We start from the raw sequence: 57,671 nt of genomic DNA on the forward strand, positions 1-57,671 counted from the left end.
AAAAGCGTAGTGAATATAAAATTAGCCTATCTGAGAAATTAGATAAAATTCTTATACATCCTTTATATGGTTATTTTACCTCTGCATTGGTAATATTAGGACTTCTGGTATGGACTTTTGTTCTGGGAAATTTCATCTCAGAAATAATCACCAATGCAATGAGCTTTTTCCAACCAGTAGATCCTGCCCTGTCCGGCCCGGTACTTGCCGTGCTATGGAATGGTGCTTTTGGAGGTTTGGTTGCAGGATTAACATTGATTGTTCCATTTGTGATTCCTTTTTATATCATGCTGTCCTACATAGAAAATTCTGGCCTCATAACCCGTGTGGCCTTTATGATGGATAGCTTCATGCAGAAAATCGGTTTGCATGGTAAGGCACTAATCCCCCTCATACTGGGTTATGGGTGTAGTGTCCCTGCCATTGACAGCACTAAAATCCTGGAAACAAGGAGAGAAAGGTTACTGGCTGCATTTGCCATAACATTCGCACCTTGCTCTGCCAGAACCATAATTATTCTGAGTCTTGTGGCCATTTTTGTCAGCATCTGGTGGGCTCTTGCCCTTTACGTGTTGGATATAATAATAATCTTTGTAATGGGTAAACTTGCCCTTAAAGCCATGCCCGGTGAATCCACGGGATTGATTATGGAAATGCATTCCCTGAGACTCCCCTCTTCATCTGTAATCCTTAAACAGACATGGAACCGTACAAAATCATTAACCTACATGGTTTTCCCAATTTTCATTGCAGGAAGTGCTGTGATTCAGTTATTCTATGTCCTGGGTGTATTAGAACCCATAAGTAACTTTATGGCACCATTAACTGTGGGCTGGCTAATGCTCCCTGCCTTTGCAGGCATACTGTTAATTGTGGGAGTGGTGCGTAAGGAGTTTGTACTGTTAACACTGGTTTCATTTGTGGGCACTGACCTTTCCCTGGCACTGACTCCAGTGCAGTTCATTGTCCTGGCATTAATTGGAATGTTATACATCCCATGTTTATCCACCATCAGCATACTCATCAGGGAATTCGGAGTGAAAGCTGCCAGTGTTATTTCAGCAGCAAACCTAATCACTGCTTTACTGGTAGGGGGGATAGCAGCCCATGTGTTGTCTTTATTCTTATAGCTATATTCTTCAATGGGCATGTTTATTAGTCTAAAAATTAATTTTATTATTTGAAATTATTCAAAATAAATATAAAAAAAATAGATTAGAAAAAGAATTTTTAGAAAAAGAACTGTAATTAGGTGATAAAAAGATGAAATGGTCGTTAGTTGCAATTGCCATAGTGGTGGTAATTGTAGGTTATTCTGTGGTCACTGTTTCCAGTGGCCCATTCACTCCTTTAGGTAGAGTTGCGTTTGTTAAATTGGGGAACCCTGATTTTTATCCAGGACATCCTCATTCAGAGCTTTTATCCCAATACGCGGAGGAAAGAGGTTCTGAGTGTGCCCTGATCTGCCACTTTGCAGGGAGTTCCAACTACCGTAGCTATCAAGACGGTGATGTGTTTATAATTGAACTGGCCCTTATTGACACCCAGGGTACTGGTGCTGCTGACCCCACTAATTACTGGGATTCGGTTAAATTAGCATTGTTCGGTGCTCCTGAAGGTCGGTATAAATACAAGTCTGATGGAATTGTCTTTGACACCTATGATGAAGCAATGAATCATGTAAACACCCTGGCTAAGAAACACAACCAGAGTGGTCCTCTCCCCATAGCCTGGCATGGTAATGCCCGACAGGGTAATGCAGTGTTCATTCAGGGATGCGGATTTCCCCTTTACTTCCATATAATGCAAAAAACGTATGGGATGGTCCCGGCATATTTGTACACATTTGCAGGTATGGTTTTCCCCTACATGAATAATCCCTACCGGAACTTTGAGCTGGGGCATGCCACAGAACTTCAGGAACTTTACAATGAGGGTGAATTGGATTACACCTAGAGAATTTATATTAGTCCTAGAGAATACACCTAAAGATTGGATTTCACCTGAAGCTGTAATCTATTATATTATTGAAGGAAGTTTTCTTGAGAGAAACTTATCTTCTTTTTTTTTTATCACAAAATCTAATTATAATGATTAATCATAATTTATAATGATTAATAATAGTAATATATATATAGTAAAAGCAACTTAGTACTATACAGTCTTAAAAACAACTTTAAATGTATAAAAAAGGGCGGATGAAAAATGGTACGGGATACAGCAGTCCTTCTTGATGAAAGAAGGGTTTTCGAACCAAAAAAAGAGATTTTGGAAAGAGCCCATGTGAAAAATTGGGAAGAAGAGCTTGAAAAAGGGAAAGACCTGGAAAAATACTGGTCTGAGAAAGCTGAACAGTTTGAATGGTTCCAGAAATGGGATAAAGTCTTGGATGACGAGAACAAACCATTCTACCAGTGGTTCACCGGAGGTAAGATCAACCTGGCCTACAATGCCGTGGACCGGTGGATTGAAACTGAAAAACGTAATCAAGTTGCAATCCTCTACATAAACGAACGAGGGGAAGAGAAAAAAATCACCTTCTATGAGCTCTACATTCAGGTGAACAAACTGGCCAATGCCCTTAAGAATTTAGGAGTGAAAAAAGGCGACACCGTTTCCATGTACCTCCCAATGTGCCCGGAACTCATGATAGCCCTGTTAGCATGTACCAAGATTGGTGCAGTGCACAGTGTGGTCTATTCTGGACTAAGCGTTGGTGCCTTTGTGGAGCGCATGAACGATGCCAATGCCAAAGTACTTTTCACTGCTGATGGAACCTACCGTCGGGGTAAAATCATTAATCTAAAATCCATTGCAGATGAAGCGATCCTGCAATGCCCCACCATTGAAACCATAGTGGTGGTTAACCACACCGGAACCCCTATAGAAATATCAGAATTATCCGGAAGGGAAATCTTCTATGAAAGATTGGTTGATGGTGAACCCGCATACTGCGAGCCAGAATGGATGGATGCAGAGGATCCACTCTTCATACTCTATACTTCCGGAAGTACAGGAAAACCTAAGGGAGTACTCCACACCACCGCTGGTTACATGGTGGGAGTGGCCACCACGCTCCGCAACATATTTGACATCCATGATAATGATCTCTGGTGGTGTACCGGAGATATTGGCTGGATCACCGGACACAGCTATGTTATCTACGGCCCACTACTCCTGGGAACCACCACCGTGGTATACGAAGGAGCACCAGACTACCCCGACCCAGGTGTATGGTGGAAGATAGTGGAAAAATATGGGGTTACCAAGTTCTACACCGCACCAACAGCCATCCGCCACCTCATGAGATTCGGAACCCGTTACACCAACCTGTATAACCTGGATTCCCTCCGCATCCTGGGAACTGTGGGAGAACCCATAAACCCCGAAGCATGGATGTGGTACTACCAGAATGTGGGCAAAGAAAACTGTCCCATCATGGACACCTGGTGGCAGACAGAAACAGGAATGCACCTCATATCCCCACTACCAGTCGCCCCCCTGAAACCAGGATCCGCTACACGTCCCTTCCCTGGAATCGATGCCGATGTGGTTGATGAAGAAGGTAACCCGGTACCCATGGGCAAAGGAGGCTACCTGGTTATTAAAAAACCATGGCCTGCCATGTTCCGCACATTATACAAGGATGAGGAACGATTCAAGGATGTTTACTGGAAAGAGTATCCCGGATGCATTTACAAGGCAGGTGACATGGTTCGCAAAGACGAAGATGGATACTTCTGGATACAGGGGCGCAGTGATGATGTCTTGAAAATTGCCGGACATCGTATAGGTTCTGCAGAAGTAGAATCTGCCTTTGTCGGACATCCGGCAGTTGCCGAAGCCGCAGTCATTGGAAAATCCGACCCAATTAAAGGGGAAGTTATCAAAGCATTCATAATCCTCCGTGAAGGATACGAACTCAAGACCCAGCTCATAGAAGACCTTAAAAAGCATGTCCGTTATGAACTGGGACCAGTGGCTGTCTTAGGTGAGATCGTGCAAGTGGATAAACTTCCCAAAACCAGAAGTGGTAAGATCATGCGCCGAATCCTCCGTGCCCAGGAAATGGGTGAAGACTTGGGAGACATATCTACCCTGGAAGAATAAGACATCTTCCCCCTTCAAACATCAATTAAATAAAAAAAAGGAGATGATTTGAAATAAAATAGATTTAACCCTTTAGGGTGTGATAGTATGGAAGAAAACAAAAAAACTGTCTTGATAGAGGATTTAACTGCTAATCCGGCACCTCTTGGACTACTTGGATTTGGTTTAACCACAGTCCTGTTGAATATACATAACGCAGGGTTTTTTCCCATTAACAGTATGATACTGGCCATGGGAATAGCATACGGGGGAATTGCCCAGATAATGGCCTGTGCAATGGAGTACAAGAAAGGTAACACCTTTGGAACAGTTGCTTTCGGCTCATACGGCCTTTTCTGGTGGAGTTTCGTACTTCTTTTGATTCTTCCCAAAATGAACCTGGCTGCAGCACCGGATAAACTGGCACTGGCATCATATCTTTTCATGTGGGGATTATTTACCCTGGTGATGTTCATTGGGACCCTTAAACTTAGCCGTGGATTGCAAGTGGTCTTCCTATCTCTGGCTGTACTATTCTTCCTACTGGCATTGGGAGATATAACTGGTAACAGTACCATAACCATAATTGCAGGTTATGAGGGCATATTCACTGGATTCAGCGCAATATACGTTGGACTGGCACAGGTTTTAAATGAAACCTATGGGAAAGATGTGTTACCCACCTGAGATACTCCATAAAAATCAGATTTATTTAAAATAGCTAACCGCCTCCAGCTATTTAAATAGACAAATAAACTTCCCCTGGGTCTTATTCTTATGGGGAAGTTCTTTTTTTTTAATTTTATTGTTGCAATGGCACAACCTCAGTGATACTTTTAAAAAATATAGAAATATAAATTTATTACATTATTTGGAAAAAAATAATTTGAAATAAAATAAAAAAAATTTAAACATCTATTTTAAATTCAAAATCCACTTCACAGGCAGGTTGTCCTCCACGAATACCCCAATTTTCCATAGGGGGCTCCAGGAGAATGATCATAATATCATTACCAACAATACCGGGATTTTCACCCAAATTTTGGATAATATTCTGGTAAAGTTTCTTTTTAGCCTCAAATGAACGTCCCGGAAACATTGTAATCTGGATCATGGTCACAGCATGACTACGGTCAGGAGGGCACTCAAAATCTCCCTTATCCAGTTCATAAATCCGTTGAAACCGGTCACGGTCTGGGATGCCCAGTGCATCCACCAGTGCCTGGTGCACTCCATCTAAGATTGCTTTTTTATATTCTAGGGAAAATCCTTTACGAATTTCGATTTTGACTAAAGGCATGTTATTCATCCATTTTATTTCTATAGTTAAGGGTTCATCGAAATGATTTATATAATTATAATAGCTTAATAGTTGATAATATCCTAAATTAAAATTCCTAAATTAAAATAAATTCTGATTTTAAATTATTTCAAAAAAAAGAGAAATCAACTAACTGGATTGGATTAAGATACTCTTAGTGATGACAGAAGGGGTATTAATGATTACCTAGCCTCAACTTCATTAGTACTCCTTTATTAAACACATAGTAATTAACTTGATGTTATAATTTAAAGAAGGAAGCTTCCAGTAACAGATAGGGAGATTTACTCCATCTAGAGTATGATCGATCCTTAAAGAACCTTATAATCATACTATCACGATCTTTTTGCAATAGATCATCTTACGTGTTATTAATTTAATCCAACTATCCACTAAAGTGCACATATAAAAAAAAGTTAATTATTGATTTGTAATGTGTTTGGCCAGTCTTTTAGCCAAAGCTAGAATAGTGAGAACAGGGGGTGCACCTGGTGCCCGGGGGAAAACACTGGCATCACACACGTAGAGGCCTTCAATTTCTGTTTCCAGATTCTTGTCTACTACTTCTCCCACTGCAGCAGTTCCGCCCGGATGAGCACCTCTGGCTGGAGTGGAAACAAGGGTATTCGGGTCAACACCTGCCTCGGTTAGGATTGCTCCAGCAGCAGCGCATCCTTCTGCCATGAGACCAACATCTTTGGCTGTGCTCTGTTTAAACACACCACTCTCATCCACTCTACCGGAAGATTCATCCGGGATCTTAACCATCATTCCCAGTATGTCTTTTTCCTGGATGTCACGTTTATCAAGCCGGGAGGTCAGTAAACTGGAATAATGAGGGGCCAGTAGAAATCCATCCTTTTTCAAGAGACTATTCATGAGTACTTCTTTATAAAAGTTAATCCCGGGCAGTACACCACCTACCGTGACAAAAGTGTCCACAAAAAGATGTTCGCCTGCTACTAAACCCACGGATCTCAGTAATCCTGGTGTTTGGGTTGCACCGGAACATAATATAACAGTATCGGCATTATATTCATTTTTAAGTCCATTTTCAGGGTTGAATGTCTCCACACCTTTAACCCGTCCATCAGTAGTTGTAACCGTGGTTACAGTAGTGTTTTCATGAATCTGAACGTCATGTTTTAGGGCTTCATCCAGATAATCGAGGGAGCTCCATTTAGCATCCCGTGGACATCCAAAGACGCACTTACCACAGGGAATGCATTTTGAGGGGTTGATGAATTTAGGCATTTTTTCCATGGGCAAACCAAGTGAAGTAGCAGCTTCCATGATTTTGAGTGTACCTTCTCCAAAATGAGTGTCAGGTAGTGTGCCTACCTTTAATTCACTTTCAACTTCCATAAATTCAGGAGAAAGGTCTATTCCCATTTGCTTAAATTCTTTCTGACAGGTTCGAACCGCGTTTCCTGCAGTTACCAGGGTGCTACCTCCTAGACAGGAAGTTTTAAGTAGTTCCACTCCAATATCAAGGTTATCATAACACTGGAAAGCTATGTCAGTTTTAACACGTCTTCCCTTTTCAATCAGTGTAACTGATACTCCATTTAGGGCGAGTTCTCGGGCAACAGTTGCCCCACCAGCTCCGGACCCTACCACAATCACGTTTTTCATTTTTATCAGGACTGCTAAGAATAATTTTATTGATTGTTTTTTTAATAATATTATTTTTATGTTAAATAATTCTACGACAATTCATGATGGAATAACCATAATAAAGATATGAACTATTATTTACGATTAAGAGTTCTTCTCTGTGGTTTTTTTGGTTTTCTTTTAATAATTTTTCTGGGACTTTTACTGATTTTTGGGGTTTTAGGTTTATCTTGAGATTTAAAGAGTTTATCTGCGAAATATCCCCCAATAGCTCCCATCAAACCATAGATTACCAAAGTCACAATCAGTCCCATGATCAGTGTGAATACTCCATCAATTGCATAACCTACTCCAATTACCACTGCATTGGGAAGTTGATATGGTAAATCCGGAGGTGTAAACAGGCAGACAACAAAGTAAACAAGACCTAGTAAAGCAGATGCCAGTGCCCCTACTTTGTAACTGGCTTCTTCATCAGGGGTAAGGAAAACTGCCACAAAGCCCACTATAACCAGTGCAAAGATATCTCCGAAATTAAAAAAGGCCATAATAAGGCCCAGTATTATGCTGGTTAAAATGGCCATTTCCATACTAATTTTTGGCATGTTATATTCCTCTTATGAGTATAAACTGTTATTATTATTGACTTTAAACTTCACTTATCTATATCTTCAATTTAAACTAGTAACCTATCTATAATAGAGTTTATAAGTATATTAGAGTTAATAAGGATTTTCATTAGAGTTTCCAATGATTCTATGTACAATGGATTTTCTATGTACAATGGATCAAACTAGAAATGACATTTAAAGTTTTCTGATATTATGTATAAAGATAAAGTTAATAGAATAAAAAAACAGAATTAACTTACAATGAGTGTTGGTCCTATGAAAATAACCCGTAGTGTGGAAGATTACCTGGAAGCCATGTATTCACTGGAACAGGAACAGGGGACTATTAGGGTGAAAGATGTTGCAGAAACCCTGGGAGTAAAACCCCCCAGTGTAGTGGAAGCCGTGAAAAAGCTTTCCAAAATGAATATGGTTTCGTATGAGCGTTACGGTACAATTAAGTTAAAGGATGATGGGGTTAAGATTGCTGAGGAGGTAAGCTGCCGTCATCAACTTCTTAAGGATTTCCTGATAATGATGGGTGTAGATAGTGAGATAGCTGAGAATGATGCCTGTTCCATGGAACATGTTATGGATGTCTCCACCATTAACAAATTAAGGAAATTCGTTGAATTCAACGGTATTTTTCCCAATGCTTATCAATACATGGAAAAATTTAGAGAATACGCTGAAAAAGGAACTATAACTCCTAATAATGATTAATAATAACTATAACTCCTAATGAGGGTTAATAATCATTAATTTCGATTCAAATCTTCACAATTAACCTATTTCAAATATCATATAATAAATCTAAATATCTTTCAATAGAGAAAATCTCAATATCATAAATCTCAGTATTAGTAAATCTCAATTGAGTTTTAATAAGGGGGTATTTTAGATATGAGTATTTTTAATGGAAGTTTCAACCCTGATGTGGATAAACTGGAAAGTGAAGGGGACATCAACGGTCTTATTAAAACACTGCAAAAGGGCAATAATAGAAATCGTGCCATGGCTGCCAGGGCACTGGGAAGATTTAAGGATGAAAAAGTAGCTAAAGCCCTTATTGAGGCATTAGATTATGATGATAGTGATGTCCGGTGGAATTCGGCCAGTTCTCTGGGTAAAATAGGAAGTAGTGATGCCATTCCTTTCCTCCTGAAAACACTTCGTGATGATAAATGGTATGTGCGGCTGCAGACAGCAGAGGCACTGGGGGAGATTGGTGATGAAAGAGCATTATTACCCCTTTTAGAATCACTTAAAGATAATAAAATACGCAACAACGTTGCCATTGCCCTGGGTAATTTAGGAGATTCAAGGGCAGTTGATCATTTGATTGATGGCCTTAAGGATGATGATTTTAGTTTCCGCAGTGCATCTGAAGAAGCACTGGGCATGATTGGTGATGAAAAAGCAGTTCCCATTCTCATTGAGGCTTTGAAAGATGAAAATGTTAGTGTTCGCAGGCATGCCGCCGGTGCATTGGGTAAAATTGGGGATGAACGAGCAATAAAGCCACTCTTAGATGCCATGAAGGATGATAAATGGTACGTCCGCCTGCAGGTAGAAGAGGCAATACAGGAACTTAATGCTCGTTTGAAGGAAAATGAAAAATGATTTTTCATATCTGTCATAAAAAAATAAGCTAAAAAGATTATACAATAATCATCATACTTGAAATTATACACTTATAATTAAAATTAAGATATTATCAATTATTTATGTATGATTAAATAGTAACCATATGTCTGCAAAGTTAAATTTAAAAATCAAATCCCCCAGCGAGACAGCCTCAAAATAGGCGCATTAAAAAAAAACTTATTTTCATGAAATAGGATTTAAATAGAGTGAAAAAGGGTATATCCATTAATTTTAATTTAAATGAACAGTTAAAACCGGGCATTTTGAGTTTCTTACCACTTTTTCAGTTACACTGCCTAATAAAAAACGTTCCAATCCTTTTTTTCCAGAAGTACCCATAATCACCATGTCTATACCTTCCTCTTCCACGGTTTGTAATATGATATCCTCTGGAGAACCTCCTTTTTGTTTCAAAGTTAATTTAACTTTATCATTGAACTCTTTATCTTTTAAATGATTGTCAAAAACTTTTGTAATGATTTCTAATGGATTTTTTCTCTCCTGTCTTAACATATCTTTGACTTTTCGAGTAAAGTCCTCTACAGGCAAGCTTGTGAGTTGGGTAGTTTCAATGACATTTAAAACTATAATTTCTGCATTATTTTGGCAGGCGATTATTATAGCATGTTCTGCAGCTTTATTAGCGTACTCTGAACCATCGGTAGGTAAAAGTATTTTTTTGTACATATCAACCACATCTCCAGATTAATTAAAAATCACAAATGCCATTATAAATTTTAATGATTTTTATTGTCTGTTCGTACGAGTAGAACTGTGCAGGGGGCCGAGTGAATAACTTTTTCAGATACACTTCCCAGTAGACGTTTGTCAATCATATTTTTACCTGTTCCAAGCACTATTAGATTAACATCCTCTTTCTCAGCGGTTTTTACTATTTCTTCGGCTGGATCGCCTTCTAAAAGTAACTTACTGAATTTTGTCATGTAACGGTTGGGTGAGTGGAATTCCTGTTCCATGTTATCAAGTATTTCCTTGCCAATTTCGGTTAATTCTGAATTCATCATTTTTTTAACCTTTTTAGGCGTTAAAAATGGTATTGAAGTTTCCACTACATATATACCTATGACTTCTGTCTCTTTTTCCCTTATAATATCCAAAGTGTGTTCCATTATCTCATCTATATATTCGCCCATGGTTGCAACCAATATTTTGTCATACATTTGTTATCACACCAGTAGAGTTAATCTAATTGCAGCATAAGAAATGTAGGTAGTCAGTAATATTATTCCCCCACTTCGGGTAAGTTTACCGCTTCTTTTTACTAAGAGCAAGAGTAGTACTGTTACAAAGATCATTACGGGGGCATCGAAGGTTAATGAAAGTTTTTCTACAGGTATTTTAATGAAAAGTGCGGGGATTCCTATGCCTATGAGTATGTTGAAAGTGTTACTTCCTAGTACTGTTCCTATTGAGAGCTCATGCAAACCTTTCATTGCAGAAGATAGGGTTACCACTAATTCAGGTATGCTGGTTCCAATTGCCAGGGTGAAAAGTCCCATAATCATCTCGGGTATTCCTGCAATCCTTGCAAGCTCAACTCCACTGTACACAAGAATCCTGCAGCCCACAATCAAACCTGCCAAACCTAAAATTACAAAAACAATCTTTTTTTTATCAATAGGCTTTCTTTCATAGCTTTCATCGGTTTTTTCTTCTTTAATTTTTTCTTCCTTGTATTCTTTTTGACTCTTTATTAAGCGCCATAGGTAGAATATGTAGAGAGCTATCATAACTACAGATGCAGTCCAGTTAATATCTCCAAATAACATGAAGAATAGGAGTATTATGCCTGTCGCAAGTGTTACCAGCCCATCACGATTAATTCCACTTGAATCAGTTCGTATAATCCCTGCAACAGTTGCTGAAATACCCAGTATACCTGCAATGTTCCATATGTTGGAACCTATTACGGTACCCACACCTATTTCAACACTGCCAGAAAGTGAAGCTATCACGGCTGATCCAAACTCGGGCAGGGAAGTTCCAATAGCAGCTGCTGTAACTCCCAGTATTACCTGAGATATTCCCAAAGCCCCACCTATATCCACTAAATTGTCTACAAATAGATCTGCGGATTTTATAACTATGATCAAGGCTATTATTAATGCCCCTATTAAAATTACGATTTCAAGCACATTACCACCGGAAGTATGTTTCCTTTCATTAGTATATGAATTTTTATGATAGATTTTTTTTTGCTAATCTACCCCAATAACATTTTATACACGAAAAAATTTAATCTAATTGGTTTAGAGGTATTTTATAGCGTGGATCTTCCCAGTAATTTACATCAATTATTTCTGATGCATCGTCTAAGAGTAGCCTGCAATCTTCGCTTAAATGTTTAAGATGAACCTTTTTCCCCAATTTTGCATACCTTTTAGTTGTGGCATTTAAGGCCTCAATTCCGGAATGATCCCTAACTGAGGACTCAGTGAAGTCTATGATTATTTCATTTGGGTCATTTTTGTAATCGAATATTTCTTTGAAAGCAGTTACGGAACCGAAAAATAGGGGTCCAACTATTTCGTATTGTTTTACATGATCTTCGTCCAATGTTACTTTAGCATGAATACGTTTAGCACTTTGCCAGACAAAAGCTAACGCAGAAATAATAACACCAATAATTACCGCTACTGCCAGATTATGGAATACCACAGTCACTGCTGCCACAATTACCATCACAATCACATCAGTTGCAGGTACCTTTTTTATGATTCTAAGTGAAGCCCACTCAAAAGTACCTATAGCCACCATAAACATTAATCCCACCAATGCAGCCATAGGTATTTTCTCAACCAGAGAAGCACCACCCAATATAATTAATAATAATCCAAGGGCCGCTACAATTCCTGATATTCGATTTATACCGCCAGAAGTGACGTTAATAATACTTTGTCCAATCATGGCGCAGCCCCCCATTCCTCCAAAGAAACCACAAACAGTGTTAGCAACCCCTTGTGCTACACTTTCTTTATTCCCTCGTCCACGAGTTTCAGTCATTTCATCAATGACGTTAAGCGTCAACAAACTTTCAATCAATCCAACTAAAGCCATAATAAGGGAATAAGGCAATATAATGGAAAGGGTTTCCAAATTAAGTGGAACTAGAGGAATATGAAATGCAGGAAAACCTCCTGAAATTGACGCCAGATCACCCACTGTTTTGGTGGGAATTTGTAAACCTATGGTAATAGCAGATACTACCACAATTGCAGCTAGTGATGCGGGAATTGCTTTGGTAAACTTGGGTAGAATATAGATAATGGCCATGGTTAATACAACGAAACCTAACATAATCCAGAGCACAGGTCCAGTTAACCAGGTACCATCAGGGGTTTGAAATTGTGCGAATTGTGAAGTAAAAATAACTATTGCCAGACCATTTAAAAATCCAAACATCACAGGATGGGGTACTAAACGTATGAATTTTCCTAGTTTTAAGAATCCAATAGTCATCTGTATGAGGCCCATTAAAACTACAGCTGCAAATAAATATTCAACACCGTGTCTTGCCACCAAAGCAACAATAACCACAGCTATAGCACCAGTAGCCCCGGAAATCATTCCAGGCCTTCCACCAATTATAGATGTAATTAATCCTATAATGAAAGCAGAATAAAGACCTACCAATGGACTTACATTGGCAATTATCGAAAAAGCTATAGCCTCCGGTACAAGAGCCAAAGCCACAGTAGTACCGGATAACACCTCATTTTTAGGGTTTAAATTCTTTAATTTATTTTTTAGTTTATTCATGAAAGACATAATTATTAACCTATCCATTGACATCATTAAAAATTCAAGTAAATTCTAAATATGAAATTTTTAAGGAATAATCTAACTCTCCAAGTAGTAGTATTCTCCTTTATCCTTCTGTACCCGGTCAAGGTAGCTTCCAAACTTGTTTACACGAGGTCGCTTTGTTTCCTTGTCTCTACGGAATGTTATTCCAACAGAGGACAGAAATTTGTTCATTGCTGATTTAAGATTCATAGGTGGAGATGCATGACCCTGAACTCCGGGTTCGCCGTTGAAAACCATTGCTCTATCAGAAATGTAATCTATAAATACAATATCATGATCTATGATAATTGCAGCAGCATTTCGACTTTCAACCACTCTTTTAATTGCTTTAGCTGCTTTTAACCTTTGTTCAACATCTAAAAATGCTGTGGGCTCGTCAAAAAGGTATATATCAGATTCCCGGGAGAGTGTAACTGCAACTGAAAGCCTTTGAAGCTCCCCTCCACTCAAATCATTAACATCTTTGTCTATTATAGGTTCAAGGGAGAACGGATTCAATATCTCAGTTTTGAACATGTTACTACCGTATGTGGGTGCCTTTGTTATGAGTAGCTCCTGCACAGTTCCATCAAAATCCGATACCAGGTATTGGGGTTTATATGCTATAGTTAATTTCTTATTGATCTTGCCTTGGTCTGGTTTGGTAACACCTGCAAGAATCTTTGCAAAGGTGGTTTTTCCTATACCGTTGGGTCCGAATGCCGTGATTATCTCGTCATGCTGGATTTCACCCCCCTCCACTTCGAGTGAAAATCCATCGTAGGATTTTTTAAGGGACGAGTAATCAGCAAGAACCTCAGCTTCCATTTCCCTATCAGCGGGTTTCACATCAAAAACTATGGGTTGCTTACGGAACCTGACATTCTCCTCGCGGAGGAAACCGTTAATATAAGAGTTTATACCTACACGAACGCCTCTCCTGTGAGATACAACACCATAAGCCCCGGGTTGCCCGTAAAGGATATGCACGTAATCAGATATTGCATCAAGTGCTGCAAGGTCATGTTCTATAACCATTACAGATTTTCCTGCCTCAGCAAGACTCCTAACAACCTTAACTACATTTAAACGCTGTTTAACATCAAGCCATGACGTTGGCTCGTCAAAATAGTAGAAATCAGCTTCTTTAAGGGCTGCAGCTGCAATCGCAACCCTTTGAAGTTCCCCACCACTCAGGTTTGAAACATTCCTCTTGAGTATGGGCCTTAATTCTAAGGAGTCCATTACTTCTTCCATTGCACCCCTCTCGTTTACGCCCTCCAAGAGGTTTTGAACGTTTCCCTTAACAAATTTGGGAAGCAGATCAACCATCTGCGGTTTGTGAACAACCTTCAAATCACCTTGTGCTAGTTTTTTGAAGTATGATTGGAGCTGAGAACCTTTAAAGAAGTTCAAAATGTCTTCCCAAAGAACTTCATCATCGTATTTTCCAAGATTGGGTTTTAGCTCCCCTGAGAGTATTCTAATGATGGTGGATTTTCCTATACCGTTGGGTCCAAGTATTCCAACCACGGAACCCTCCGTGATGTTTGGAATCCCGAAGAGTTCAAACATATTCTGGCCGTAACGGTGTATCGGGTCATCGAGAGCTTCTGGCAGGTTAATGATACTCACTGCATTGAATGGGCATCTGTTAGTACATATACCGCATCCTGAACAGAGTTCCTCAGATAATATTGGTTTTTTTGTTTTTGAATCTATTGTAATGGTGTCTTCTTCCATTCTGACACCGGGACAGTACTCTATGCAAACATAGTTGCATTTTTTAGGTCGGCATCGATCATGGTCTAATATGGATATTCTTGTCAAATTAATCACCAAAAAATGAGTTTTATTATTGGATAAATCTTAATTGGATAAAACTACCTGGGTGAATTTCTTTCCACCCTATTCTGATTTGGGGTGGATTGTTCAAGGGTTTCCGGCTATTCTCCATTGAACACTTGTGCCTGTCCGTTACGCAGTATGTGAATATTGTTGCCCAGTTTGTATCCTTCTTCTTCGGCCAGTTCTGTGTAGGCTGTCAGCATTTCCAGGTTGCCGTGGGTGGGTATTAGATGTTTGGCGTTGAGCATTCGTATGAATTCACGGTGGTCTTCCCTTCCTGCGTGGCCTGAAACATGGGCATTGGTAAATATTCTTGCACCGCTTGATTTTAGCCTTCGTTCCATTGTATTACGGTTGGCTCTGTTCAGTGGGCTGGGTATGACTGGTGCGGATATAACCACGTAATCTCCGGGTTTTACATTGAACATGGTTTTATTGTTAGCAATTCTAGGAAGTAGTGCATCTGGTTCCCCCTGATGGCCAGTTGTTACTAAGATGTATTCTGATCGGTTTTCATCTGCCCTTGCAAGAGCTCTGTTAATTGCCTTGGAACCTCCGTACACACCGGTATTATCGGGAAGTTCGAGTATTCCCAATTTTTCTGCCAGGGTACAGTAGCGTTCCATCGATCGTCCAAGAAGAAGGAGTTTACGGTTGCTTTCATTTGCTATGTTAGATATTGCCTGAATCCTTTCCAGGTGGGATGCAAAGGTGGTTACTATCACACCGTTGTCTCCTTTCAGGGGTTCTTCCATTATATCCTTGAGAATTATTCTGGCTATCTTTTCAGAGTGGGTTTTAACCTGATCATGCTCTGCTGCACGGGTTGTGTCAATAATTGCAGCCAGAACTCCCTTTTCTCCCAGTTCTCTGAATCTCTGGTAGTCCGGTGGCAGGGATAGTGTTTGGTGATTGTCGAATTTGAAGTCGTTTGAGTAAACTATAATGCCCTCAGAGGTGTGAAGGGCAGGTGTCACTGCCTGTGGTATACTATGGGTGGTTCGAACGAATTCTAGAGTTATGTCCTGGGATATCTGACACTTTTCACCAGAATTTAAGACTTTAAGAGGATTTTTAAACTTAAATTTTTTTTCTCCTTTAATGGTTTTCTCTATAAGTGCCATTGTGTAGGGTGTTGCAATTATTGGTGCTTCGTATCTGTGTGCGAGTTTTGCAACTGCACCTATATGGTCTAAGTGTCCATGTGTGAATACAATAGCCCTTACTTTACCATTAACGTCCTTCATCAATGTGTCATTGGGGATTACACCCCTTTCTATAAGGTCTAAACTGTGCATTTTTTCTATATTCGTATCTTCGTGGATATGAAGTCGGTCAAGGTTTATTCCCATGTCAAATATTACAATATCTCCACCTATCTTGATAGCAGTCATGTTTTTTCCAATTTCCTCATATCCTCCAACTGCAATTACTTCAACACTCATGCTACGTTCTCCTTGAACCCTATTTCTCCAACATAGTTGAAAACGCGTAAATATTCTAATTTCCTATCTGAAATCATTTTTTTTCTTCCTTTTTATATTTTATTAAATTTTATTTCCCTTTTTCACCTTTAAGGCTATTTCAAATTGATTATCGTGAATTCCTGATTTAATCCAAATTTTAAATGAGTTTATAAATTTTTTTATATCCTTTTTATGTAAACATATTGCCCCTGTTTTATGATCATTGTCGTTTCATAACTTGGCACTTAGGATGAAATTTTTTAGCATATGAAAAAAAGATTTTAAAAATAACTTAACCCTAATGCTGATAGGATGTTATAAATGCTAAATTCTTTCTAGAAATGGAGTAATCCATTTACTATAGAAAAATATGTTTAAATTGCAAAAAAAGCTAATTTACATAAACTTAAATAAATATTAGCACTTTAAGGATTAAATAATTATTTTTTATTTGATGATTAAATTTAAAACAACCTCAATGATAATTTAGTCTCTATTCAAGTAGTTTGTATGCTTACCCATATATACTATTTGGTGATAAGAATTTCATGCAGTTTTGTCTTTCCACATTAATGATTTATTTTGCTCAGTGTTAACCTACTTCAAGGAGTTATGGGTCCATAAGTCTTGATTTCTTTGATGGTCACACCTCATAAGCAGCTGTCGCTACCTGAGATGATATTTTCTCCTCGACCCATAAAGGAGAGCCTGGCATGAGACAGGATTTTAATATCTTTCTTGACTGAACCTCTCAGATATTTCATTGTTTTTAAATAGGTTTTCGCAGTGGTAAGTTTATGGCAGCAATAAGTTGCACGTTGTTCATTCACAGCTCTCAATTTATTTTTTAATACCATCGGCTATATTCATGTTTTCTATAATTTTCGTTGGTCCTTTTTTTTCTTAGTTTACGCATTTTAAGTTCTTCTTTATCGATTTTATCTTTCTTTTTCATCCAAATACATCTCCATATTTTTTTGAAAAAATTACCCTATTTAGTATTCTTCATTATCCTGAAGAGAGTACTTCTATGGTCAAAAAAAGTTCGATTATAACTATTAAATAATCTAAATTCCTTAAATTTTAATGAATTAAAAAAGAATAAGTAAACACTTGGCAGCGATTTAACAAGAAATCACCAATAATACGAATGATTTTTTTTAACTAATGATAAATTATTATTTAGAAATATATATTTTTCTATTTGGCTGTGGTTGTATAAGTAATATTAGACCATAAGGTCTAGACCACATGGTTTATATGTTATGGTGATCTACATTTAAGCAGACATTTACTATGATGGAAACAATGGGATGTTATTTTATTAAAACACCATTTGATTTTAAAAATCTTTGAAGTTGATTTCATGAAGAAAAAATCATTTGAAAGGAAAAAAGAGCTACTGGATGCAGCATTAAATGAGTTCACAATGAAAAACTATGAAAATGCATCTTTAAATACCATCATTAAAAATGCAGGCATCAGCAAAGGTACTTTTTATTACCACTTCCAGGATAAACAGGCACTTTACTTATATCTACTTGAAAATGCTAATAAAGCCAAGTGGGAGTTTATGAATAGGCAAATTAAAGAAAATAACACTGATTTTCAGGAAAAGGATATTTTTGAAGGATTTAAAATTCAGGCACAACTGGGAATGGAATTTGCAACTCTTTTTCCCAAATACCACCGGCTTAGCATGATGTTTGCCAATGAAAAGGACAATCAAATCTATGAAGATGCTAAGAGAGTTTTAGGACTTACCGCAGAAGTCATGATGGATGAAATGGTGCAAAAAGCGATAAAAAACGGAGACTTTGATAGTAGATTTTCTAAGGATTTTATATTGAAAGTAATGAATTTTTTATTTCTGAATTTTAACGAGATATTTGGCACGGAAGAAGATTTTAAACTGGAAAAAATGGTTCAAAATCTCAATAACTACGTTGATTTCATGAAAAATGGACTTGGTAAATAAATTCCAGTAATTCGTGATATTAGGAGGGGTTATTAATGATAAATAATATTGAAATAAGAAAATATGATAAAGTTATAGCCATAATTTTTGGGCTTTTTACTCTGGCCATTATTATGGCAATGACCAATAAAGATTTTTTTAGCTGGGCCTGGGCCCGCCATCATAACATTTTAAGCTGGTATATAAGGCCCTTATTTCTAATACCTTTTTGTTATTTTGCATATAAAAGAAGCTGGGCTGGTATTTCAGCCACGATTTTCTTACTAATATCCAGCATGTTCTGGTTCCTAGAACCGGGAATGGCTAGTGAACAAGTAAATCAATTCCTACAAGTAGAAATAGATTATTTGAATGCCCCATGGGGGATTGGCAAAATATTAATGACCCTAATTGTGCCAATTTCATTATTTGCACTGGGAGCTGCTTTCTGGAAGCGTAACTTACTTTTTGGAATATCAGTGATTGTATTTATAGCTCTTGCTAAAATTCTCTGGAGTGTGGTATTCGGTGGGGAATCAGGAATGTCAATATTGGCCCCTGCAATTATTGGCTTAATAATTTGTGTTATTTTAATATATTTCGGATTCAGAAGGTCAGAGAAAAATAACAAAGATCAATGAATTAGTATAGTAATTATTCTTAAGTATTTGAATAATTCTCTTATTAAAATTAAATAAATTCTCTGATTTTATCCGCTATTTTATCACGAACATCTGGGGATATATTTTTTGGTGGTCTAGGACGCATATAGCCAAAATGAGGATCCTCAAAGGTGTGACCCGCAAAGTTTACAGGATGCCTGTAACGGGGAATGAAATGCCAGTGTAAGTGTGGTTCTGGTTTTCCTTCCAGGTAAAAAGTGTTCATGAGACAACCCCAGTTAAAGAGAGTGGCATCAAATGCAGTTTTAACTGCCCGTTCCATACTTTCCAGGAGCAAAATAAAATCATCCCATTCTTCCTTTGAAAGTCCGGTTAAAGTTTTATGGTCCCGTTTTAATGCCACCACACAGGTGGCCAGATTACTCTGATTGGGAGCCAGAAACACAATCCAGTGATCAGTCTCTACAAGTGGATCTCCAAAGTTATAATCAACCAGTTTCTCACAGTAAGGACACTCAATACTCATATAACATTCTCCCACTAAATATTTCTACAAAAATTATTCTACAAATTTTATGATTCCTACTAATTTATTATACTCCCCTGATTTTAATAATAATTTCCTACATTTTTTCTTACAATTTGGAAAGTATGAATGAAATGGAAAAACCAATTACAGTCACCATCCCTGCCAGGTTATGGGTTTGGGAAAAGGCCTCAGGTATCATGGTATCAACCAGCATGGCCAGAATACCTCCTGCTGCAACAGCCAGGGTAACCGCAGTCACCTGGACCGGTAACTGGCTGAAAATAGAGTAGCCCGCCAGTGAAGATAAAGCAGTTACTATGGTTATGGCCAGCCATAAAGAGAAAACTTTGCTTACTTTCCATCCTTCTTTTTTCATTCCAGCTGAACTGGAAAGACCTTCCGGAATGTTGGATAGGAATATAGCAACGACAGTGGCAGTACTAACTGCCCCGCCACCGATCATGGTTAAGCCAATGGCTATTGATTCTGGAATACCATCAATGACAGATCCTGCTGCAATGGCCATGGCACCGTTATCTGTATCATCATCTGCAGGTTTAACTGATCTTTTCCGGTGTTTGGCTCCTTTACGGGCCAGGTAAATGTTAGTGAGGGTGAAAATGGTTGCACCTAACAGAAATCCCGCTACTAAATGAGCTGGTCCTCCCAGGGCATAGGCTTCATCCAGGAGTTCGAAGGACACTGCTGACATTAGAACACCAGATCCAAAGGCCATTATAGTGGCCACCCAGTGTTGTGGGATCTTAAAAAAGTAGCCAAAAAAAGCCCCTAAAAGAAGAGCAGATCCAGCAACAAAACCCCATATCCCTGCTATTATCATACTTGAAAACAAAGGATCACCATAAAATCTTCATAAATTACCTAATAGGCTAATATGTTAATCTAAGAGGAGTATACATTAACCTAAGAAGGACTATACATCAATCAAGATACTAACACATTAATCATCTAAACAATGTATTTTATATACATATAATTATATTTAAGCACCAAAGATTTTTCCTCAAAAAACATCTGCAAAATTTCTTTAGGTGAGTTTTGCAGTGCCAATAACTAAATATCGCGTTTAAGAAATTAATGTATATAAAATCAAAGAATCTGTTGGAATAATAATGGCTTCAAATTCTCAAGGGGAATTAGTATCGGTGGAAAGATGTGCACTGGTCCTGGTGGTTATTGGATCATTCCTAATACCATTTATGGGATCTTCCCTCAGCTTGGCCCTTCCCCTAATTCAGAATGAACTTTCCGTTAGCATACTTCTCTTAGGATGGATTCCCACAGCATTTGTACTGGCCAACGCAGCCCTAGTCTTACCCTTCGGAAAACTGGCAGACATTCACGGCCGGAAAAAAATTTTCACCTATGGATTGGTCATCTATACAGTGGCATCATTACTGGCATCATTTTCAGATTCAGGGATCATATTGGTGTTTTTCAGCTTTCTGCAGGGAGTGGGCTGTGCAATGATCTTTGCCACTGGAATTGCCCTTCTAATATCCATCTTCCCCCAGAAACGAAGGGGGCAAGTTTTGGGGATTAACATCACTGCCGTATATATAGGATTGTTTATTGGACCTCTTCTGGGTGGTTTTCTGGCCCAAAATTTAGGATGGAGAAGTATATTCTTTATTAACGTCCCTATAGGGCTATTTGCCATAACTTTGATCCTGGCCAGATTCAGAGGTGAGTGGAAAGGCTCCCCTGGTGAAAAATTTGATTTAATCGGGTCAGTTATTTATGTCCTCTCACTCTCCGCATTAATGTATGGATTTTCAACCTTCTACGACCTTTCAGGGAAAATTATCCTTTTAGCCGGTGCCATTGGAATGGGTATCTTTTTTAAGGAACTTAAAGGTTCTAATAACCCACTGATACTTTTGAAAATATTTAAAAACCGATTAACCAGTTTTTCAGGATTTTCCCTCTTACTGGTAACCATCGCTACCACAGCAATGTGGACACTTCTTAGTTTATACCTTCAGGACCTGCGTGGACTGGATACTCTGACCACTGCACTTATCCTGGCAGTGCAACCACTTGCCGTAGCTTTATTATCCCCTCTGGTGGGATACATTGCTGATAACAATGATAATCGGAGTATCAACATCATAGGGGCTGTTGTGAGTACTATTGGGCTTCTTATCCTGGCATTGTTAGATGGAAATACCTCTTTAATCCTGGTTGTGGTGGGGTTAGTACTGGTGGGTGTAGGTTTGGGATTGTTTTCCACACCCACCAATCGAAACTTCCTGGGATCTTTAACCCGGAAGAACTATGGTGTTGGTTCAGCCTCAATTTCCACCCTGGTATTTATTGGTCAGACCATGAGCCTGGGAATTTTGTTACTGATTCTAACCGGATTCATGGGTAACGTGGAGATAGCACCCTCAAATTTCTCTGTATTCCTAGAAGGACTTCATGTATCTTTCTATTTCTTTGCAGCTTTCTGTGCAGTGGGGGCAGTTGTTGCCTATGCTGTGCGGGGAGAATTATCAACATAAAATCTCTTGGGGGACTGTTTTCCTAGGAGATTCAACTATATATAATTCCCTAAACTGTATAGATTCCCTAAACTGTATAAAATTTCTATAAACCTATATAGAATTCCATAATAGATTTTAGGCCAAAAAAATTCTAGACAAAAAAATAATTAATGGGACTAACTAAATAATATTCTTAATAGCAGTAATCTAAAATATTCATAAATACAGTAATTATCTAAAATTATTTCCAGAACTTATCTAATCAATAGAAAATAAAATTCACTACACATTAAACTACACATTAAAAAATATGTGATTGTAATTTATATGAATATTAATTTTAGAAGAGTGATATTTTGAAAGATACAAGTAATGGTGAAGATAAGGGAAATGGGGAAGATTTTCTTCAAAAATTGTTGAAAGGAAAGGAACCAAAAACATCTGAATTTATCGGAGCTATTGTTGTTAATATTATCCTCTTATACATTGTAAACAACCTGCTTTCCTGGAATTTGAGCTTTATAGCCTCATCCTTCCAGGATGTTTTGTGGATATTTAATCTCTCCATAACTGCCACAATTATTGGCAATGTGCTCTTTTTAATCTATCATCCAGGATGGTTTAGAAGTTTAATCCGGATAATATTAAATATTTTTGGATTTATGGTTGCTTACTATTTATATACCGTATTCCCATTTATATTTAGCAATAATCTGGTTACATTATTCGTAAAATTTGCCATTATAGTAGCAATGGTTGTAATGGTGATTGTAACCATTTTTGAAATCGTTAAATTCATTTTAAGAATTATAAAATAACTATTAATCAATAAAAACAATCATCCAAACTTATTTTATCCCTATTTTTACTATTTTTTTTATTAATCCAATGATCATTTATTAATCCAATATTGAAAATCATTTAACAATCTCTTCATTTAATAATTTCCTCATCCAGTATTCAACTTCAAGTTTAGTGGCCTTAAGGAGTTCTTCTAATGGTTCATCTTCCCATGGCTCTGCAATACTGAGAAAACTCTTGAAATATAGGATATCGTCTTTTATTTCTATTTGAAAATCCTCCACTTCCTTAAGAGCATCATGATCTATTCGGGATAATTCATCTTTTGTGAGAATGACCTTCATTCGCACTTTCCAATCCTGATCTGATTTTTCCAGAAAGTCCACGTCAACCTGCATTACTATACCTCCTGAGAATTTTTATAACATAAAATTACCCTTTATACTTCCATAATATTTCTGATAAATCTCGCTAAATGACTCCAATTAATAAAAATATTCGGTAAATAATTCCTATTAATAAATATTCGATAATTAACTCCAGTTAAATACAGGAACATTTTTACAAACCAAGTGTACGTTTGAAACCGTTAACCACGTCCTTAGCAGACTTTAGAAGGGGATTTTTAACCTTTACCGGTGTTTTCATACTCTCCAGCCGATCAATACGGAAGTAGATGGGTGGATGGGGATCGAAGTTTATCCATGAGGGTAATCTGGTGGGTGAAATCCTTTCGGCATGGAGACGCTGGTAACCGATTTTACGCAGTGCACTGGCTAAGACCTGGGGTTGCCCTATTTTCATGGCGGATAAAAGATCAGCCCTGGTTTCAAAGAACTTGGCCACAAAGAAAATAAACCCTAACGCAACAATCAGGTAAATTAAGGGAGATATGACAACTAATGGGAATAATAGGGTGAATCTGAGGATGAACTCTGCAGATATTATGCTGAAGAGGACTATTGGGTCTCTACCTGATAGGTGGCCCATTTCATGGCCGATCACGGATAGTATTTCATCTTCCTCAAGTTGGACCAGAAGTCCGGTGGTGATGAGAACCAGCCCCCGGTTTGGACTGGGACCTGTGGCAGCAGCATTGGGGATCATGGTGTTACTCAAGGCAACCTTAGGCATGGTGATGTTGAACTTGCTGGCAGCTTCTTCAACTATTCTGTAAACATCAATCACCCGGGAAACCTTCAAATCGGACTGGCAGTGGAAACCATATTCCCTGAATATATCCTCTCCCAACTCACAGGTAGGCTCCCTACCCACAGCAAGGCTTTTCTGGTAAATTTTCTCCTTCATTTTAATAATACTGTCCTTACCGAATTTTTCCTGGAATTTCTGGAACTCCTCCAGGGGTAGCTGGTATTCAATGATATGTACCTGTGGATTTTCTGGGGTGATCTTCCAGTCACTGGTACGCAGCAATAGCTGGTCAGACAAAAGAACAATGACCAGTTGAAATACCAGTATACCAATAATTGCCAGGAATATACCCAGTAAAAGGAAAAGAAGAATGTTAACTCCGAAAAAGAGTATATAAATCATTATCATATTGCTTCCGAACATGCGGAAAGATGCCTTCTTACGCCTGGTGGGAGGTGCCTCAGGTATAATTTCCTCTCCCTCCACCCAGGCAAAGTAAAGGGTGGCCTGGCGAATGGCATCCTCAAAGGCCTGGATTGCAATAAAAAGCTCCTCTTCCAGGAGATCTATTTTAGGAGCGATGTCAAATTCAGGAGGAATAGAAACTGTAACGATTTTTACAAGAAATGGGTTAGCAGCCTGAATTTCCACTCTAACTTCCCATTCCTCTTCACTACTGACAACAGTATAACTTAAAACTCCAGTATCACCTAACATTCTTTTGGAAATATTTTTGAATGAATCAGGTTGGGGTAGGAGATAGAAATCACGTAAAAAATCCAGTGTTTCTTCCAGGTGCCCTGAAGAGAGTTCAGTGTCAATAATGAAACTTTTTTCCAACATTCAGCTCCTCATTGGATTAAAAAATCTCATAAAAATTTTTATTATTCATTTATAACAATTTTCAGCAATTATCATAAGGGGTTTTTAATCTTATTATATATCTTTAATTTTAATAAATTGAACGGTGAACAATACCCATAATAAATTATACATTAAATATTGTTTCATCGTCCCGGTGGATTTTTTTCTATATTTATTTTAAAAATTTCCATTTCTTATAAAAATTCCCTAATTCTGTTAAAAAAGTACTTACAATATGCTAATTATTAATTATAGTGCTTATATTATGATAACAGTGAAATATTTCTAATATAAGCTCTGAAATTCATATCATGAAACTGGTGGAAGAAAAAAACCCGGACACCCAACGGGTACTGGAGATTATTAATGAAGGATTATCAAAAAGAGCGGTTATCACTATCATGGCTTCCTGCCGTGTTTATTACGATGGAAGGGCTGTGAGCCGCCTGGAATTAGGAGACAGGATCATTCTTATTAAATCAGATGGCTCATTCATAATCCACCAGGACCGAAACCTGGAACCAGTAAACTGGCAACCACCCAAAACTAAAGTCACTGTGGACACCTATCAGGGGATGGTTAAAATAAGGGGTATCAGGAGAAGCCCCTCTGAATCACTGGAGGTTGAAATCCTTCAAACCCACCTTGTATCATATTTCATAGGTGAAGATGTGGAAAGCCTTGAACTAGCCGGTTATGAGGCAAATATGGGAGACCTTATATTCAAAGACCCGGAAGTTATTGAAAAAGGGTTCCGCCCCACGTCTCGTGAATACCACACTCCCCAGGGATTTATCGACATACTGGGGAAGGATAACCAGGGAAATATCACTATCCTTGAATTGAAAAGTAGGAAAGCAGGTGTTAATGCAGTTAAACAGTTAAGAAGGTACGTTGATTGTTTCAGCGACCATAAAGACGCGGTTAGGGGGGTGTTGGTTGCTCCTTCCATCACGGATGATGCTCGGGAGTTACTGGAAGAACAGAAAATGGAATTCAAGGAACTGGAACCTCCACGGGAACTGGGAACTGATAAGGTAGTCACCCTGGAAAAGTTCTTTGGAAGAAGCAGTTCCTGAACCAATTAAGGAGTAAATAATCTCCTGATTTATTATTTTAATCTAATTTTAACTTTTTTTAAACTCTTAATTTTAATTTATTTACTTATTCTAACTTATTTAACATATATTTTAACTTATAACTCATTTTAACTTATTTCACCTTGAATTTTAACTTTTTTAAGTCTTAATTATATTTTTACTCTAATTTCTACTCTTAATTTCAACTCCCTGAAAATTTATTATCAATACCCAAGAGATAAATAAATCAGTGATTTTTATGGAAAAACAGGATCAAAAACTGGAAGACTGGCAAGTGGTGTGCCGTAATATCAAGTGCAAACATCACTATGACATACCATCGGACTGGCCCCTAGAATGGAAGGTTAGAAAATTCCGTGGAGTATGTGGTCATGGTGAGGACACAGCCTTCCCAGAACTCCTAAAACCAGTTAAATGTCCCGAATGTGGGGAAAAAAGTTACAGAGTAATTCGCAGATATTTCCAGAGTAAAACTGATAATCTCTGTTCAATTTAGATTAAAAATCTATTTTTGTTATGTTGAATGAAATTTAATAGGTTTATTTTATAAAACTTCCCATCTTAGAATATTCCTTTTTATTTCAATCCTTTCCCTAAATATCCTTCACTAGATCTGCTAGTTGATTAAGATTCCGCACCTCATGGATGGTGGCTCCTGCATCACGGTAATGGGAAACACAGCTATCCACAACATCCCATTTTTTAGGATCCTCAGGATTAAACACCATCACCTTCCTGCATTTACGACTCATTTTTTCCACCAAGTGGGCACTCTGGGGTATGCCATCAACCTTGGGACCGGCCCAGTCCCGGCAATCAGTGAGAATCATCAGGGTGGAGCGGCGGTTGAGCTGGACACTGTCCAGGAATGATTCGAAGGCCTGGTACATGTTACTGGTCCCATGAATCATCAGTTTTTTCTGCCTGATATCACGTACTTTGATAAAAGCATCCATCATACTGGGTTCTGTCATGGCACTGGTGGTTTCCACAGTCCTGTGGTCAAAGTCAAACACTCTCACTCTTCTGAAAGAGTTCTGGGCAGCGTAAATGAGACAGAAAAACCAGTTACTGATCCAGTCACAGGAACCACTTACATCATTCAGGAAGAAGTGATGGTTCTTATTCATACGGGGCTTGCTTTTAACCAGATCAATGAGTGCCCCGCCATTTTGAAGATTTTTACGGATGGTACGTCTGATGTCCGGACGCATAATGCGAGCCTGGCGCTGGCGTCTGCTACGGACCATGGCGATTTTTTTACCCATCTTCTGACATAACAGGAAAAGTTCCGGTTCAAAGGAAGTCAGGGTGTTAATATCCCTACTGAGAAGTTCTGATTCATCTGGTGTTTTTTTGTAATCATCAACGGGAGGATGATAATTAAATTCATCAGAACTTATTTCATGTGCCTTAGAATCCTTATTATTATCTTCCTGATGATGTATTGTCCATTTCTGGGATTTTTTAGTGGACCATACATTCTTTTTTGGTGATGGGGATGTTCCATCAGCTCCATCCTCATCTGTGTCGGCAGTAACCCCTCCAAAGAACTCATCAAAAATCTGGTTAAATGATTCCCTCTGTTTCTGTTCTTTGACATATACTGCTGCCAAGGCTTCCCTAAAAAGAGGATCATCCTCATTAATTAGCTTAGAAACTTCCGCACCCGTATGAGTACTTCTGATACTAACTGGGATCCCCTTTTCCCTCAGTAAACCTGAGAAGGTTACAATTTTATCCATAAAATTTCACTCGGCAATTATAATTGGGTTATTTGAATATCCTGGTATCAACTTTTTTCCGGTCTTCTTCTGACTTTAAAACCACTCGAACAGTTTTTTCTAGGGACTCATCACTGGCATCCCTATCTCCAGTGGCCAGGAGCGTTCGAACCCAGTCAACGGTAGCCCTGATTGATGGTATTTTCACCAAGTCCAGTTTCCTTATACTCTGGATAAGTCCCACCACCTTCTCCACCAGTTCATGGGGTGCATCGGGAACCAGTGACTTAACGATCTCAATTTCTCTTTCTAAGGTGGGGTAATCAATATAGAGGAAAAGGCACCGATCCCGGGTTTCATCCAGTAACATTCTCTGTGAATTGGAGGTTAAAACTACCAGAAGATCGTTTTTAAGGGTGAATGTTCCCAGATCATTTACGGTGATTTCTTTTTCTCCCAGAGCCTGGAGTAAGAAGCTTTCCACCTCTTCATCTGCCTTGTCAATTTCATCAATGAGCATTACCGCTGGATTAGGATTAATGAATGCCTGGAGTAATGGTCTTTTAATGAAGAACTCCTCACTAAATACATCCTTATCTGGTTCTTTCAGGCGGGACATCTCCAGGTGCAACAATTGTTTCTGGTAATTCCACTCCCCCACCATCTGTTCAAAGGTTATTCCTTCATAACACTGCACTCTGAAAAAATCCCTCCCCAGGGCCCGTGCCATGGCTTTAGCAAGCTCTGTTTTCCCGGTTCCAGGAGGTCCCTCTACCAGGATAGGTTTTCCCAGTTCAAGGGAGAGAAAGAGGATGGTAATGATGTTATCATCAGGGATGTAACTGGCCTCAGTCAGGGCGTTTTTAATATATTCAGTGTCAAAAATAGTATTCTTGGTTAGATCAGATTTTTTGGGTTTGATATGGAAAACCTCCCATTAACTATTGGTAAATTATAAATCTTGTTAAATCATATCCCCTTATTAGAATAATTTCATTCACATTTATCTGCCATTAATATATAACACATGTTACATAAAAAATGAACCTTCTGAATGTAACCAGATTTAACACTTTATCTAAATTGTAACCAAAACACTTTTCAAACTCCAAATAGTTTTATTGGGAAATCAGTAATAACATTACTCTGATGGAAAAAGCTTAAATGGCTTATAATTTAAAATAGTTATTGATTTATATGCCTTACTTAATTTGCCAGAATTGTGGTGGCTATTACGAGCTGGATGATGATGAATCCCCGGAAGACTTTGATAGTTGCCGTTGTGGGGGTAAGCTAGTCTACGCAGAACACCTAGACTCCAAACCCCGAATGAGCAGAAAAAAGTTTTACGGTGCTTTATCAGTTATTTTTATTTTAACAATCATGGCTGCAGGGTATATTATCATTTTCATGGATCCCTTCAATGAAATCTCTGCATCAAATCCATCAGTTATAGCCACTGATTACAGGGGAACAGTGAGTAAAGAGGTCATCACTGCATCCAATGCCTCATCTAATGATACCTCCAATAAAAAGACCATCGCTGTAATTACTGGCATGCACCCTCGTGAGAAGCTTTCCATCCGAAGTATTTCCGATGTGGTTAACCAGTACAGTTTATCTTCAAACCAGGCCATTGTCCATTACGTGGTTAACGTCACCAATAATCCTGAAAATTATGCAACTGGACGAGCTAATGGGGAAGAACTGGTATCCAAGTATGTTATTTCAGATATAAAGAAATCCGATATAGATGTGGTAATCATATGCCATGACCATGCTCCGGGTTATGGTAAGGGATATTACGTGGCTACCCCTAAAATGGACTCACCTTCAGTGGCTTTAGGGGATGTGGTTGAGAAAAACCTGGCTGAATTCACCTATTACCGGGCTAGTTCCAATTCCGAGCATGGTTCATCCACCCTAACAGTTTCCAATCCATTGGCCTCTGCAGGTTTCCGCACACTGGTCTATGAAATACCAGAATGGGCATCTTACAATCAGGCTTACCAAGAAAGCAAAAAACTCATTGCCACCTGTTTCCAGGCCATTTAATATTAATTAAGGATATTTACCAATAAAAAAAATATTCTTACTTTTTCACAGTTTTCAACAATTTAAACATAAATCGTGGATAAAAAATCAATAAAATAAGTAATTAATAAAATACTTTATATGCTTTCAAAAACAATAGATTATTGCCGAAAGGTAAAAAATTGGAAGTGAAAGTATGTTCGGAAGTAGTAATGATAGAGGAAATTCGTCTCCTATTAATGAAGGCGGAGAATACGATGTGAAGATTGAAGATACTGGTAGGGACGGAGACGGAATTGCCCGTATTGAAGGTTTTGTGGTTTTTGTTTCAGGTGCAAAAGAAGGAGAAGAAGTTAGAATCAGAATTAATTCTGTTCGAAGAAACTTCGCCTTTGCTGAAGTAGTAGACTAAACATCATAAGTGAAAAAGGGATTGTAAAAAACATCCGGTTTGAAAGCCGGTTAATCTTTTCATTTTTCATGAAAATACTTTTATTTTTACTTAAATATGTAAATTCCAGTTGATCTTTTCATTCTAATTTATATCGCTTTAAAATTTTTAGGTAAATCGTGTTAAATTGCTCTTTTTTTAGTATAAATATATAATTAATTATTCTCATGAATCCCCGGAAAGTAACTATTCTGATACTAGGAATATTCATCGACTCTCAGTTCATTCCGTTAATATATAACGAAAAAAATTGAACCACTAAGAATGACTTAAAATGCATTTTTATTTTATTGATGTTGCTTATATAAACCTAAAATGAGAATGAATTTATCTTCATAAAAACAAATATAATTATTAATTATGATGTGATGGTTTTATAAGATATATCTGGGGGAAAAATGACTGTATTTGAAGAGGAATCTGAACCCTTCTTTGAGTTGGCGAAAAATTTTAGGGATGCTTTGCTAAATGTTCAGCGAGATGAAGCAAGCAGGATGATACTCAAAGCTGTGGAGGAAGGTATGGATATTAAAGATATTTATATCCATGTTTTCGAATCATCACAGCATGAAATTGGTCGCCTGTGGCAGAACAATAAGATAACCGTGGCCCAGGAGCACTTCTGTACTGCGGCAACCCAGATGATCATGTCACAACTCTATCCTTACATCTTTAGTACTAATAAAAATGGCCACCGTCTGGTTGCAGCATGTGCTGCTGGAGAAATGCATGAAATGGGGGTGCGAATGGTGGCAGATATATTTGAAATGCAAGGATGGGACACCTACTACTTAGGGGCTAACACCCCCAATGAAAGTATAATACAAACCATAAGTGATCTAAAACCCGATATAATTGCTATATCCGCATCTATTCATTATAACATAGCCGCGGTGAAGGATTTAATAAAATTAATTAGAAAAAATAAGGATATATCTAATACTAATATTATAGTGGGGGGCAGACCATTCCTCCTGTCCCCGGAACTATGGAAGAAGATAGGAGCCGATGGATGCCCACCAAATGCAATAGAAGCACTTTCCCTTGCTGATGAATTGATTTCCTCTAAACAAATGGTGGAGGACTCCCATGTCCACTAATAAATTTAACCCATTAAAAAGGAACTACCACCAATCTCTCCAGGAGCACTGGTATCATTCCAGGATAACCGGGATACCCTAACTGGATGATCAACTACCAGCAGGCTTTGATGGAAGAGGATTAGTTCTTTTTTAAAAAAATAGGAGGATGGGCTTATGGTTCAAAGTACGGTGGAAGCCTTTGGAATGTCTTGTGATTTTGAAGGGGAAATTATTGAAATCTTGTATGATAACTTGGGAGTTGTAAACGGTGATAAAATCGGAAAACCATTTTCCGATCTCCTGGATGGGGGAAGCACTGGCAAAACTTTTGATTTTATAAAAAAAATCCAAAATGAAGATGCTGTTTATAATTGGGAATTTAATTTGATTTGTGAGGGCGAATTAACACCTATTAATGTTTCTGGATTCTTAGTTGACCATAAAATACTCATTTTTGGGGGAAGATCCATTGAAACCGTTCAATTAATGGATGAAATGACTAGAATCAACAATGAACAAACCAACAAACTCCGGGGGGTTATGAAATATTTCGCTGCCTATCTCCGTGAACAGGAATCTAAAGAAAATCAAATATATGCGGAGCTGGGACGTCTTAACAATGAGCTCACCAATGCACAGCGGGAGTTAACTAAAAAGAACATTCAACTTACCAAGTTAAACCAGCAGAAAGAAATGCTCATTAAGGAAGTACACCACCGGGTTAAGAATAATTTAATGATCATCTCCAGCCTGTTAAACCTTCAGTCAAATTACCTGAAAGACGAAGAATCAAAAGAAATCTTCAAAGAAAGCCAGAATCGTGCTAAATCCATGGCTTTAATTCATGAACGCCTTTACCGTTCTATAGATCTAAAAAATATCGACTTCAAGGAATATATAACTACCTTGGCTAATGATCTATACAGGACCTATGTGAAGGATCCAAGCCGAGTCAGTTTACAGATGATCATTGAAGATGTTAATATTGATATTAACTCAGCAATCCCCCTTGGCTTAATCTTAAATGAGTTGATCACCAATTCAATGAAACACGCATTTCCCGATGGCAGAAAAGGTACTGTTTCAATATCCTTTGAGGAAAAGGATGATGAATTCATTTTAAAGGTGAGTGATGATGGAATTGGATTCCCATCTGATCTGGATTATACCAAAACTAATTCACTGGGCATGCAACTGGTAACCAGTTTAACCAGCCAGATAAATGGAAAAATAGAACTGGATAGGGATCATGGAACTAAATTTACATTAACTTTTAAAGAATTGGGCTTATAAAAAATAACTTTAGCTCGATAAGGTTTAACTTTAAGTTTTATTCTTATAATGAGGTGTTTCTATGACGGGACGAAACCAGTACAAAACCTTGGATCAATGGTGGAAAATTGATGATGAACAATTAAAAACATCTGAACATGATGAGTTGCTTATTTGGTTGCTTAAAAAAGAGAATCTGAAAAAGATAATCACTGTAAAAGACCCTGAAGCCATTAATTGGGATTGGGAAAACGTTAAAATTCATGCAGAGGAATATATCATTGCTGAGAATGGTTACAGAGTCGGTGCACCAGATATTATATTCTCCATCCCCCGCCATCCATCTAATGAATGCGAAGCCAATCCCACTAACAAGAACACCTCTCTAAGTTGTGATAGTGATTATACGAAACAAAGGTACAATTCTCATGAGCATTATCAACATTATTCCAGATATTTCATAGAAATCAAACCTGAAATAAAAAACTTCGGAACCACATTAAGACAACTGAAGCTTTATATATCCTATGGATATGAAGGGAGAGCATATCTACTCACCGAAGACCAACGTTTTAAGGAAGAGTTTGAAAACCAGGGAATAAAAATAATAAACCCCCCGAAAATACAAACGAACCTTGAATTCTCAAATTAGTGAGAAATACAACTGAACTCGAATATTTAATGGTTTCACCAACTGCATATTCAAAATATTTTTGAGGAAACACCCCGGTTTATGCCCTGGGCAAAGATATATTTCCCCCAAGTCTGATAAAGCAGCTTAATAACATTAAAAGTCCCAAATCATTAAAAGTAAGAATTTGGAATCATTACGAGTAGTTTGAATAATTTTTGAGCCTAACATCTAATTCCTGATGAAACATATTTATTAATTAGACCTATCATAAAATTAAACAGATTTTATCAAAGAATAGAATATTCGATTGTTATCTGAAACTTATCTTAAAGGTAATTAGTGATAATATGCCTGATCATTTAGATTCTGGGGAAGATTTGAGTATTTACAAGACTATTTTTCAAACTAGTTTAGATGCCATGTTACTTACTAATTCTGATGGTTCTATTCTTGTTGCCAACCATACAGCTGAAGAAATGTTTGGTATGAATCAAGATGAAATAATAGCTGCCGGGAGAGATGGTTTACTTATTCAAGACGAATCTTTACAGTCTGCAATCAAAGAAAGAGCTGAAAAAGGTAGGGTAAAAGCAGAGTTAATCTTCAAACGGAAAGATGGATCTCTTTTTAAGGGGGAAGTGACTTCTACACTTTTCAGAGATGAAGATAGGACTTTAAAGTCAAACATCATTATTAGAGATATTTCTGGCCGTCAAAAATCTGAAGAATCTCTTCAAGAAAGTGAACGAAAATGGAGAACACTATTTGAAGCTCTGCCGGTAGGTGTTTCGGTTCTTGATAAAGATAGAAATGTTATTTATGATAATCCTGCATTAGAAAAAATTTTGGGATTATCCAAAAATGATTTAATGGCAAAAAAATTTGTGAACAGGAAATATATTTATTCTGATAGGAAAGAATTATCATTTGATGAGATTCCCAGTAACAAAGCTTTTAATGAGAAGAAACTAGTTCAAGAAGAAATTGGAGTAATAAAAGAAGATAATTCAATTATTTGGACTATGGTAAGTGCAACTCCCCTCTCATTTTCTGATTGGAGTGTTTTAATAGTTACTTCGGATATTACCTCACGTAAAAATGTTGAAGAAGATTTAAAAAGGCACGCAGCTTTATTAGATGTTTCTTATGAAGCTATTTTCTCTTGGAATTTTGAAGAGGGGATATTATCATGGAATCAGGGTGCTGAAACGTTATACGGATATAATAAAAAAGAATCTATTGGTTTCAACAGCCAGGATTTACTTAAAACCGAATTTCCCCTGGAATTTAATGAATTCCTGGAAAAGCTAAAAAAGGATAAAATATGGTCCGGTGAATTAATCCATACGCGGAAAGATGGCAAAAAAATCATCGTTGAAAGCCGTTTACAGTTAATAGAAGAGAATTCTGGGAAAACAATTGTTATTGAAACAAATCATGATATTACTGGCCGCAAAAAATCAGAAATTAAACTAAAAGAAACATTGGAGAATCTTGAGGATATGGTTGAAGAACGCACCAGAGAACTGTTGTTAGCCAATGATTATAACCGTAATCTGATTGAGACATCATTAGATCCTTTAGTAACCATCGGACCGGATGGTACCATCACTGACGTAAATTTAGCTACAGAAAAAGTAACTGGATATATGCGTGAAGAACTGGTAGGCACTGATTTTGCATATTACTTCACTAATCCTCAAGATGCTAAGGAAGGATATCAACATGTTTTCAAAGAAGGGACTGTAAAGGATTATCCATTAGAGATCAAAAATAAGGATGGTAATTTAACTCCGGTTTTATATAATGCTTCAGTGTATACGGATGAGTTTGGTGAAGTTATTGGGGTTTTTGCTGCTGCACGCGACATCACCGAACGTAAAAAGGCAGAAAAAAACCTCAAGGAATATTGGGAAAGTCTTGAAGAACAAGTTAAACAGCGAACAGAAGAACTTGCAAAATCCAATGCTGATCTAAAACAGTTTGCTTACGTAGCTTCTCATGACCTAAGAGAGCCTTTAAGAATGATTACTACGTTTTTACAGCTATTAGAGCGACGTTATAAAAGTCAGTTAGATGATGATGCCCGAGAGTTCATAGATTTTGCTGTGGATGGTGCTAAACGTCTGGACAAAATGATTATTGATCTGTTGGAATATTCTAGAATAGCCAACAAAGAAATGATGTTCAGTGAAGTTGACTTTGAAGAAGTAATGGATCAGGTTAATTTAAATCTCAACGTCATAATTTATGAGAATAATGCAGAAATAACCCATGACTATTTACCCAAAAATGTCATGGCTGATGAGAATCAGATGATTATACTATTCCAGAATCTCATTGGTAATGCTATCAAGTATCGAAGCAATGAAAAACCAAAAATCCATATATCCGCTCAGAAGGAGCGAAATTTTTTTATTTTTAAGGTGAAAGATAATGGAATAGGTATGGATTCTAAATATCTAGAACGCATTTTCACCATTTTTCAGAGATTACACACTCATAATGAGTATGAAGGTTCTGGAATTGGTTTGTCTATTGCCCAGAGAATTGTGCATCAGCATGGTGGTGAAATCTGGGTTGAATCAGAACCTGGAAAAGGTAGTACATTCTTTTTTACCATTAAGATTTGATTTAACTTACCATAAAATTTGATTTAACTTTTTTTTTAATTATATTCTAATTATTAAGTAATTCTAATAAAACCACAGCATTGTCATGTTTTTCATCCTTGGCTGAGTAAATAAGAGATATATTCCCCAATTTTTCTTCTAATTTTTTGATCTGAATTAATAATTCACTTTTTTCTTTTAGTTCATCCCTGTATTTAGACTGGAATTCTTCCCACCTGTTAGGATCATGTCCAAATGATTTACGAAGTTCACTTGATGGAGCAATTTCCTTTAGCCATAGGTCTATTTTCAGTTTTTCCTTACTCACTCCACGAGGCCACAAACGGTCAATTAATATTCTAAAGCCATCACTTTCCTTAACTTCTTCATAAGCTCTTTTTATTCGGATCATTTAAACCCCGTTTTTTTATTTTTACAACAATTAAATTTTATACAAAAATTAAATTTCAATAAAATGATCAATAAATATCTTTTACTTGGATTCTGCCCCCTTTTTCACAGTAAAATAATCCAACTAAATTGTATTCCATTGCAACGGGGCATCTTACACATTTACATCCCCATTTTACAAATTCACAAGTGGAACGACCTCTTGAACAAATTAATATTTATTTTTAAAAAAAGTTGGGAAAGGGATTTTTATCCCTTTATTATTTTTTCTTGGTGCTTATAAATCCGCCGAGTACCATTAGAATTGCTAGTACTATTCCTGCCAGTGGTATTCCTGTGTTTTGCATTCCTATGGTTTGTGCATTTACCACAGCTGTGGATATTTTTGACGCGCCCAGGATAGTTACCCGGGTCGGCACTGTTTGGTAATCTGCTGCTGTCACTGTGGCGATACCAGGACCTTCATCAGCTCTTAAAATTGCAGTAGCAAGGCCATTAATCCATGGGGCTGTCACAGATTTACTTCCCACATTTCCCAGGTTGGTGGTAAATGTTACATTGGGGCCGCTGAAGAACATGGCTGCATCGGCACTGTGATCACCACCAGCTGAATCCTGGTAAACATCAGCGGTAATGATAGAATTTTCACCGGCATTAATGGTGGAGGGGCTGGCATTAATATTCAAAACCAGCCATGGAGTATAGTTTATAGTTCCGTTTCCTTCGAAGAATTTAGCAGCATCAGGTGAATTGGTACCATACCAGTTGTAGGTGGCAGTGGTGTTGCTGTTTTCCAGAGAGTGGAATAGTTTATCCAGATCATCACGGATGGGTTTTAGGATTGGTTCCAGTTCAGGATGGTTTTTAATGGCATCATCAATGGGCTTAAGCATTTCATCGATACTCGGTCCGAATGATGAGAATTTAAAGTTCTGAATGTAATATTCAAAGTTTGCAATCCGATTGTAGTTAATTGTTCCATTGGGTGAACATATTACAATACCAGTTCCTGAACCATCCCCTTCCAGGTTGTTTCCCGTAACTGTGGTGGTGTTAAAACCAGCAGCTACCAAATACACATCATTAGCTCCGTTTACTCCGATTACTGTATTATGTAACATATTAAGATGTGCCAGGGCAGTGCCTACAATTCCAGCGGCTATACTGGGTGATGTAATATTAGAAACAATGTTATTGGTTAAAGTTGCATTTTTGAATAATCCCAGACCCAACATTCCCACTGCTGCCTTGGCATTACTGATATCGGCAATCCTGTTATTCTCCATTACCAGTTCACCTAAAGCCACAGTAACAATTCCCACTGCCTGTTCATCTGCAGTTATTTGGGATATTGTATTTCCAGAAACCAGTACAGTCCCGTTTCCAATTATAGCAGCTTCAAGCGCATAAACTGAGCTGCCAAAACTTGCATTAAGTTCAGATAAGATATTCCCAGAAATCAGAGCATTAATGCTGCTGGTTATTAATTCCAATCCCATAATAGCGCCGGTGGCGCTGATATTAGTAATTATATTTTTTGATACCACTAAACTGGTGACATTGGCCATTTCTGGATTTCCATCAGCACCTTTACTCTTGCCCACTTGTATTCCAAAAACACTACTACCAGCACCAATTGCACGGATGTTGGATAGGGTGTTTCCAGCAACATTAAAATCAGTTAAACTCCCGTTAATTGAAACTGTAATACCATTTGCTAACTCCCCACCAATTATGTAGGATATGAAGTTTCCAGAAACTGTGAAGAAACCTCTGGAAAGGTTTCCCAGAATACCAGTTTCTGATTGGCCAGAAATAATATTATCCATAACTGTAGTGTTCCCACCAGAAACTGCAATTCCTGTTTTCCCCCCATTAATATCATTATTTTTCACAGTACAATTGTCTGCACTGACATTTACCCCTGTTCCATTATCAGAATTAGTTATTTTAAAACCCTCTATAGTACTTCCACTACCATCCCCACTACTATCATTTACTACTGTAAATCCCGTATTTGTGGATTGTAATTCTACATCATCACCGGTATTGGCTTTTATGGTCAGCTTTTTATTTATTATAACATCTTCAGCGTATGTTCCACTGTGCACATTGATAACATCATCATCCAGGGTGTTTACATTATCAATTGCGGATTGAATAGTAGCGTAGGTAGCTCCACTCCCAACTTCCCATTGGGCTGCAGATGCACTACTATAACCAAAAAACAAAATTGCAATAAGTAATAACGCCTTAAAAGATCTCGCCTTCGCCTTTCTTTTCAAATTTCCACCTTCTAACATCCTAACTTGTTGACATATCTAACTATGTGAATATAATATCATATTACTATTTCCCTTTTCGGTGATGATTGTAAGTAACTACTTATGTAATATGTGCCAATTGAGTTAAATGTGGAATACTTGTTTGATTATCTGTTAATTAAAATAAGAACTATTTTGAGGTTGTATTTGAACATTAGTAGAAGTTAATAGTATTTCTTATCACACTAAAATAAAAAAAGGGGGAAAATTAAAAAGGGGGAAATGGATTTTAATCCCTTTTATTTATTTTTTCCGGGTGCTGATAAATCCACCAATTACCATTAGGATAGCTAGGGCGATTCCTACCAGTGGAAATCCAGTATTTTGCATGTTGACTATTTTGGCATTAATTGTACTGGCTGCGTTTACTGTAGATGGTGTTATGGGCACTGTTAGATACCTGGTTTCCAAGTCCAGGGCTGCAGATGTTAGTGCAGCGCCGGCTGCTTCATCTCCACGCAGTAGGGTTGTGGAAACACCATCTATGGTTAAAGCGGTAGCGATTTTACTACCCACATTTCCGAGATTAGTGGTGAAGGTCACCACAGTCCCGTCAGGTAGATGTCCTAAAGCAGGGTCATGGAATGTTCCATCAGAATCATAGCGGAAGTCTGCTGTTAAAGTTGAAGTACTCCCCTGTGTTATAGTAATGGGGTTGGTGGTGTATCTCATAACCAGCCATGGATCGTAATCTGCGGATGTTCCTGTGATGATCTGGTCAAACTCGGGATTGTTGGAGCCCCACCAATTATATCGTAAATCCGGTACAGATTCTGCATCATTATGTACTGCACCAGGAGAATTATTTACAATACGGTTGAAATTGACTATCATTTCACCAAAATTGCATACTCCACCACCAAGAGGTGCATATTCACCTCCATTGGAGGCTGTAACGGTGTTAAATGCTATGGTGCTGTTACTGATAACAAGAACATTCTCGTTGTAGATACCACCTCCAACAGCAAATTCATCTCCCTCTATAGCTGCCACGGTGTTGTATCCAATGGTGCTTTTGTCAATATACAAATTCCCAGCAAAGGTGTTGGATATTGCTCCACCTCCAATGCGATTTATACCGGATGTGGTGGCTGTGACTGTGTTGTATTGAAGGATGCTGTCATTAATATACAGATTTCCACCATTTTGTATTCCTCCACCATATGCACCCACACCGGCATTGGTGGTAATAATGATGGTGTTGTATTGAATTCTGCTTTTATTAATGGCCATATCGCCATTGCTGAAAATTCCTGCACCATTAGCAATTACATCCTTATCAGCATTGGCTGTGACCGTGTTGTTTTGGATGATGCTGTTGTTGATGATGAGAACATTATCATTGTAGATCCCTCCGCCATCAGCAGACACAATATTAAGTTGTGATGTGGCTGCAGCAATGGCGCAGTTGTTTTGGATGATGGAGTTGTCAATAAGCAGATTTCCACCATTACATATTCCTCCACCAGCAGCAGACACGTTAACACCATCACCCGAGACTGTGGCACAGTTATTTTGGATGATGCAGTTATCAATGGTCATGGTACTATCATCATCATTGTAGATTCCAGCACCAGCTGCAACCACGTCTACAGTTGTACTTGTGGCGGTAGCAGTGTTAAATTCAAGGGTGCTATTATTCAAGGTTAAAATACCTTCCTTGTTGTAGATGGCCCCTCCCTTACCGGCAGTGTTACCCTGGAAGTTGCTGTTGTTGATGGTACAGTTACCAAGGTAATTGAATACTGCTCCTCCTTCGTAGGCCTTGTTACTGTTAAAGGTTGAATCAATGATGGTGGAAGTACCGGTATTGGCTATAACACCTCCATAGGCATGATTAGGTATGTGTGCGGTGTTATCAGTAAAGGTACAGCTTGTAACCTGTAAAGTTCCATACCAGTTCATGATAGCACTTCCAGCATTAGATGCCCGGTTACCGGTGAAAGTACAATTCTCCACTGTTAAATTACCCCGATTTAGAATACTACCTCCATAACTTCCGAAACCGTTTTTTAGTGTAATTTGGAGGATGTTGACAGTTGCCCAATTCTGAATTACAAAGATATGGTTCTGATTTCCTGCGTCGATTATGGTGTTGTCTTGTCCAGATCCAATAATATTTAAGGATTTGTTGACTGTTAATCCATAGTCACCGGTGGTATTATACGTCCCTGATAAGAGGTATATGGTTCCTGTATTGTTATTAGCTGTTTCTAATCCTTTATGGATGGTCTGGTAAGGTTTTATGTCACTACCATCACCATCGGTATCGTTACCGTTGGGTGAAATGAACACGTTATCTGGATCTATAGGATCAGCCGCTGTAACTACTCCAACAGTCAGTGAAATTAAAATAACAAGTGATAAGAGTATTACTATTTTTTTTATATTTTCACCTCCTTTTGTCCACTATCACTAATAATCTCATCAAAATATTGTTAATTTCAAGTATAAATAAAGATGCACACTTTAATCCAATGGAAAAATTTAAATGTAAACCATTATCCCTTAAAAAAAAAGATTGATCAATAATGCTGGATTATCTGTTCATAAAGGGAAAATAGAAAAATATAGGCGTATTATTTCTTCTTTATATGCGTATGAATCGTCTTTACAAATTGATATTATTAAAATTCAATGCTAGATTTATTGAAATTAAAAAATAAAAAAAAGTTGGGAAAAGGGATAAGATCCCTTATTGTTTTTTCCGGGTGCTGATAAATCCGCCGAGTACCATTAGGATAGCTAATACTATTCCTGCGAGTGGTATTCCTGTGTTTTGCATTCCAACTGTGTTACTGGTTACGCTTGCTGCATTTACTGGTGTCACTGCATTTAAACTCAGGGAATTAACTCCCATACTGTTTATACTAAAGGTTTCTGATGCTATTGATGCAGTGAATAGGTAGATTCCGGGTCCTGTAGTCCATCCAGAGATGTAGAGGTATGGATCTCCTACTGTGACGTTGTTGAATGTCCAAGTTATGGTGGTCCCGTTCTGAGTCCAGGTTCCATCACCCTTGATTTCGGATATTACGAATCCTTCGGGTATTGGTATGGTTATGGTAACGTTAGTTGCATCGTCTGGTCCGTTGTTACCCAGTTTGTAGGTTAAGGTGAATGTTTCACCTGGTCTGGGATTGTTTTTGTTGCTGGTTATCTGGATGTATAGGTCTGATTGGGGCACGTAGATTGTTGCATTTGTCTGGTTGGTTGTTCCTATGAGAGTTGCTGTGTTTATGGTGTTTTTCCCTGCAAGTAGAGCTGTTACTTCTCCAGTGAGGTTTAAGGTAGCATTTTCACCTACGTCAAGGTTGAGTGTCCATATTCCTGTTTCAGAGTTGTAGGTTCCTTTAGAAGGAGTTATTGCAACGTTATTGAATCCGGCTGGCATTATGTCTTGTATCTGGATGTTAGTAGCGTCGCTGGGTCCGTTGTTGTGCACGGTTACTGTATAGGTGATTGTGTCTCCTACGTCTGGCCGTGGGTTGTTCACTGTTTTTTCTAGTTCAATGGCAGATTCTTGTTCTACAGTCGTGAATACAGTATCAGAGGTATTATCTGGGTCTGTTATGTGGGTAGATGAGGTTATGCTCACGGTATTGGATAGTATGGTATCTGCTGGTATTGATGATGAGACTGTTCCATTTACAGTTATAATGCATGAACCACCTGCGGGAAGAGTTCCCAGGTTTATGTTCAAATTTCCAGTTCCGGATGTGGGGCCAGAAGCTCCTCCAGAATATTCAGCAGTCCATGAAATATTCGATATGCCCATGGGGAATGTATCAGATATGATAACACCGGTAGCAGTATCGGGTCCATTATTAGTGGCTGTTATGGTGTATGTGATTTGATTTCCGGCAATAACTGTGTTTGGAGCGGTTTTGCTGATGGTTAGGTTGGCTGCGGGTATGATGTTAATATACGCGGCTTCAGTGTCAATGGTTGTGTATCCGTCGGCAGTGGCATTTACTCTAACCGGGTTAAATAAGGGATTAACAGCTCCTTCAATTGCATAGAAGGTGGCAGTCAAAACACCGGCAATTGTGTTACCTGTGAATGAATGGCTAATTACTGAACTATTAAAGCTTCCCCAGAGCACATCCAGGGTTATACTCCCGTCAGGTATATTACCACCAGTTAAAGGACTCCCACTGTTGATGTGGTTGAAATCCCCAGTGATATTTGATGTTTCCCCGTTGTTTATGTTGTTGGGAGTTGTGTTAACGGATAAAATTATCCATGGATCTGATAACACGTCACAACCAGTTTCCATCATAATGAGGTTGTTGATGGTTGATGGATCCGAGTTGGATCCCCACCAGTTCAGCGTGGCATTTAAAGACCCATAGGCAATATATATGGCATTGCCTTCAGATGCAGTGTTATTCACAATCCGGTTGAACTGGATGATGTGGTTGGTGTAATCTCCATCATAGATGTAGAAGGCTCCACCATAATTGCTTGCATAGTTCTCAGTGAACACATTATTTTTAACTGTTACCAGGAAATTGCTCTGGTAGTTCTGACTCATGATGGCTCCTCCACTTCCTGCCGAGTTTTTGGTGAAAGTACAGTTGGTGATATTCATGTTAGCCATGTTACAGATAGCTCCACCACTATAGACTGAGTAACTGTTAGGAACCCAGTTTCCCATGAATACTGTGTTAAAGATGGTTAGATTTCCGTCACTGTAAATTGCTCCCCCATAGAAGTCTGCATAGTTATTGGAGAATGTGCAATTCAGGATATTCAAATCTCCCTGGTTCAGAATAGCTCCGCCAAAACCAAACCCTGTCCCGTTGGTCAAGGTAAGGTTTCCAAGTGTGACACTTACTCCGGAACTTATAAAGAATATTCCGCCATTACCATCTGCATTGATAATAACACCAGTTCCAGAACCTGGTATCCAGGTGTCCTGGAAAATGGTCAGGTCTTTATCAATACTCAATCCACTATCTAATGGGTCTTTGTATTCTCCGTTGGCGATGTGTATTCTGCCATTTGATCTAACTTCGCTTATTGCCTTATTTAATGTGAGGAATGGATAACTTGGACTACCGTTTCCAGTATTGTCGTCTCCTGTGGTGGCAACGTAGATATCATCCCTGTCCATTATTCTTATTGTGGTGTTTACAGTTTGTCCATCAACAGTGGCATTTACGGTTGCAAATCCTGGTGTTAAACCAGCAGTGAAGGTAGTTGTAGCGTTTAAACCATCACTGATAATGTCATTTAATGGGTTTAGAGCTCCTAAACTGTTAACATCAAAAACTACATCAACAGGAGGAACAGCACCTAAGGGGGAAGTGTCATCACCGTTTGAATTGTATTTCAAACTAACACTTACCACGGAACTTTCACCAGTTCCAATTAACTCGGAAGTGGGATTAATGGTAAGTATAATCCATGGATCAGCATATACTGAACCTCCATTGACATAAATCAGGTTAGAGATGGTCATGGGATTGACATTGGAACCCCACCAGTTATTGGTGGCATTCAAAGTGCCCTCACTATTCCAAATGGCAGTACCATAATTTCCAATATTTCCATAGAATCTGTTGAAATGAACTTCAACAACATTGGAAGCACCTACATTATTGTAGATCGCACCACCAAAGTATGCGTAGTTATTAAGGAATGTACAACTGGTTACTTCCAAATTAGCATACATATTTTCAATAACACCACCCAGTGGGGTGTAATAACCGACTCTTCGTCCATTGTTGGTAAAAGTACAGTTAGTAATGTTCATAGAGCCATATATATTATAAATGGCACTATCACTACTTCCATAATTACCAAGGAAGGTGCTGTTAGAAATATTACTGGTACCTTGGAAATTGGATATGGCCCCGCCCCGATCTTCGGCAACGTTACCCTCGAAAGTACAACCAGTAACATCCAACGTACCAAGGAAACTACCAATTGCCCCGCCGTAATGGTATATACCAAGTGTTCTATCGTTAATGAAAGAACAATTGACTACTCTCAAAGTACTCTGATAATTATAGACAGCACCACCACCTTCAAGACTTGATTGGCAATTTGCAGTGTTATTGGTGAAACTACAATTTTCTAAAGTTAAAGTACCCTGATTGTAGATAGCACCACCAGAACCAGTTGTATATCCATTGGTTATGGTTAGATTACAGATGGTAACTGTAATCCCTGGTTGAATATTGAATACCCAACTGTTATCGGTTCCGTTGATTATGGTACCACTCTGGCTTTCACCGGTAATGTTCATATTCTTGTTTATGGTAATGTTGGTGTTGCCAGTTCCAGTGTATTGTCCATCAGCGATTTGTACTATTCCATTAGAGTCTACGGTTCCGGTTGCATTTCCAATAGTGAGTTTGGCATGTTCCCATGAAGAACCATCATTGACATCATCTCCACTGGAACCATTCACATAAATGGTTGCAGCCGAAGCAGAACTAACACAAAAAAGTACTGTTAACCCGATAAACAGTGAAAGAATGAGTATTTTAGTTGTAATTAATTGTTTTCTTATCTTTTCACCTCCTTTATGCCTAATAATCTAAAATAACCAGATATCGTTTAGTTTTAGTAGTTAATAAAGCAGCACTTTTATGATTAAAAGGAAAAATTTATAAATAATAACAAAATTCAAATATCCAACTTAAATTCCTAAAATCGTTTATTCTATTGGTGTAATAGGATTAATATAGAAAAAATAAAGGCTTTTATTATTATTTAAAGACTCCTGAATCCGTTCTACAATAGATACTTTTTATAAGGCAATGGTTTTAGTCATTAAGATTAAAAATAGAAAAAGGGGAAAGGGACCTAAAAATCCCTTATTGTTTTTTTCTGGTGCTGATGAATCCTCCAAATACCATCAAAATAGCTAAGACAATTCCTGCGATTGGAATTCCAGTGTTTTGCATTTCTATGGAATTGCTAGTTGTTATGCCGTTGACTTGTGGAAGAATGTCAATCGAGAACGGACTTTCATCGATACTGTGTTTGAAAAAGTTTTAAAAACATTGGATATATATTTATAATAGTAATTGGCCTTAAATTACAATTCTAAAGACTACAAGTCAAATTAAGACAAAAAACATTTATTTAACAAATTGATGGATTTTTCCAGGGATTATTGGAGGGACAGGGAAAGATTATAGATGAATTTATCTAAAACAACTTCAATGCTTGTATCCTGACGACCATGATACTTACCGAGATCGTACATGTATACAAATGAGAATATGCTAAGAGCAAATGCCATATAATCTATTTTCTGATTAGGAAGATGCTTTTCAATATATTTACCAAAATCATACGACCCTTCCATCAGGAACTGTTCAGATATTTTTCTCTCACTATTGAATCCTAATTTGAAGAATTCAAAGTTATTCCAGATAAAATTTTCCAAATTTTTAACGTAAGTTTCTAAAAAGTCCTTTGGGTCTTCAAATTCTTTATCAACAAATAAAATGGCAGATGCATCTTCATTCAATTTTTTCATGCCACATATCATAACTTGATCAAAAAGATTCTGTTTAGTTTTAAACTTGGTATATAAGGTCATCTCAGTAAAACCTGCTTTGGCTGCTATGATTTTAGTAGTAGCGCCAGCATATCCCTTTTCACTAAACAATTTTAAAGCCGCATCTATAATCTTTTGTTCAGTTTTATCTACCTTACAATCAACCATATTATATAATTAGAATTGCTCTATTAAATAAGTTAATTTAAGCAAATTTTTTCATACAAATTTTTTCATATTTTCATACAAATCCACAATTTAATATAATAAGATCAAGTTTGGGATTGGCTTGTAATAGTCAATACATTAAAAAAGATATTAAACCGTTTTTTAAAAATTCTCTAAAATAATAGGACATATATTCATCAAAAAAGATATATTTACCTTAAATTACAATTCTAAAGACTCCAAGATCGATTTTACAATAGATACTTTTGATAAGTCAATTGTATGAAAATTAATTCAATATTTAATCATAATTCAATATTTATATCATGAAAAAATAAATTATTTTGATGACCTCTTCTAAATCCATTTTGAATCGTATAAAAACTAACATAACCGATGAAAAAAATCGTTATATCGATTATTTGGGAGTTTTATTTGCTTTGATGGCCAGCATATTTGGTTTTCTGGCTTTAGAATATGGGGAAAATTTTGTACCAATTTTTCAAGAGGCAAGTATAGTACTTCTTGAGAAGACCTTTGTAATAGTAGGTATAGCTTATTTAATTACCAAAGCAAGTTTCTTTGGTGAAATACTTGACAAAAAATTCACCAAAAAAAATATATTTTTATTAATTATCATCTTAGGATCTCTTTCCATTTTCGCCAATCATACTGGTGCTGATTATTTAGGTGCTAATGCTAATGTACGAGACCTGGCACCTATGGTGGGTGGTTTAATAGCCGGGCCTTTTGTCGGAGTTAGTGTTGGAATTATTGGGGCAATAGATCGTTTTTTATTAGGAGGACCCACATACATACCCTGCACCATTGCAACCTTTTTAGCAGGTCTTTTTAGTGGTATAATCTACATACTTAACAAGGGTAAATTTGTGGGAGTATTATACGCAGTCATATTTTCAGCTTTCTATGAAATATTCCACATGATTTTAGTTATGATCACTCCCTACGACCTTGCTTTTACAATAGTTAAAGAATTAAGCATACCTGTAATACTTGCAAACTCAATAGGGATGCTGATATTTGCAATATTCATTTCTAATGAGATTAAAGAACGAGTACAAGCAAAGGAAATGGCATTATACCATGAAGAAGCTGAATTATATGAACATGAATTAGAGGTAGCTTGTCAAATCCAGGATAAGTTCTGGAAGCTTCAGACAACCCAAATCAAAGGCATGGAAATGGAAATCATTGATATGTCAATAGACATTCCCCAAAGCCATTTTTACGATGTAATATCTAATAAAATGAATAAAACAAGTTTTGTTGTGGGTCATGTGGATGATAAAACGTTATTATCCTCCTTTATTGGTACACATATTCTGACTGAAGCCAGAAAAAGGATAAAAAATGATATTTCCTTGATTAAAATGACAAAATTCCTTAATTGGTACTTATCAATATATAAACCCTTTAACATTAGGATAAGCTTGTTTAATGCTGAATTTGATCCAAAAACTAAGATTTTAAAATATTTAAACTTAGGGGATACGATCTCCATGGTTTACAAGAGTAATAGTGGAGAAATTGATTTCTCACACAAATTTTCATACTATTTAGGTTCTAAAACCCTCAATAATATTAATGAATTTGAAATTATACTTGAAAAAGATGATTTAATCTTCATACTGTTATTTAAACATACAATGAATCTATCCGAGCAGACTACAATAAAAGATTCAATAGGGAACCTAATAAAAGAAAATAACGAGATGTCCCTTAAGGAATTGAAAATAAAATTCGAAGAGTTTTTAAATTTAAAAGAAGGATATGACTCTCAAATATGCATTTTACTTTTGAAAGTAGATTGAAATTGATATACAAAACAAAATTTTAATACCATAATCATATTTTAATACCATATCAAAAAGAAAATTAAAAAAAAGATTGGGAAAAGGATTCAATATCCCTTCTATTATTTTTTCCAGGTACCAAAAATCCACCGAGTACCATCAGGATAGCTAAAACCATTCCTGCCAGTGGTGTCCCTGTTTTTTGCATTTCAACTGTGTTGGTGGTTGCTGCGTTTACCGGTGGTAGGATGTTAAGTGTTAACCTGCAAGTAAAGTACAAGTAAAATTCAGGGGTACTGTTATTATTAATTGAAAAAAATGAATAAATTTAAAATTATAGATGTTTATCTGTTTGAAGGGACACCAAAGTATGTTCGGTAAGCACCGGCTATTATCCAGATTACTATGGCTAAAACTAATCCATATTTCCAATCATAAAGACCAAATATTCCTCCAATGAAAACTAAAAGCCCTACTGCTCCAATGATATACAAAACAAAATTTTTTTGGTTGTTGTCCATTATTATACATCCCCCTAATTTATCTTTAAGTACTAATATGCTCTTCATTTCATAATATTGTTATGACATTATGATACATTAAAAATGAGTTCGTTGTTCACGTCTAAAGTAGGTTGATGAGCTTCAATATCTATTCTAAAGACTCTGAATAGATTCTACAATGAAACTTAGATAAGTCAATGGTTTACTAATTTGAATTTAAAATAAAAAAGTGGGTAAAAGGGAGAATGATCCCTTTTATTATTTTTTCCGGGTTGCCATTAATCCACTTAGTACACTGAGTATTGCCAAGACTAATGGTGCCAGTGGTGCTCCAGTTGTTTGCATTCCCACTGAGTTACTTGAGGTTGTAGTGGTTGCTGCGTTTACTTGTGGTATTGTATTTAAACTGAAGGAACTAACACCTAGGCTGTTTAAATTGAAGGTGTCTGATGTTATGGATGCGCTAAATAGGAAACTTCCTGCCCATCTGGTCCAGCCTGAAACATACAGATCTGGGTCGCCTACTGTTACATTGGTCATGGTCCAGATGATGTTGTTTCCCACGATAGTCCAGGTTCCATCTCCTTCGATTTTGGATATGACAAATCCGTCTGGTATTGGAATAGTAATAGTTACGTTTAGTGCATCGTCTGGTCCTTTGTTTCCCAGTTTGTATCTTAGGGTGAATGTTTCACCTACTGTGGGATTGTTGTTGTTACTGGTTATCTGGATGTAAAGGTCTGATTTAGGTACGTAGATGGTACAGTTGGTTGTTGAATTATTTGGATATTCGGTGTGGGTTTCATTTACCACGTTGGTGACATTTGTCCCAGCAAAACTGGTTGAATTTACCAGTGCAGTGAGATAATAAGTCACATTCGCACCATTTAACACAACAGCGGATGGCCAGGTAACAGTACGGGTTACAGGATCCCATACACCTCCATCAGTGCAGCTGACAAAGTCTAAACCAACTGGCAGAGTATCAATGACAACCATATTATTGGCAGTGTCTGGTCCATTATTGGTGGTTACAATAGTAAAAATTACTGTCTCACCTACATTAGGTCGATTGATGTTAGCAGTTTTGGTGATGGTGGCAGCTGCATATTGCTTCACCTCTAGATCGGCGGATGCGGTGTCAAATCCTTCATCATCAATAGGTTCCTGTTCTGTTGTGCTGACAGTGCTGGTTATAATGGTGTTACTTGCATTAACTGTTGCTCCAAAAACACACAAGCACACATCACCCATATCCAAAGGTCCTGCGTAAGTTGGATACATGTTAAATGATCCTTGAGCTAAGTATGATTCTTGATTCCAGTTGATTCCGTCAAAAGTATGCCAAACATCACCGGTACCAATCAATTCGCTGGGCCAGTCTTCACGTAATACCAGATATGTGACAGGGTTAGGGCCCATGTTGGTCGCTTTAAACACTACGATTACATGGTCAAGATAGTTTACTGGGCCTGTGATGGGTACAATGTTGTGGTTGTTGTTTATGAATTCATCATAATCAGCGTAGAAAGTATCCAGATCAACATGAGCAGCCAGGATTGATATGCTGGCAGTGACGTTTTGGTCATCAAGGGTTCCATTAACATCCTGAACACCAACATTGGATGCAGTGAATAGTATGGATGCTAATCCTCCAAGAATATTTACTGTAAATGGTGCTGTTAAAGTTCCGAATGGTCCTTTAGTTAAACTGAAAGTAACTGGAATACCATCAGGAATATGGCCCAGAGATGGGTCAAATTCAGTATAGGTAGTTCCATCAGAGCTGTAGTTGTTGAAACTAACTGTAATTAAACTGGTCTGAGTGTTATTGATAATGGTTGGTGTGGCATTAATAGTCATGTAGAGCCATGGATCAGACCACACTGAAGCACCAGGATCAGCAAGTATGAGTTTAGGGATAGTTGATGGATCGGTATTGGAACCCCACCAGTTTAGTGTAGCATTCACAGAACTAGACTGACAGTAAATAGCATTACCACCCGCAGTTGCGGTATTATTGTAGAACCTGTTGTAATGAGCTGAAAGTGTATTATCCTGACTTGCGATAGCTCCGCCACGATCAGTTGCACTGTTATCTGTAAAAGTACAGCCAGTCACAGTAAAAATGCCTCCAGAGTTGACGATAGCGCCCCCTATAGTTGCTTTGTTATTAGAGAATATACAATCAGTCACAATACAAATACCTCCTCCAGATCCAATAGCACCACAATTTTTATATGCTTTATTGCCAGTGAAAGTACAGCCAGTCACCGTACAACTACCCACATTGTAGATAGTACAATAATCTGCTGTGTTATTGGTGAAGTTACAGTCAGTCACTGTTAGGTTACCCCTATTAAAGATAGCACTACCATAATCTCTGTATCCGTTGACTATTGTTAGGTTCATAACGAAGACACTCACATCATTGGGAATTTGGAATATCCAGTTGGTGTTTGTTCCGTTGATTATGGTTCCTGTTTGACTTTGCCCAGTGATGGTCATGTTCTTGTTGATTGTTATGTTGGTGTTGTTTACTCCACTGTATTGTCCGTCCGCGATGTTTATTACTCCATTTGGATCTAAATTGTCTACTCCTTTTTGTATGGTGAGATAAGGATTATCTGCAGTACCAGTTCCTGAAGTATCGTTTCCTGTAGTGTTTACATAGATTTCGTTAGTTGCAGAAACAGTACACACGCAGAAGACTATTACTAAGCTTATAAGCAGTAATGGAATGAAATTTTTTATCCTTTGTATTCTTATTTTTTCACCTCCTTTATGCATGATTAATGTCATTAATACTATTAATTGAAATATTGTTTACATGTTAGTATATAATAAGTATGCACATTCATTGTCAAATAGAAAAATGTAAGTATTTAATTTAAATTTTTAAATATAATTTTAAATCAAAAATAGGGAATTATAATTATCAAATAGTAAAAAAACATACAAAAAAGGTTTTATTCATCTTCTAAAGACTCCTGAATCCTCTCTACAATACACACCCTATTCCATCCCACCACACCTTCAGCAATTTTCTCCAAGTCCCCAGGTACTTCTTCCATACCATAGGGACGAATTAGAATTATGGGTTTTTTTAACTCTTGAGCAATATCAACCTGTTCCTGTATTAGATCATGGTGACGTGAGTAAAGTCCGGTGAGTATAACCACCGCGTCTGCTGGTTCAATTTGTTCCTTTAATTGGTCAGGAGTGTTTTCACCAGGCACACCATGGTCTTCCCATTCAAAGTCCGGAGCTTCGATTAATCTCCGGATAAAGGTAAGATACTCCTCATCTCCCTCTCCATTATGGCTGATAAATAAGTTATAAACTCTTAAATCTTCTTCAAACATAATTATCCCCCAATTGTTATGTAATTGGTTTAAAATATGGTTATAAATCCATTTAATTTTAATGAATTAGTTTAATTTTATTGAATGTAGTTTTATTGAAATAGTTTTAATAAAATTTGGATGGTAAGTATTTTTCTATTTATAGTATCAGACATAAATATAATAGATAATCAGTCACTGATAATTATTAAAATCTATTCGGGGGGTTTAATGAAAAAGAGGCCATCATTACGTCCTAGGAAAAAATCCAGATCGAATAGTCGAAAAATTCTGATGGTCAATAAGAAATTATTGGGGATAGGGGCACTGGTCGTCTTATTTTTATGTGGCTTTATTATAACCAACTATTCTCCCTCTCAAACCACATTACTTGTCAATGGATCAGAAATTAAGAGTTCTTCTAATTATAAAATAATGGTTATAGATAACTCTACCGGGGGAGATGTGTCCAATAATACTGTACTGATGAAGAACATCAACAAAACCCCAATAATAGGTGAGTTGATGGAAGCAGCTAAAAAAGGCACTCCCTTGATTATATTTGGTGATGGTAGCCAACCCAGAGTTATGCTGGTTGCAGGGGTTCACGGGGCAGAATTACCCTCTCAGATCGCTTTAACCAATCTTATCAACCACCTTAATGGAAAACAGATAAACGGAACTGTGTACATCATCCCTTTTGCTATTCCAAACAACACTGCAACCTGCACCCGCCTAAACAACGGGATAGATCCGGATCGAGAGGCTAATAATCCCGGAACTCCCTTAAATAGTATTATCAACGCTTCTGTGAATAGTAATGTTACCATGCTGGTTGATTTTCATTCTGCTCAACCCAATGATATTCCTGGTAAAAATTGCATTATTTACGATCCTAAAAATCCTAAAAGTCTGGAATTAGCCCGTTATATTAGTAATAGAAGTGGATCTCCATTAGTGGATGTTGGACCCTACCCTGGTGTTCTTTCCACAGTAAGCAACCGTAATGGAATCACATCGGTGGTGTGTGAAGTTTTATCGTCCCATAACAGTACGAATCCTGGAAGTGTTGAACTTTCATACCAGTATATGTTGACTTTTTTAGAGTATTCCGGTATTTACAATAACACTGACTGAGAGATCCGGAATAGTTTAAAATTAAATTAAAAGCCCATGAAATTGATAATTAATTATTTAGTTTATTGATAAAAATTAATTAATTTAATAAAAAATAATCAATCTAATTAAAAGAATTTATATTAAAGAATCTAATTAAAAAAATAGAACTTTAATCTGCTTTTAACTCAGCAGTTAATTGTTTCTTTTTATCTTCATCATGAAGCCATGTTTTAACTTCCTTCCAGACAACATTGCATTTATCATCGGCTTTCATCCCCACCACATTCCGAATGGCAAGGTCCACTTCTTTCCGTTCCTTCTTGTCTTCTGGATGTAAATCTGCTTCGTTTAGGACATCTTTCATGTGCCTTAGGTAACAGCTCATATAACATTACTCCTTTGGCGTGTATTATTCGGCCATAGTGCTTCAATTAACTTAAGCCATAACTCTAAACTATAATATAGATGATACTCTTAATAGTTTTAATTGAAAGAAATAATAAATCTCCCAATGGAAATGAGTAAATAATGATTAGTGTCAAATATTAATTATAAGCTTCATTGTTATCATCTATTAATGTTAAATTTGTTTATAGTGGTTTCGGGTAGTAAAAATCATTAATCATTACAATATTTTTCATACGTTAACTTAGAAGTAGTTATAAACAGGATTAGATAGGTATTAATGGGTGAAAATGGTAAAATGAAAGACAATTTCAAAGTAGCACTGTGCCAGATGAAAGTAGTGGAGGATAAGGGTGAGAACATTGCCCGTGCACTGGCCATGATCAGTGAAGCTGCCTCACAATCGGATCTGGTGATATTACCTGAAATGTGGAATTGTCCCTATCAAACCTCCCTTTTCCCAGAGTATGCGGAGGAAATGGAGGACAGTATCACATTAGATGCTGTTTCTGAAGCTGCAAAACAGGGCAGTGTTTATATTGTGGCTGGTTCCATCCCTGAAAAACATAACGGGAAGGTCTACAATTCCAGCTTCATCTTCAACCCTCCTGGTGAGATTATAGGAGTCCACCGTAAAGTTCACCTTTTTGACATTGATGTGCCTGGGGAAATTAGTTTCAAGGAATCAACAACCCTCACTGCCGGTAACCAGATCACAGTAGTGGACACACCCCTATGTAAAATAGGGATCTGTATCTGTTATGATATACGATTCAGCGAATTATTACGCCTGATGGCACTGGAAGGGGCTCAGCTGATAGTTGTACCTGGAGCTTTCAACCTCACCACCGGACCTGCCCACTGGAAACCATTAATCCGGGTTAGGGCTGTGGATAACCAGGTTTTCATGGCTGCTGCCTCACCAGCCAGGGATCCTGATGCTACATATGTGGCTTATGGTCATTCTATGGTTTGCGATCCATGGGGAACAGTTTTAAAAGAGGCGGGAACAGATGAGGAAATAATATACATTCCCATTGACTTAAAAATGATCCCAAAAATTCGGCAGGAGCTTCCCCTCCTTAAAAACCGACGAACTGACCTATACCAATTAAAGAAAAAAAAGATTGATTGAATAATTTTAGCAAAAAATAGGATCATTATGGAATATATATTGGCATGGACCAGCGAAAAATAAAAAAGTTTGTTTAAACTAGGACATTTTAACTTAAGGGACATCTTAACTAAAGAGCATCTTAAACTAAGGGCCAGCTTAACTAAAGGGCAGAGTTTCTAACTAAAATTCTATTTAAATAAAAAAAAACTATGATCCAGAATTTATTTCTGAATCTTTTTTAAGGCCTTATTGCATGCCTTTTTAAATTCTTTATCCCCGGTAGCAGCACGACGGGCTTTTTTAATGGGGTCAATACCCTGTTCATCTCCAATATCACCCAGTGCCTTAACTGCTGCTACCCTTACACCCCAATCTTCATCAGTAAGGGTATCAATAAGTGGGTCCACTGCAGCAGCACTGCCTATCTCGCCCAGTGCCTTGGAGGCGAACTTTCGCACACTCCAATCCTTATCAGAAAGGGATTCCACCAACTGGTCAACCACAGTATCGCTTTTAATGTCCTTAAGGGCCAAAGTGGCGTACCTGCGGATATTCCCCTCATCGTTTTTCAATATGGCAACCAGTGGCTCAATAGCGGGTTCACCAATTTTACCCAGTGATTTAGCGGATGTGAATCTAACTTGAGGATTATCATCTTCCAGTGCAGTGATTAATGGTCCAATAACATCTGGATTGTCTGTTTCACCCAACTTTTCTGCAGATTCTTTTCTTTTTTCAGGATCATCATCTGTTAAATTTTCTAATAATACTTTTAACCCGTTATTATCATCCGTTGACATGTTTATTCCTCCAAGCTTCTCAAGAAACATTTTTTATTTTCCTGTATATTAAACTAACTGGAAAAATAAGACTTGAAATAGGGTTAAATTGATGGGGATGATTAAAATTTTTTAAAATGAATTAAATTTAAAAATACATATTCACAAACCATTTCTACGACAGATATTCATCTTCATTGAAAGTGATGATTATTTGAGTTCCTCCCTCCTGGTGAACCATAATTTCTCCCTCGATTTGTCCGATGAGATTTTTAACAAGTTGTAATCCAAGAGTATCAGTTTTCTGAACATCCAAGTCGGGGGGCAGTCCGATCCCATCATCATCCACTATCATAACGTAATTTTCAGCTTCTTTGAAAAATTCAATGGTTATGGTTCCATATTCTCCATTGGGGAACGCATATTTCATGGAGTTGGTTAAAAGTTCGTTTAATATGAGGCCCAATGGAATGGCGGTGTTAATATCTAAATTCAGGTCTTCCAGTTCCATTACCAGTTCCACCCGCTCGGGATATCTTAAAAAGGAATTAAAAAGGTCACGGGCTAGGTGACGTATGTAATCTCCGAAGTTGATCTTTTTAAAATTATCGGATCGATAGAGTTTTTCATGGATAAGTGCCATGGACTTAGCCCGGGTCTGAATCTGTCGGAATATCTCCTTGGCCTGTTCATCCTCAATATCTGCAGAGGTGAGATTGAGTAAGCTGGCCATGATCATCAGGTTATTTTTGGTGCGGTGGTGAATTTCCCGGACCAGCATTTCCTTATCATTTAAAGCTTTTTTTAATTTTTCTTCAGCCCGTTTTCTAAGCAGTGCTTCAACAATGGTAGTGGAAATGCTTCCCAAAGCTTTACTATCCGAAAAATCATAGCCCGATTCCTTGTTACCCAATCCAATTAAACCCATGAATTCACCATTCCTTAACAGAGGAGCCAGAAGAATATTCTTAAGGAAGGGATGATCTCCGGGTAAAAAATCCATATTAAGGATGGAAAGATCATTATATATTATGGGATATTTGGTACTTTTCAGTTGTTCCCAGATATCATTGATCATGAAGTTTTTAAGCATGGGATCAAAGTCAAGATCTTCCATCTGAAAGTTTTCAAGTAGTGATTCACTAAAGATTAGGGTGTTGAATTCATCATCTGCATTTATTTCACATATAAAACCAAATTCACTCTGTGTGATGTCTTCACAAACCGTGAGGCAAGTTTTTCTCAGTTCTTCTTCGGTTTCTGATATGATGGCTTCGGTTAAAATAGTTCCCATGGATCTGTGGATTTCATTTTGCCTGCTTAAAAGTAGTTCATATTCTTTCCTCTCGGTTATATCCCGGGCCACACCAAGAACCTTTTCAACACTTCCATCTGGGTTTTTAAGGGGAATGAGGAGGGTGTCCAGCCACATGGAATCCGGGGACATGGTTACCAAGTTCTCGCCCCGCACAGTATTTCCGATTTCAAACACCCTTTGCAAATATTTACTCTGTAATTCATTGGTTTCTGGAGGGAATAATTCACATCGGGGTTTACCCAGTACCTTATCAGGGTTGAGTTTCCATTTGCGCGATGCATATTCATTGATGTATTCTAAGTTGTCTTCACGGTTGATGATAAACACAAAATCTTCCACAGCCTCAGCAAGGGTCCTGTACCTGTTTTCACTTTCGGTTATTTTTGACAGTGCCTGGTTACGTTCGGTTACATCTAAAATCGATGCTAAAGTTCTTTTTGTTCCAGGTATGAGACAAATATTGGCGAAAATGTCTTTAATGTTTCCATGTTTATCAATGATACGGAATTCATAACTATTCGGAGTAGATATTGAATTACTGGATCTTAACTTCTGATATTCCCTCATTTTGGGCTGATATTCAGGTAACACAAAGTCCTGCCATGTTTTTTGACCCATTATCTCGTAGGGCAGGTATCCGAATATTTTTTCTGTTTCAGAGTTGGCCAGGGATATAGTGTTGTCTTCTTCAATTATAAGGGTGGCAGTTCCATTATGTTCAAAGATGGTTTTATAATAAGCAACTGATTGCCGTAAGGATTCTTTAGTCTTTTTAAGGTTGGTCAGATCAGTGAAACTCCACACCCTTCCCATCACCTTATTTCCAATTATCTGTGGCTGTGAATAGCGCTGGTATACACGCCCATCCTTAAATTCTATTATGTCCGAGCTGATTTCTCTAGGGTTCTGATACAGTTCTTCTATTTTTGATCTAAACTCGGAAGGATCTTTCAATTCATCCATCACATGTTCCAGGAGATCTGCATCATATCTGGGATTAAGTATGGATGGAGGAATACCCCACATTTCCAGAAATTTCTGATTATAACTGGTTATTATTCCATGGTTATTAACCACCAGTATTCCATTAGCAACGGAT

Annotated in this window: 49 protein-coding genes (2 of these 49 cut by a window edge); 21 read left to right on the forward strand and 28 right to left on the reverse strand. The window is 37.6% G+C overall.

Going from position 1 to position 57,671, the window contains the following annotated elements; translation table 11 throughout:
* The 4 genes from feoB to HY987_RS09050 all read left to right on the forward strand — a co-directional run.
* Nucleotides 1-1,130 carry the 3' portion of a ferrous iron transport protein B gene (gene feoB / locus HY987_RS09035; protein ID WP_292757758.1) on the forward strand. Its footprint begins 877 nt before the window's first position, so 1,130 of the gene's 2,007 nt are visible here — the last part of the coding sequence; its start codon lies beyond the left edge, outside the window; it ends in the stop codon at nt 1,128-1,130.
* A gap of 133 nt (nt 1,131-1,263) precedes the next feature.
* The gene (locus tag HY987_RS09040) at nt 1,264-1,956 is read left to right on the forward strand and encodes a hypothetical protein (RefSeq protein WP_292757760.1); all 693 of its coding nucleotides are present in this window, start codon (nt 1,264-1,266) and stop codon (nt 1,954-1,956) included.
* A 249-nt stretch (nt 1,957-2,205) separates the two neighbouring features.
* On the forward strand, nt 2,206-4,110 hold the full coding sequence (gene acs, locus HY987_RS09045) for an acetate--CoA ligase (RefSeq protein ID WP_292757762.1): 1,905 nt from the start codon (nt 2,206-2,208) through the stop codon (nt 4,108-4,110).
* Between the two features lie 87 nt (nt 4,111-4,197).
* Entirely contained in the window at nt 4,198-4,776 is a 579-nt protein-coding gene (locus HY987_RS09050) for an acetate uptake transporter (RefSeq protein ID WP_292757764.1), read from the forward strand.
* A gap of 220 nt (nt 4,777-4,996) precedes the next feature.
* Here HY987_RS09050 and HY987_RS09055 read toward each other — a convergent pair whose 3' ends face one another.
* The 3 genes from HY987_RS09055 to HY987_RS09065 all read right to left on the reverse strand — a co-directional run bounded on the left by HY987_RS09055 (nt 4,997) and on the right by HY987_RS09065 (nt 7,632).
* Complete coding sequence (locus HY987_RS09055; protein WP_292757765.1) at nt 4,997-5,389, reverse strand: tautomerase family protein; 393 nt, start codon at nt 5,387-5,389, stop codon at nt 4,997-4,999.
* A gap of 441 nt (nt 5,390-5,830) precedes the next feature.
* Entirely contained in the window at nt 5,831-7,045 is a 1,215-nt protein-coding gene (locus HY987_RS09060) for a GMC family oxidoreductase N-terminal domain-containing protein (protein ID WP_292757767.1), read from the reverse strand.
* A 116-nt stretch (nt 7,046-7,161) separates the two neighbouring features.
* Nucleotides 7,162-7,632, reverse strand: coding sequence for a DUF5518 domain-containing protein (locus HY987_RS09065; RefSeq protein ID WP_292757769.1), 471 nt, complete (start codon nt 7,630-7,632; stop codon nt 7,162-7,164).
* A gap of 282 nt (nt 7,633-7,914) precedes the next feature.
* Here HY987_RS09065 and HY987_RS09070 point away from each other — a divergent pair, with 282 nt between their 5' ends.
* Nucleotides 7,915-8,361 (forward strand): metal-dependent transcriptional regulator, encoded by a 447-nt coding sequence (locus HY987_RS09070; protein WP_292757771.1) that lies wholly within the window; start codon nt 7,915-7,917, stop codon nt 8,359-8,361.
* Between the two features lie 180 nt (nt 8,362-8,541).
* Entirely contained in the window at nt 8,542-9,261 is a 720-nt protein-coding gene (locus HY987_RS09075; protein ID WP_292757773.1) for a HEAT repeat domain-containing protein, read from the forward strand.
* A gap of 255 nt (nt 9,262-9,516) precedes the next feature.
* On the opposite strand, the gene HY987_RS09080 is transcribed toward HY987_RS09075, so the two are convergent.
* The 6 genes from HY987_RS09080 to HY987_RS09105 all read right to left on the reverse strand — a co-directional run bounded on the left by HY987_RS09080 (nt 9,517) and on the right by HY987_RS09105 (nt 16,385).
* A complete protein-coding gene (locus HY987_RS09080) occupies nt 9,517-9,972 on the reverse strand; it encodes a universal stress protein (RefSeq protein ID WP_292757774.1) in 456 nt (151 codons plus the stop codon).
* Between the two features lie 50 nt (nt 9,973-10,022).
* Nucleotides 10,023-10,466 (reverse strand): universal stress protein, encoded by a 444-nt coding sequence (locus HY987_RS09085; protein ID WP_292757776.1) that lies wholly within the window; start codon nt 10,464-10,466, stop codon nt 10,023-10,025.
* Between the two features lie 6 nt (nt 10,467-10,472).
* Entirely contained in the window at nt 10,473-11,441 is a 969-nt protein-coding gene (locus HY987_RS09090; RefSeq protein ID WP_292757778.1) for a calcium/sodium antiporter, read from the reverse strand.
* Between the two features lie 100 nt (nt 11,442-11,541).
* Complete coding sequence (locus HY987_RS09095; protein WP_292757780.1) at nt 11,542-13,074, reverse strand: SulP family inorganic anion transporter; 1,533 nt, start codon at nt 13,072-13,074, stop codon at nt 11,542-11,544.
* Between the two features lie 72 nt (nt 13,075-13,146).
* Nucleotides 13,147-14,922: a ribosome biogenesis/translation initiation ATPase RLI gene (locus HY987_RS09100; protein ID WP_292757782.1), complete on the reverse strand. Its 1,776-nt coding sequence runs from the start codon at nt 14,920-14,922 to the stop codon at nt 13,147-13,149.
* 116 nt (nt 14,923-15,038) lie between these two features.
* Nucleotides 15,039-16,385, reverse strand: a complete 1,347-nt coding sequence (locus HY987_RS09105; protein WP_292757784.1) for an RNase J family beta-CASP ribonuclease — start codon at nt 16,383-16,385, stop codon at nt 15,039-15,041.
* A 1,387-nt stretch (nt 16,386-17,772) separates the two neighbouring features.
* Here HY987_RS09105 and HY987_RS09110 point away from each other — a divergent pair.
* Both HY987_RS09110 and HY987_RS09115 read left to right on the forward strand, forming a co-directional pair.
* Entirely contained in the window at nt 17,773-18,384 is a 612-nt protein-coding gene (locus HY987_RS09110; protein ID WP_292757786.1) for a TetR/AcrR family transcriptional regulator, read from the forward strand.
* A 35-nt stretch (nt 18,385-18,419) separates the two neighbouring features.
* On the forward strand, nt 18,420-19,004 hold the full coding sequence (locus HY987_RS09115; RefSeq protein WP_292757788.1) for a hypothetical protein: 585 nt from the start codon (nt 18,420-18,422) through the stop codon (nt 19,002-19,004).
* A gap of 49 nt (nt 19,005-19,053) precedes the next feature.
* Here HY987_RS09115 and HY987_RS09120 read toward each other — a convergent pair whose 3' ends face one another.
* Both HY987_RS09120 and HY987_RS09125 read right to left on the reverse strand, forming a co-directional pair.
* Nucleotides 19,054-19,512 carry an HIT family protein gene (locus HY987_RS09120; RefSeq protein WP_292757790.1) on the reverse strand — a complete coding sequence of 153 codons (459 nt, stop codon included), beginning with the start codon at nt 19,510-19,512 and terminating at the stop codon, nt 19,054-19,056.
* Nucleotides 19,513-19,621: 109 nt separating this feature from the next.
* Nucleotides 19,622-20,368 carry a ZIP family zinc transporter gene (locus tag HY987_RS09125; protein ID WP_292757792.1) on the reverse strand — a complete coding sequence of 249 codons (747 nt, stop codon included), beginning with the start codon at nt 20,366-20,368 and terminating at the stop codon, nt 19,622-19,624.
* 313 nt (nt 20,369-20,681) lie between these two features.
* Between HY987_RS09125 and HY987_RS09130 the strand changes: the two genes are divergently transcribed.
* Together HY987_RS09130 and HY987_RS09135 are read left to right on the forward strand one after the other, a co-directional pair.
* Nucleotides 20,682-22,040, forward strand: coding sequence for an MFS transporter (locus HY987_RS09130; RefSeq protein WP_292757794.1), 1,359 nt, complete (start codon nt 20,682-20,684; stop codon nt 22,038-22,040).
* 338 nt (nt 22,041-22,378) lie between these two features.
* Entirely contained in the window at nt 22,379-22,840 is a 462-nt protein-coding gene (locus tag HY987_RS09135; protein ID WP_292757796.1) for a hypothetical protein, read from the forward strand.
* 99 nt (nt 22,841-22,939) lie between these two features.
* Here HY987_RS09135 and HY987_RS09140 read toward each other — a convergent pair whose 3' ends face one another.
* Both HY987_RS09140 and HY987_RS09145 read right to left on the reverse strand, forming a co-directional pair.
* A complete protein-coding gene (locus HY987_RS09140) occupies nt 22,940-23,221 on the reverse strand; it encodes a hypothetical protein (RefSeq protein ID WP_292757798.1) in 282 nt (93 codons plus the stop codon).
* A 163-nt stretch (nt 23,222-23,384) separates the two neighbouring features.
* On the reverse strand, nt 23,385-24,818 hold the full coding sequence (locus HY987_RS09145) for a M48 family metallopeptidase (RefSeq protein WP_292757800.1): 1,434 nt from the start codon (nt 24,816-24,818) through the stop codon (nt 23,385-23,387).
* Between the two features lie 332 nt (nt 24,819-25,150).
* Between HY987_RS09145 and nucS the strand changes: the two genes are divergently transcribed.
* Nucleotides 25,151-25,918 carry an endonuclease NucS gene (nucS, locus tag HY987_RS09150; RefSeq protein ID WP_292757802.1) on the forward strand — a complete coding sequence of 256 codons (768 nt, stop codon included), beginning with the start codon at nt 25,151-25,153 and terminating at the stop codon, nt 25,916-25,918.
* A gap of 259 nt (nt 25,919-26,177) precedes the next feature.
* A complete protein-coding gene (locus HY987_RS09155; protein WP_292757804.1) occupies nt 26,178-26,435 on the forward strand; it encodes a hypothetical protein in 258 nt (85 codons plus the stop codon).
* Between the two features lie 97 nt (nt 26,436-26,532).
* On the opposite strand, the gene HY987_RS09160 is transcribed toward HY987_RS09155, so the two are convergent.
* Together HY987_RS09160 and HY987_RS09165 are read right to left on the reverse strand one after the other, a co-directional pair.
* Nucleotides 26,533-27,684 (reverse strand): VWA domain-containing protein, encoded by a 1,152-nt coding sequence (locus HY987_RS09160; protein WP_292757806.1) that lies wholly within the window; start codon nt 27,682-27,684, stop codon nt 26,533-26,535.
* A gap of 28 nt (nt 27,685-27,712) precedes the next feature.
* Nucleotides 27,713-28,441, reverse strand: coding sequence for a MoxR family ATPase (locus HY987_RS09165; RefSeq protein WP_292757876.1), 729 nt, complete (start codon nt 28,439-28,441; stop codon nt 27,713-27,715).
* Nucleotides 28,442-28,860: 419 nt separating this feature from the next.
* On the opposite strand from HY987_RS09165, the gene HY987_RS09170 reads away from it, so the two are divergent.
* The 6 genes from HY987_RS09170 to HY987_RS09195 all read left to right on the forward strand — a co-directional run bounded on the left by HY987_RS09170 (nt 28,861) and on the right by HY987_RS09195 (nt 35,769).
* Complete coding sequence (locus HY987_RS09170; protein WP_292757809.1) at nt 28,861-29,718, forward strand: hypothetical protein; 858 nt, start codon at nt 28,861-28,863, stop codon at nt 29,716-29,718.
* Nucleotides 29,719-29,893: 175 nt separating this feature from the next.
* Complete coding sequence (locus HY987_RS09175; RefSeq protein WP_008515797.1) at nt 29,894-30,109, forward strand: TRAM domain-containing protein; 216 nt, start codon at nt 29,894-29,896, stop codon at nt 30,107-30,109.
* Nucleotides 30,110-30,546: 437 nt separating this feature from the next.
* Nucleotides 30,547-31,248 (forward strand): cobalamin-dependent protein, encoded by a 702-nt coding sequence (locus HY987_RS09180; RefSeq protein WP_292757813.1) that lies wholly within the window; start codon nt 30,547-30,549, stop codon nt 31,246-31,248.
* A 156-nt stretch (nt 31,249-31,404) separates the two neighbouring features.
* Complete coding sequence (locus HY987_RS09185; RefSeq protein ID WP_292757815.1) at nt 31,405-32,523, forward strand: sensor histidine kinase; 1,119 nt, start codon at nt 31,405-31,407, stop codon at nt 32,521-32,523.
* A gap of 61 nt (nt 32,524-32,584) precedes the next feature.
* Complete coding sequence (locus tag HY987_RS09190; protein WP_292757817.1) at nt 32,585-33,154, forward strand: hypothetical protein; 570 nt, start codon at nt 32,585-32,587, stop codon at nt 33,152-33,154.
* Between the two features lie 329 nt (nt 33,155-33,483).
* A complete protein-coding gene (locus HY987_RS09195) occupies nt 33,484-35,769 on the forward strand; it encodes a PAS domain S-box protein (protein ID WP_292757819.1) in 2,286 nt (761 codons plus the stop codon).
* Nucleotides 35,770-35,815: 46 nt separating this feature from the next.
* Here the strand turns inward: HY987_RS09195 and HY987_RS09200 are convergent, their stop codons facing one another.
* The 6 genes from HY987_RS09200 to HY987_RS09220 form a co-directional block, all read right to left on the reverse strand.
* The gene (locus HY987_RS09200) at nt 35,816-36,160 is read right to left on the reverse strand and encodes a DUF488 domain-containing protein (protein WP_292757821.1); all 345 of its coding nucleotides are present in this window, start codon (nt 36,158-36,160) and stop codon (nt 35,816-35,818) included.
* Between the two features lie 67 nt (nt 36,161-36,227).
* On the reverse strand, nt 36,228-36,377 hold the full coding sequence (locus tag HY987_RS12760) for a DUF2769 domain-containing protein (RefSeq protein WP_367146887.1): 150 nt from the start codon (nt 36,375-36,377) through the stop codon (nt 36,228-36,230).
* Nucleotides 36,378-36,419: 42 nt separating this feature from the next.
* Nucleotides 36,420-38,444 (reverse strand): cell surface protein, encoded by a 2,025-nt coding sequence (locus HY987_RS09205; RefSeq protein ID WP_292757823.1) that lies wholly within the window; start codon nt 38,442-38,444, stop codon nt 36,420-36,422.
* Nucleotides 38,445-38,726: 282 nt separating this feature from the next.
* Entirely contained in the window at nt 38,727-40,778 is a 2,052-nt protein-coding gene (locus HY987_RS09210; RefSeq protein WP_292757825.1) for a hypothetical protein, read from the reverse strand.
* Nucleotides 40,779-41,178: 400 nt separating this feature from the next.
* The gene (locus HY987_RS09215) at nt 41,179-44,904 is read right to left on the reverse strand and encodes a hypothetical protein (protein ID WP_292757827.1); all 3,726 of its coding nucleotides are present in this window, start codon (nt 44,902-44,904) and stop codon (nt 41,179-41,181) included.
* Between the two features lie 708 nt (nt 44,905-45,612).
* Entirely contained in the window at nt 45,613-46,173 is a 561-nt protein-coding gene (locus HY987_RS09220; RefSeq protein WP_292757829.1) for a TetR/AcrR family transcriptional regulator, read from the reverse strand.
* A gap of 443 nt (nt 46,174-46,616) precedes the next feature.
* On the opposite strand from HY987_RS09220, the gene HY987_RS09225 reads away from it, so the two are divergent.
* On the forward strand, nt 46,617-48,005 hold the full coding sequence (locus HY987_RS09225; RefSeq protein ID WP_292757878.1) for a LytS/YhcK type 5TM receptor domain-containing protein: 1,389 nt from the start codon (nt 46,617-46,619) through the stop codon (nt 48,003-48,005).
* A gap of 64 nt (nt 48,006-48,069) precedes the next feature.
* On the opposite strand, the gene HY987_RS09230 is transcribed toward HY987_RS09225, so the two are convergent.
* From HY987_RS09230 to HY987_RS09245, 4 genes are all read right to left on the reverse strand, one after another.
* The gene (locus HY987_RS09230) at nt 48,070-48,267 is read right to left on the reverse strand and encodes a hypothetical protein (protein ID WP_292757831.1); all 198 of its coding nucleotides are present in this window, start codon (nt 48,265-48,267) and stop codon (nt 48,070-48,072) included.
* Between the two features lie 64 nt (nt 48,268-48,331).
* On the reverse strand, nt 48,332-48,508 hold the full coding sequence (locus HY987_RS09235) for a hypothetical protein (RefSeq protein WP_292757833.1): 177 nt from the start codon (nt 48,506-48,508) through the stop codon (nt 48,332-48,334).
* Between the two features lie 240 nt (nt 48,509-48,748).
* On the reverse strand, nt 48,749-51,280 hold the full coding sequence (locus HY987_RS09240; RefSeq protein WP_292757835.1) for a right-handed parallel beta-helix repeat-containing protein: 2,532 nt from the start codon (nt 51,278-51,280) through the stop codon (nt 48,749-48,751).
* A gap of 179 nt (nt 51,281-51,459) precedes the next feature.
* A complete protein-coding gene (locus tag HY987_RS09245) occupies nt 51,460-51,855 on the reverse strand; it encodes a TIR domain-containing protein (protein WP_292757837.1) in 396 nt (131 codons plus the stop codon).
* Nucleotides 51,856-52,065: 210 nt separating this feature from the next.
* Here HY987_RS09245 and HY987_RS09250 point away from each other — a divergent pair, with 210 nt between their 5' ends.
* Entirely contained in the window at nt 52,066-52,971 is a 906-nt protein-coding gene (locus HY987_RS09250; RefSeq protein ID WP_292757839.1) for a succinylglutamate desuccinylase/aspartoacylase family protein, read from the forward strand.
* Between the two features lie 151 nt (nt 52,972-53,122).
* Here HY987_RS09250 and HY987_RS09255 read toward each other — a convergent pair whose 3' ends face one another.
* Nucleotides 53,123-53,338, reverse strand: coding sequence for a hypothetical protein (locus HY987_RS09255; RefSeq protein WP_292757841.1), 216 nt, complete (start codon nt 53,336-53,338; stop codon nt 53,123-53,125).
* Nucleotides 53,339-53,656: 318 nt separating this feature from the next.
* Here HY987_RS09255 and HY987_RS09260 point away from each other — a divergent pair, with 318 nt between their 5' ends.
* Nucleotides 53,657-54,493, forward strand: a complete 837-nt coding sequence (locus HY987_RS09260; protein WP_292757843.1) for a carbon-nitrogen hydrolase family protein — start codon at nt 53,657-53,659, stop codon at nt 54,491-54,493.
* Between the two features lie 203 nt (nt 54,494-54,696).
* On the opposite strand, the gene HY987_RS09265 is transcribed toward HY987_RS09260, so the two are convergent.
* Nucleotides 54,697-55,275 (reverse strand): HEAT repeat domain-containing protein, encoded by a 579-nt coding sequence (locus HY987_RS09265; protein ID WP_292757845.1) that lies wholly within the window; start codon nt 55,273-55,275, stop codon nt 54,697-54,699.
* A gap of 154 nt (nt 55,276-55,429) precedes the next feature.
* A protein-coding gene (locus HY987_RS09270; protein ID WP_292757847.1) for a PAS domain S-box protein crosses the window boundary here: on the reverse strand, nt 55,430-57,671 show its 3' portion. 485 nt of this gene lie beyond the right edge of the window; only the last 2,242 of its 2,727 coding nucleotides appear in the window; its start codon lies beyond the right edge, outside the window; its stop codon occupies nt 55,430-55,432.

It is taken from the genome of Methanobacterium sp., assembly GCF_016217785.1.
GTDB lineage: Archaea > Methanobacteriota > Methanobacteria > Methanobacteriales > Methanobacteriaceae > Methanobacterium.

Bases quoted from the DNA above. Each gene is read 5' to 3' on its own strand.
- HY987_RS09040 (WP_292757760.1), top strand. From the start codon at position 1,264: ATGAAATGGTCGTTAGTTGCAATTGCCATAGTGGTGGTAATTGTAGGT.
- acs (WP_292757762.1), top strand. From the start codon at position 2,206: ATGGTACGGGATACAGCAGTCCTTCTTGATGAAAGAAGGGTTTTCGAA.
- HY987_RS09050 (WP_292757764.1), top strand. From the start codon at position 4,198: ATGGAAGAAAACAAAAAAACTGTCTTGATAGAGGATTTAACTGCTAAT.
- HY987_RS09055 (WP_292757765.1), bottom strand. From the start codon at position 5,389: ATGCCTTTAGTCAAAATCGAAATTCGTAAAGGATTTTCCCTAGAATAT.
- HY987_RS09060 (WP_292757767.1), bottom strand. From the start codon at position 7,045: ATGAAAAACGTGATTGTGGTAGGGTCCGGAGCTGGTGGGGCAACTGTT.
- HY987_RS09065 (WP_292757769.1), bottom strand. From the start codon at position 7,632: ATGCCAAAAATTAGTATGGAAATGGCCATTTTAACCAGCATAATACTG.
- HY987_RS09070 (WP_292757771.1), top strand. From the start codon at position 7,915: ATGAAAATAACCCGTAGTGTGGAAGATTACCTGGAAGCCATGTATTCA.
- HY987_RS09075 (WP_292757773.1), top strand. From the start codon at position 8,542: ATGAGTATTTTTAATGGAAGTTTCAACCCTGATGTGGATAAACTGGAA.
- HY987_RS09080 (WP_292757774.1), bottom strand. From the start codon at position 9,972: ATGTACAAAAAAATACTTTTACCTACCGATGGTTCAGAGTACGCTAAT.
- HY987_RS09085 (WP_292757776.1), bottom strand. From the start codon at position 10,466: ATGTATGACAAAATATTGGTTGCAACCATGGGCGAATATATAGATGAG.
- HY987_RS09095 (WP_292757780.1), bottom strand. From the start codon at position 13,074: ATGTCTTTCATGAATAAACTAAAAAATAAATTAAAGAATTTAAACCCT.
- HY987_RS09105 (WP_292757784.1), bottom strand. From the start codon at position 16,385: ATGAGTGTTGAAGTAATTGCAGTTGGAGGATATGAGGAAATTGGAAAA.
- HY987_RS09110 (WP_292757786.1), top strand. From the start codon at position 17,773: ATGAAGAAAAAATCATTTGAAAGGAAAAAAGAGCTACTGGATGCAGCA.
- HY987_RS09115 (WP_292757788.1), top strand. From the start codon at position 18,420: ATGATAAATAATATTGAAATAAGAAAATATGATAAAGTTATAGCCATA.
- HY987_RS09120 (WP_292757790.1), bottom strand. From the start codon at position 19,512: ATGAGTATTGAGTGTCCTTACTGTGAGAAACTGGTTGATTATAACTTT.
- HY987_RS09140 (WP_292757798.1), bottom strand. From the start codon at position 23,221: ATGCAGGTTGACGTGGACTTTCTGGAAAAATCAGATCAGGATTGGAAA.
- HY987_RS09145 (WP_292757800.1), bottom strand. From the start codon at position 24,818: ATGTTGGAAAAAAGTTTCATTATTGACACTGAACTCTCTTCAGGGCAC.
- nucS (WP_292757802.1), top strand. From the start codon at position 25,151: ATGAAACTGGTGGAAGAAAAAAACCCGGACACCCAACGGGTACTGGAG.
- HY987_RS09155 (WP_292757804.1), top strand. From the start codon at position 26,178: ATGGAAAAACAGGATCAAAAACTGGAAGACTGGCAAGTGGTGTGCCGT.
- HY987_RS09160 (WP_292757806.1), bottom strand. From the start codon at position 27,684: ATGGATAAAATTGTAACCTTCTCAGGTTTACTGAGGGAAAAGGGGATC.
- HY987_RS09170 (WP_292757809.1), top strand. From the start codon at position 28,861: ATGCCTTACTTAATTTGCCAGAATTGTGGTGGCTATTACGAGCTGGAT.
- HY987_RS09175 (WP_008515797.1), top strand. From the start codon at position 29,894: ATGTTCGGAAGTAGTAATGATAGAGGAAATTCGTCTCCTATTAATGAA.
- HY987_RS09180 (WP_292757813.1), top strand. From the start codon at position 30,547: ATGACTGTATTTGAAGAGGAATCTGAACCCTTCTTTGAGTTGGCGAAA.
- HY987_RS09185 (WP_292757815.1), top strand. From the start codon at position 31,405: ATGGTTCAAAGTACGGTGGAAGCCTTTGGAATGTCTTGTGATTTTGAA.
- HY987_RS09190 (WP_292757817.1), top strand. From the start codon at position 32,585: ATGACGGGACGAAACCAGTACAAAACCTTGGATCAATGGTGGAAAATT.
- HY987_RS09195 (WP_292757819.1), top strand. From the start codon at position 33,484: ATGCCTGATCATTTAGATTCTGGGGAAGATTTGAGTATTTACAAGACT.
- HY987_RS09200 (WP_292757821.1), bottom strand. From the start codon at position 36,160: ATGATCCGAATAAAAAGAGCTTATGAAGAAGTTAAGGAAAGTGATGGC.
- HY987_RS09220 (WP_292757829.1), bottom strand. From the start codon at position 46,173: ATGGTTGATTGTAAGGTAGATAAAACTGAACAAAAGATTATAGATGCG.
- HY987_RS09225 (WP_292757878.1), top strand. From the start codon at position 46,617: ATGGCCAGCATATTTGGTTTTCTGGCTTTAGAATATGGGGAAAATTTT.
- HY987_RS09235 (WP_292757833.1), bottom strand. From the start codon at position 48,508: ATGGACAACAACCAAAAAAATTTTGTTTTGTATATCATTGGAGCAGTA.
- HY987_RS09240 (WP_292757835.1), bottom strand. From the start codon at position 51,280: ATGCATAAAGGAGGTGAAAAAATAAGAATACAAAGGATAAAAAATTTC.
- HY987_RS09245 (WP_292757837.1), bottom strand. From the start codon at position 51,855: ATGTTTGAAGAAGATTTAAGAGTTTATAACTTATTTATCAGCCATAAT.
- HY987_RS09250 (WP_292757839.1), top strand. From the start codon at position 52,066: ATGAAAAAGAGGCCATCATTACGTCCTAGGAAAAAATCCAGATCGAAT.
- HY987_RS09255 (WP_292757841.1), bottom strand. From the start codon at position 53,338: ATGAGCTGTTACCTAAGGCACATGAAAGATGTCCTAAACGAAGCAGAT.
- HY987_RS09260 (WP_292757843.1), top strand. From the start codon at position 53,657: ATGAAAGACAATTTCAAAGTAGCACTGTGCCAGATGAAAGTAGTGGAG.
- HY987_RS09265 (WP_292757845.1), bottom strand. From the start codon at position 55,275: ATGTCAACGGATGATAATAACGGGTTAAAAGTATTATTAGAAAATTTA.